This is a genomic window from Lysinibacillus sp. GbtcB16, assembly GCF_019091145.1.
Taxonomy (GTDB): Bacteria; Bacillota; Bacilli; order Bacillales_A; family Planococcaceae; genus Lysinibacillus; species Lysinibacillus fusiformis.
This window is the reverse complement of sequence record NZ_JAGXJV010000002.1, coordinates 461,372-519,042: the sequence shown is the minus strand read 5'-3', so window position 1 is coordinate 519,042 and position 57,671 is coordinate 461,372. Positions and strand designations below refer to the sequence as shown.

Annotated in this window: 58 protein-coding genes (2 of these 58 running past the window's edge); 12 read left to right on the top strand and 46 right to left on the bottom strand. The window is 38.0% G+C overall.

Annotation, left to right across the window (positions count from 1 at the left end; all coding sequences use genetic code 11):
- Nucleotides 1-497, bottom strand: partial view of a potassium-transporting ATPase subunit KdpA gene (gene kdpA / locus KVT27_RS14435; protein ID WP_217581498.1) — the 5' portion only. It extends 1,198 nt beyond the left edge of the window; the window shows 497 of its 1,695 coding nt (coding positions 1-497); the start codon lies at nucleotides 495-497; its stop codon lies beyond the left edge, outside the window.
- Nucleotides 498-865: 368 nt separating this feature from the next.
- On the opposite strand from kdpA, the gene KVT27_RS14430 reads away from it, so the two are divergent.
- The 4 genes from KVT27_RS14430 (at nucleotide 866) to KVT27_RS14415 (ending at nucleotide 5,966) form a co-directional block, all read left to right on the top strand.
- The gene (locus KVT27_RS14430) at nucleotides 866-3,553 is read left to right on the top strand and encodes a sensor histidine kinase (RefSeq protein WP_217581497.1); all 2,688 of its coding nucleotides are present in this window, start codon (nucleotides 866-868) and stop codon (nucleotides 3,551-3,553) included.
- 8 nt (nucleotides 3,554-3,561) lie between these two features.
- Nucleotides 3,562-4,266, top strand: a complete 705-nt coding sequence (locus KVT27_RS14425; RefSeq protein WP_008178419.1) for a response regulator — start codon at nucleotides 3,562-3,564, stop codon at nucleotides 4,264-4,266.
- A gap of 153 nt (nucleotides 4,267-4,419) precedes the next feature.
- Entirely contained in the window at nucleotides 4,420-4,923 is a 504-nt protein-coding gene (gene vrrA / locus KVT27_RS14420; RefSeq protein WP_036127150.1) for a VrrA/YqfQ family protein, read from the top strand.
- Nucleotides 4,924-4,997: 74 nt separating this feature from the next.
- Nucleotides 4,998-5,966 carry a 4-hydroxy-3-methylbut-2-enyl diphosphate reductase gene (locus KVT27_RS14415; RefSeq protein WP_036127152.1) on the top strand — a complete coding sequence of 323 codons (969 nt, stop codon included), beginning with the start codon at nucleotides 4,998-5,000 and terminating at the stop codon, nucleotides 5,964-5,966.
- Nucleotides 5,967-6,013: 47 nt separating this feature from the next.
- Here the strand turns inward: KVT27_RS14415 and KVT27_RS14410 are convergent, their stop codons facing one another.
- Nucleotides 6,014-6,709: a response regulator gene (locus tag KVT27_RS14410; protein WP_036127154.1), complete on the bottom strand. Its 696-nt coding sequence runs from the start codon at nucleotides 6,707-6,709 to the stop codon at nucleotides 6,014-6,016.
- A 28-nt stretch (nucleotides 6,710-6,737) separates the two neighbouring features.
- Nucleotides 6,738-8,318: an ATP-binding protein gene (locus KVT27_RS14405; protein WP_427426941.1), complete on the bottom strand. Its 1,581-nt coding sequence runs from the start codon at nucleotides 8,316-8,318 to the stop codon at nucleotides 6,738-6,740.
- Nucleotides 8,319-8,430: 112 nt separating this feature from the next.
- Between KVT27_RS14405 and KVT27_RS14400 the strand changes: the two genes are divergently transcribed.
- The gene (locus tag KVT27_RS14400; RefSeq protein WP_217581496.1) at nucleotides 8,431-9,480 is read left to right on the top strand and encodes a TRAP transporter substrate-binding protein; all 1,050 of its coding nucleotides are present in this window, start codon (nucleotides 8,431-8,433) and stop codon (nucleotides 9,478-9,480) included.
- A gap of 264 nt (nucleotides 9,481-9,744) precedes the next feature.
- Entirely contained in the window at nucleotides 9,745-11,004 is a 1,260-nt protein-coding gene (locus KVT27_RS14395; protein ID WP_217581495.1) for a dicarboxylate/amino acid:cation symporter, read from the top strand.
- A gap of 41 nt (nucleotides 11,005-11,045) precedes the next feature.
- Here the strand turns inward: KVT27_RS14395 and KVT27_RS14390 are convergent, their stop codons facing one another.
- Nucleotides 11,046-11,513, bottom strand: a complete 468-nt coding sequence (locus tag KVT27_RS14390; RefSeq protein ID WP_036149111.1) for a GNAT family N-acetyltransferase — start codon at nucleotides 11,511-11,513, stop codon at nucleotides 11,046-11,048.
- A 74-nt stretch (nucleotides 11,514-11,587) separates the two neighbouring features.
- Between KVT27_RS14390 and KVT27_RS14385 the strand changes: the two genes are divergently transcribed.
- Entirely contained in the window at nucleotides 11,588-12,124 is a 537-nt protein-coding gene (locus tag KVT27_RS14385) for a tubby C-terminal domain-like protein (RefSeq protein ID WP_036127160.1), read from the top strand.
- An 80-nt stretch (nucleotides 12,125-12,204) separates the two neighbouring features.
- Here KVT27_RS14385 and KVT27_RS14380 read toward each other — a convergent pair whose 3' ends face one another.
- Nucleotides 12,205-12,828: a hypothetical protein gene (locus KVT27_RS14380; RefSeq protein WP_225316131.1), complete on the bottom strand. Its 624-nt coding sequence runs from the start codon at nucleotides 12,826-12,828 to the stop codon at nucleotides 12,205-12,207.
- Between the two features lie 230 nt (nucleotides 12,829-13,058).
- Between KVT27_RS14380 and KVT27_RS14375 the strand changes: the two genes are divergently transcribed.
- Nucleotides 13,059-13,238, top strand: coding sequence for a hypothetical protein (locus KVT27_RS14375; protein ID WP_008178439.1), 180 nt, complete (start codon nucleotides 13,059-13,061; stop codon nucleotides 13,236-13,238).
- Nucleotides 13,239-13,357: 119 nt separating this feature from the next.
- Here KVT27_RS14375 and KVT27_RS14370 read toward each other — a convergent pair whose 3' ends face one another.
- From KVT27_RS14370 to KVT27_RS14315, 12 genes are all read right to left on the bottom strand, one after another.
- On the bottom strand, nucleotides 13,358-13,897 hold the full coding sequence (locus KVT27_RS14370) for an NADPH-dependent FMN reductase (protein WP_085961723.1): 540 nt from the start codon (nucleotides 13,895-13,897) through the stop codon (nucleotides 13,358-13,360).
- A gap of 223 nt (nucleotides 13,898-14,120) precedes the next feature.
- Nucleotides 14,121-14,369: a DUF2164 domain-containing protein gene (locus KVT27_RS14365; protein WP_036127163.1), complete on the bottom strand. Its 249-nt coding sequence runs from the start codon at nucleotides 14,367-14,369 to the stop codon at nucleotides 14,121-14,123.
- Between the two features lie 109 nt (nucleotides 14,370-14,478).
- The gene (locus KVT27_RS14360) at nucleotides 14,479-14,703 is read right to left on the bottom strand and encodes a hypothetical protein (RefSeq protein ID WP_036127164.1); all 225 of its coding nucleotides are present in this window, start codon (nucleotides 14,701-14,703) and stop codon (nucleotides 14,479-14,481) included.
- Between the two features lie 15 nt (nucleotides 14,704-14,718).
- Complete coding sequence (locus KVT27_RS14355; RefSeq protein ID WP_036127167.1) at nucleotides 14,719-15,840, bottom strand: Nif3-like dinuclear metal center hexameric protein; 1,122 nt, start codon at nucleotides 15,838-15,840, stop codon at nucleotides 14,719-14,721.
- A gap of 1 nt (nucleotide 15,841) precedes the next feature.
- Nucleotides 15,842-16,534 carry a tRNA (adenine(22)-N(1))-methyltransferase gene (locus KVT27_RS14350; RefSeq protein WP_036127168.1) on the bottom strand — a complete coding sequence of 231 codons (693 nt, stop codon included), beginning with the start codon at nucleotides 16,532-16,534 and terminating at the stop codon, nucleotides 15,842-15,844.
- A gap of 164 nt (nucleotides 16,535-16,698) precedes the next feature.
- Entirely contained in the window at nucleotides 16,699-17,058 is a 360-nt protein-coding gene (gene cccA, locus KVT27_RS14345) for a cytochrome c550 (protein WP_008178451.1), read from the bottom strand.
- Between the two features lie 302 nt (nucleotides 17,059-17,360).
- Entirely contained in the window at nucleotides 17,361-17,927 is a 567-nt protein-coding gene (locus KVT27_RS14340) for a hypothetical protein (RefSeq protein ID WP_036127169.1), read from the bottom strand.
- Nucleotides 17,928-18,159: 232 nt separating this feature from the next.
- Entirely contained in the window at nucleotides 18,160-19,287 is a 1,128-nt protein-coding gene (gene rpoD / locus KVT27_RS14335; protein WP_004227165.1) for an RNA polymerase sigma factor RpoD, read from the bottom strand.
- 32 nt (nucleotides 19,288-19,319) lie between these two features.
- Nucleotides 19,320-21,146, bottom strand: a complete 1,827-nt coding sequence (gene dnaG, locus KVT27_RS14330; protein WP_233301486.1) for a DNA primase — start codon at nucleotides 21,144-21,146, stop codon at nucleotides 19,320-19,322.
- A 215-nt stretch (nucleotides 21,147-21,361) separates the two neighbouring features.
- On the bottom strand, nucleotides 21,362-22,174 hold the full coding sequence (locus tag KVT27_RS14325) for a pyruvate, water dikinase regulatory protein (RefSeq protein ID WP_008178459.1): 813 nt from the start codon (nucleotides 22,172-22,174) through the stop codon (nucleotides 21,362-21,364).
- Nucleotides 22,175-22,191: 17 nt separating this feature from the next.
- Complete coding sequence (gene ccpN / locus KVT27_RS14320) at nucleotides 22,192-22,824, bottom strand: transcriptional regulator CcpN (RefSeq protein WP_008178461.1); 633 nt, start codon at nucleotides 22,822-22,824, stop codon at nucleotides 22,192-22,194.
- A 337-nt stretch (nucleotides 22,825-23,161) separates the two neighbouring features.
- Complete coding sequence (locus KVT27_RS14315) at nucleotides 23,162-23,320, bottom strand: hypothetical protein (protein WP_158499484.1); 159 nt, start codon at nucleotides 23,318-23,320, stop codon at nucleotides 23,162-23,164.
- Between the two features lie 313 nt (nucleotides 23,321-23,633).
- Here KVT27_RS14315 and KVT27_RS14310 point away from each other — a divergent pair, with 313 nt between their 5' ends.
- The gene (locus KVT27_RS14310) at nucleotides 23,634-25,685 is read left to right on the top strand and encodes a serine hydrolase domain-containing protein (RefSeq protein WP_254636147.1); all 2,052 of its coding nucleotides are present in this window, start codon (nucleotides 23,634-23,636) and stop codon (nucleotides 25,683-25,685) included.
- 554 nt (nucleotides 25,686-26,239) lie between these two features.
- Nucleotides 26,240-27,625: a glycine--tRNA ligase gene (locus KVT27_RS14305; protein ID WP_036127174.1), complete on the top strand. Its 1,386-nt coding sequence runs from the start codon at nucleotides 26,240-26,242 to the stop codon at nucleotides 27,623-27,625.
- A gap of 49 nt (nucleotides 27,626-27,674) precedes the next feature.
- On the opposite strand, the gene KVT27_RS14300 is transcribed toward KVT27_RS14305, so the two are convergent.
- A complete protein-coding gene (locus KVT27_RS14300; RefSeq protein WP_235213920.1) occupies nucleotides 27,675-29,405 on the bottom strand; it encodes an HD-GYP domain-containing protein in 1,731 nt (576 codons plus the stop codon).
- Between the two features lie 643 nt (nucleotides 29,406-30,048).
- Here KVT27_RS14300 and KVT27_RS14295 point away from each other — a divergent pair.
- A complete protein-coding gene (locus KVT27_RS14295) occupies nucleotides 30,049-30,195 on the top strand; it encodes a hypothetical protein (protein ID WP_217581493.1) in 147 nt (48 codons plus the stop codon).
- Between the two features lie 73 nt (nucleotides 30,196-30,268).
- On the opposite strand, the gene recO is transcribed toward KVT27_RS14295, so the two are convergent.
- The 17 genes from recO to deoC form a co-directional block, all read right to left on the bottom strand.
- A complete protein-coding gene (gene recO / locus KVT27_RS14290; RefSeq protein WP_036149119.1) occupies nucleotides 30,269-31,057 on the bottom strand; it encodes a DNA repair protein RecO in 789 nt (262 codons plus the stop codon).
- 155 nt (nucleotides 31,058-31,212) lie between these two features.
- On the bottom strand, nucleotides 31,213-32,130 hold the full coding sequence (gene era / locus KVT27_RS14285) for a GTPase Era (RefSeq protein WP_025114286.1): 918 nt from the start codon (nucleotides 32,128-32,130) through the stop codon (nucleotides 31,213-31,215).
- Nucleotides 32,117-32,530, bottom strand: a complete 414-nt coding sequence (locus tag KVT27_RS14280; protein ID WP_008179431.1) for a cytidine deaminase — start codon at nucleotides 32,528-32,530, stop codon at nucleotides 32,117-32,119. The genes era and KVT27_RS14280 overlap by 14 nt, the downstream gene beginning before the upstream one ends.
- Before the next feature lie 65 nt (nucleotides 32,531-32,595).
- A complete protein-coding gene (locus KVT27_RS14275; protein ID WP_036127179.1) occupies nucleotides 32,596-32,946 on the bottom strand; it encodes a diacylglycerol kinase family protein in 351 nt (116 codons plus the stop codon).
- Entirely contained in the window at nucleotides 32,947-33,420 is a 474-nt protein-coding gene (ybeY, locus tag KVT27_RS14270) for an rRNA maturation RNase YbeY (RefSeq protein WP_036127181.1), read from the bottom strand. It abuts the gene before it with no gap.
- An 8-nt stretch (nucleotides 33,421-33,428) separates the two neighbouring features.
- Nucleotides 33,429-35,549, bottom strand: a complete 2,121-nt coding sequence (locus tag KVT27_RS14265) for an HD family phosphohydrolase (protein WP_036149121.1) — start codon at nucleotides 35,547-35,549, stop codon at nucleotides 33,429-33,431.
- 257 nt (nucleotides 35,550-35,806) lie between these two features.
- Nucleotides 35,807-36,763, bottom strand: a complete 957-nt coding sequence (locus tag KVT27_RS14260; RefSeq protein ID WP_008179439.1) for a PhoH family protein — start codon at nucleotides 36,761-36,763, stop codon at nucleotides 35,807-35,809.
- A gap of 2 nt (nucleotides 36,764-36,765) precedes the next feature.
- Complete coding sequence (locus KVT27_RS14255; RefSeq protein ID WP_036127184.1) at nucleotides 36,766-37,878, bottom strand: sporulation protein YqfD; 1,113 nt, start codon at nucleotides 37,876-37,878, stop codon at nucleotides 36,766-36,768.
- Nucleotide 37,879: 1 nt separating this feature from the next.
- On the bottom strand, nucleotides 37,880-38,128 hold the full coding sequence (locus tag KVT27_RS14250; protein WP_012295256.1) for a hypothetical protein: 249 nt from the start codon (nucleotides 38,126-38,128) through the stop codon (nucleotides 37,880-37,882).
- 56 nt (nucleotides 38,129-38,184) lie between these two features.
- Nucleotides 38,185-38,664, bottom strand: a complete 480-nt coding sequence (locus KVT27_RS14245) for a hypothetical protein (protein ID WP_036149126.1) — start codon at nucleotides 38,662-38,664, stop codon at nucleotides 38,185-38,187.
- A 25-nt stretch (nucleotides 38,665-38,689) separates the two neighbouring features.
- Nucleotides 38,690-39,694: a flotillin-like protein FloA gene (floA, locus tag KVT27_RS14240; protein WP_008179446.1), complete on the bottom strand. Its 1,005-nt coding sequence runs from the start codon at nucleotides 39,692-39,694 to the stop codon at nucleotides 38,690-38,692.
- Between the two features lie 3 nt (nucleotides 39,695-39,697).
- Nucleotides 39,698-41,026: an NfeD family protein gene (locus KVT27_RS14235; protein ID WP_036127190.1), complete on the bottom strand. Its 1,329-nt coding sequence runs from the start codon at nucleotides 41,024-41,026 to the stop codon at nucleotides 39,698-39,700.
- Between the two features lie 303 nt (nucleotides 41,027-41,329).
- Complete coding sequence (rpsU, locus tag KVT27_RS14230) at nucleotides 41,330-41,503, bottom strand: 30S ribosomal protein S21 (RefSeq protein ID WP_004227078.1); 174 nt, start codon at nucleotides 41,501-41,503, stop codon at nucleotides 41,330-41,332.
- 387 nt (nucleotides 41,504-41,890) lie between these two features.
- Nucleotides 41,891-42,460, bottom strand: coding sequence for a manganese catalase family protein (locus tag KVT27_RS14225; protein ID WP_031417041.1), 570 nt, complete (start codon nucleotides 42,458-42,460; stop codon nucleotides 41,891-41,893).
- Between the two features lie 24 nt (nucleotides 42,461-42,484).
- A complete protein-coding gene (locus tag KVT27_RS14220; protein WP_008179462.1) occupies nucleotides 42,485-42,748 on the bottom strand; it encodes a spore coat protein CotJB in 264 nt (87 codons plus the stop codon).
- Nucleotides 42,745-42,969, bottom strand: a complete 225-nt coding sequence (locus KVT27_RS14215) for a spore coat associated protein CotJA (protein WP_008179464.1) — start codon at nucleotides 42,967-42,969, stop codon at nucleotides 42,745-42,747. Before KVT27_RS14215 ends, KVT27_RS14220 begins: the two co-directional genes overlap by 4 nt.
- 127 nt (nucleotides 42,970-43,096) lie before the next feature.
- Nucleotides 43,097-43,768, bottom strand: coding sequence for a deoxyribose-phosphate aldolase (gene deoC, locus KVT27_RS14210; protein ID WP_217581492.1), 672 nt, complete (start codon nucleotides 43,766-43,768; stop codon nucleotides 43,097-43,099).
- Nucleotides 43,769-44,142: 374 nt separating this feature from the next.
- On the opposite strand from deoC, the gene mtaB reads away from it, so the two are divergent.
- A complete protein-coding gene (gene mtaB, locus KVT27_RS14205) occupies nucleotides 44,143-45,492 on the top strand; it encodes a tRNA (N(6)-L-threonylcarbamoyladenosine(37)-C(2))-methylthiotransferase MtaB (protein WP_036127196.1) in 1,350 nt (449 codons plus the stop codon).
- Between the two features lie 80 nt (nucleotides 45,493-45,572).
- Here mtaB and KVT27_RS14200 read toward each other — a convergent pair whose 3' ends face one another.
- The 11 genes from KVT27_RS14200 to chrA all read right to left on the bottom strand — a co-directional run.
- Nucleotides 45,573-46,340 (bottom strand): CsxC family protein, encoded by a 768-nt coding sequence (locus tag KVT27_RS14200; RefSeq protein ID WP_036127197.1) that lies wholly within the window; start codon nucleotides 46,338-46,340, stop codon nucleotides 45,573-45,575.
- A 126-nt stretch (nucleotides 46,341-46,466) separates the two neighbouring features.
- Nucleotides 46,467-47,864, bottom strand: a complete 1,398-nt coding sequence (locus KVT27_RS14195) for a BC_2427 family protein (RefSeq protein ID WP_254636146.1) — start codon at nucleotides 47,862-47,864, stop codon at nucleotides 46,467-46,469.
- Between the two features lie 261 nt (nucleotides 47,865-48,125).
- A complete protein-coding gene (locus KVT27_RS14190) occupies nucleotides 48,126-48,935 on the bottom strand; it encodes a CsxC family protein (protein WP_217581491.1) in 810 nt (269 codons plus the stop codon).
- A gap of 223 nt (nucleotides 48,936-49,158) precedes the next feature.
- Nucleotides 49,159-49,896: a 16S rRNA (uracil(1498)-N(3))-methyltransferase gene (locus KVT27_RS14185; protein ID WP_217581527.1), complete on the bottom strand. Its 738-nt coding sequence runs from the start codon at nucleotides 49,894-49,896 to the stop codon at nucleotides 49,159-49,161.
- A gap of 83 nt (nucleotides 49,897-49,979) precedes the next feature.
- On the bottom strand, nucleotides 49,980-50,921 hold the full coding sequence (prmA, locus tag KVT27_RS14180; protein WP_008179480.1) for a 50S ribosomal protein L11 methyltransferase: 942 nt from the start codon (nucleotides 50,919-50,921) through the stop codon (nucleotides 49,980-49,982).
- Between the two features lie 21 nt (nucleotides 50,922-50,942).
- A complete protein-coding gene (dnaJ, locus tag KVT27_RS14175) occupies nucleotides 50,943-52,061 on the bottom strand; it encodes a molecular chaperone DnaJ (RefSeq protein WP_008179481.1) in 1,119 nt (372 codons plus the stop codon).
- A gap of 232 nt (nucleotides 52,062-52,293) precedes the next feature.
- The gene (dnaK, locus tag KVT27_RS14170) at nucleotides 52,294-54,129 is read right to left on the bottom strand and encodes a molecular chaperone DnaK (protein WP_036149132.1); all 1,836 of its coding nucleotides are present in this window, start codon (nucleotides 54,127-54,129) and stop codon (nucleotides 52,294-52,296) included.
- Between the two features lie 75 nt (nucleotides 54,130-54,204).
- On the bottom strand, nucleotides 54,205-54,777 hold the full coding sequence (gene grpE, locus KVT27_RS14165; protein ID WP_036127202.1) for a nucleotide exchange factor GrpE: 573 nt from the start codon (nucleotides 54,775-54,777) through the stop codon (nucleotides 54,205-54,207).
- A 17-nt stretch (nucleotides 54,778-54,794) separates the two neighbouring features.
- On the bottom strand, nucleotides 54,795-55,823 hold the full coding sequence (gene hrcA / locus KVT27_RS14160) for a heat-inducible transcriptional repressor HrcA (RefSeq protein ID WP_036127203.1): 1,029 nt from the start codon (nucleotides 55,821-55,823) through the stop codon (nucleotides 54,795-54,797).
- Between the two features lie 89 nt (nucleotides 55,824-55,912).
- A complete protein-coding gene (gene hemW / locus KVT27_RS14155; protein WP_036127204.1) occupies nucleotides 55,913-57,058 on the bottom strand; it encodes a radical SAM family heme chaperone HemW in 1,146 nt (381 codons plus the stop codon).
- A 169-nt stretch (nucleotides 57,059-57,227) separates the two neighbouring features.
- Nucleotides 57,228-57,671: the final stretch of a chromate efflux transporter gene (gene chrA, locus KVT27_RS14150; protein ID WP_233301358.1), read on the bottom strand. Its footprint extends 753 nt past the window's final position; 444 of the gene's 1,197 nt are visible here — the last part of the coding sequence; the start codon falls outside the window, past its right edge; the stop codon is at nucleotides 57,228-57,230.

The window sequence follows — 57,671 nt, the reverse complement described above, 5'->3', positions numbered from 1 at the left end:
TCGACAAAAAAATTCCCTATTGTATCTGTTTTAGCCACTAATCTACGACAGAAAGCCATACAAGCTGCATAGCCAGTAGCTGCTGATGTAAACATCATAAAAGTAATGACTAGCATCTGTGATAAATAGCTGAGTCCAGATTCACCACTATAATGCTGAAGATTTGTATTCGTTATAAATGAAATAATCGTGTTAAACGAAAGGGTAGCTTCCATATTGTTGATATTATTTGGATTTAAAAATAGTAATGCTTGAATGCGTAGTATGATATATCCTACAAACACCATCATGGCATTTGAAACAATTAATGAAAGTACATATTCTTTGCCCGTCATATCAGCTCGTTTAATGCCGCAAACTTTATAAATGGCTGCGTCGACTTTATCTAATAGAGGATCAAGCCATGTTTTTTGTTGTAATGTAACCCGATATAAATAATGTCCCGTTAAGATAACGAGCGGTAAATAAATCATCAATACGATGGCTATTTGCCACATAGTGTGTCCCCCCTGCCTTTAATAATTTTCTGGGTAAAGTAATGCATGCCCTAAATAACCAAAAAGAAATACTAGTACTACTCCCATAAAAATCCACAAATTAACTTCCTCCTCGTTACTTTTCTACTAGCTTGTAGCACCATACTGTTAACGCCAACACACATGCAAAGCTTATGATCAGTAAGCCCATCATAAAAAAATCCATCAATCGTAACACCCCTTCTCCTTAAGGATGCTCTCATCATACTGACTTTGAAATTAATGTAGTGTTAGGAAATCCTTTTTTCTATTAAGAAAGGATAAAGAAGCAAAATCTTTATACTTTCTTAATGGAAGTTAACGCTATAATACAAATGAGGTGAAAGAGGATGGAAAATATACGTCCCACTCCAGAAATGTTTCTTGCGAGGCTTCAACAGGAGGAACAATCTATAGGGAAATTAAAAATCTTTCTCGGCTATGCTGCAGGGGTAGGTAAAACTTATGCCATGTTAGATGCGGCACATCAGGCACAAAAACTCGGTAAAGATGTAGTGGTTGGCTATGTGGAACCGCATCCTCGTCCAGAAACGTTAGCATTACTTGAAGGACTTGAGCAAATTCCTACAAAGAAAATAACCTATAACGGAAAAATATTTCAGGAATTAGATATAGATGCAGTGTTGCAGCGACAACCAGAAATTGTTGTGATCGATGAATTGGCCCATTCTAATGTGCCAACCATGCGGCATAAGAAACGTTTTGGAGATGTTGAAGAACTACTTGCTAAAGGTATTCATGTTTTTACAACTGTAAATATTCAACATATTGAAAGTCTTCATGATTTAGTGGAAGAAATCACTGAGATTAAAGTACGGGAGCGTATTCCTGATTATTTAATCGATCAAGCCGCGCAAATAAAGGTTGTCGACATTGAACCAGACGAATTAATTCAACGTCTGCAAAATGGGAAGGTATATGGAAAACAACAGGCAGAGAAAGCTTTGCATTCATTTTTCCGTAAGCAAAATTTAGTATCGCTACGTGAAATTGCATTACGGCGAACAGCCGATACCATCAATTATCAACAATTAAACAGTAATGAATCTGTCAGAAACTATGTACAAATCGAAGAACACTTACTTGTAGGTATCAGTAGTTCTCCTACAAATGCAAAGGTAATTCGGACTACTGCAAGACTTGCCCAAGCATTGCATGGCAAATTTACCGCTCTTTATGTTCAAAACATGCAGGCGCATGAAAGAAATCATGCTGATTCTGAACGCCTACAACAACATATCAAACTAGTAGAACAGCTTGGCGGCCATGTTGTCATTGTTCAAGAAGATGACGTAGCTGCAGCCCTTGCCAACTATGCTCAAATTAGTGGTGTTACTAAACTTGTCATCGGTCGATCAAGTATGAGAAAAAAATGGTGGCAGCCAAACACGAAAATTAGTGATCGCCTGAACGAATATGTGCCGAATTTATCTATACACATAGTGCCCGATCAAGAAAATGAACAATTCTACTTTCCTAATATTAAAAATAAACTAGCATTTGAATGGCTGGATCTATTTAAAATGTTTATCGTATTTAGCGTAATATCCATAGTCGGCCTATATTTGTATTCCATTGATATTAGCGAGCCTAATATCATAACCATTTATATTCTAGGTGTTCTCATTCTTGCTATTTGGTCATCAGGATGGATAATGAGCATTATTAGTTCCATCGTTGCTGTTTTACTTTTTAATTATTTTTTTACAGAGCCACGGTTTTCATTTGATGCGTATCATCGTGACTATCCTATGACTTTTTTTATCATGTTTCTCTCTGGAGTAATTACCAGTAGCTTAACGAAAAAAATCAAGGCGCAAACGATTATAGCTATACGAAAATCTTATCGAATGGAAGTGCTACTTGAAACAAATCGTAGACTGCAACATGCAAAGTCTATTGAGGAAATTATTACGGAAGGCATGACTCAAATTGTCAAATTAGTAGAAAAACCTGTGCAATTTTTTGAAATAGACAATCAGGCAATTGGGAAATCTACTTTTTTTCGTACGGAGAAAATATCTACAATTGAAAATCAAAAAATAGCTACGCTTTTTAATAACCCAAACGAGCATGGCGTTGTGAGCTGGGTGACGAATAATAAACATGTCGCTGGTGTATCCACAGATATATTTCCTGAGGTGAATGCTTACTATATACCCGTTATTTCTAATGGAAATGTGAAAGGGGTTATAGGTATTGCACTGTCTAAACTATCGCCACTTCCTGCATTTGAACGCAATATTTTGAATGCCATCATTAATGATTTTTCATTCGCAATGGATAAATGGTATTTACAGAAGCTCCACGAAGAAGTAGCGCGAGAAGCTGAAATGGAACAGATGCGGGCTAACCTTTTACGGGCAGTGTCTCATGACCTTCGAACACCGCTCACTGCTATTTCTGGTAATGCGGATATCTTACTAAACAACGCACCATTAATACCCGATAGTGAAAAAAATAAATTGTATGAGGATATTTTTAATAATTCGAAATGGCTTGTACAAATGGTTGAAAACCTACTAGCGGTTTCTAAGCTAGAGGATGGACAATTTGCTTTAGAAATGCAATTAGAATTAGTAGAAGATATTATTCAAGAGGCTCTTTCCCATGTTGTTCACCAAAATAGCTCGCATACAATATCCTATCAAATAGAACCAGAATTTTTATTAAGCCTAATGGATGCGAGATTGATCATACAGGTTTTTATCAATATCATCGATAATGCATTGACCTACACACCCCCAGGTAGTGACATTGCTATTTTGGTGAAGGAATGTGATGGTTTAGTAAACTTCAGTATTTCAGATAATGGACCAGGAATTGATGATTCCTTAAAGAGTAATTTGTTTGAGCCGTTTACGACTGGCAAGGTACAACGCAGTGATAGTAGACGTGGGCTCGGTTTAGGCTTAGCCCTGTGTCAAACAATTTTAAAATTACATGGTAGTCACATCACTGTTGCAGATAATAAACCTCAAGGAACAATTTTTAACTTTTCACTGAAAAAGGAGTAAAAAATTTGATAAATAAACGAATTCTAGTAGTAGAAGATGATGTGGCCATTGCCAATTTAATAAAAATGACATTAGCTACCCAGCAGTATGAATTCGACATTGCCCAAGATGGGAATCGTGCACTTCAAAAGGCTATTACCATGAAACCAGATGTTTATATTTTGGATTTAGGACTACCAGACATAGATGGTGTAGAGCTTATTACAAAAATTAGAAGCTGGACTCAAACACCCATTATTGTCGTCAGTGCCCGCGGGGAAGAATATGATAAGATTAACGCCCTGGATGCAGGTGCAGATGATTATGTCACGAAGCCATTCAGTGTGGAAGAATTATTAGCAAGAATTCGTGTTGCTTTAAGGAGAGCAGCCTATGAACATCCACCAGAACAGGAAAATTCAACTTTTACCAATGGTTATCTTCAAATTAATTATGTAGATCAAACCGTATTAGTAAATGGCAAAGAAATACATGTCACGCCTATTGAATATAAACTTTTAGTTGTTTTATCCAAGCATGTCGGGAAAGTTCTAACACATAATTTTATTTTAAAGGAAATCTGGCACAATGCTCTACAATCAGATATTCCAAGTTTACGGGTGTTTATGGCGACACTTCGAAAAAAAATAGAAGCTGATCCAGCACAGCCTAAACTGATACAGACACATGTGCGGGTCGGTTATCGAATGCTTCGCTATCATGAAGATGAATAAGATAAAAGGATCGTAGCAGAAGGCTTAGTTGCACTTCTGCTCTTTCTTTGATGAATTCGCCTTATAAATTATCGCACCCTCCCATTAGCCTCTGCATATCATAGCTATAATCAGGTATGTCATCAATGAAAAACAAGTAGAAAGGAGATCATTATGGTATTTCGACCACCTTATCCATACCCTATGTATCCCGGTGGCATGAGAATGCCCATGCCAACACCACCACAGATGTCACCGCAGTCCTTTTTCCCGCCTGGAGGCTTCCCTGCTCAACCACGAATTCCAGGCGGCTTTCCAATGGCAAATGGAATAGGTTCCTTTGGAGGACAAATGCCGATGCCACCTGTGCAAGAACCTTCTAAAATCGGTTCATTCTTACAACAAGCAAACAGTTTATTTAATTCCGCTAAAACTTATACCCCTTATATTCAACAAGCGATGCCAATGGTTAAAAATATACCGTCCTTATTAAAGTTATATAAAGGATTCCAAGGACTACCTTCGACGGGAGGCGGAGCGGCTGGCGCTGATCGTGCAGGCAGTGATAGCAAGGCTGCTACAGGAACTAAGCGATCGGCAAGACAAAGTACATCAGCATCATTTTCGCCTCCTGAACCAATTCCATCTAAACCACGTATTTTCCAGCCACCAATGTAAATGAACGTTTCTTTGTATTCGCCGCCCCTGTCCGTTATAATGTAGATAGGTAAAGCTTGAAAGGAGTCACAACCATGCAAGTATTAAAAATTAATCCACGTGGCTATTGCTACGGTGTTGTTGATGCGATGGTCATCGCACGAAACGCCGCACTTGATAAAACATTACCAAGACCTATCTACATTCTAGGAATGATTGTCCATAATAAACATGTCACAGACGCGTTCGAAGAAGATGGTATCATCACTTTAGACGGCGATAATCGCTTAGAAATTATCGAACAAGTTGAATCTGGTACTGTGATTTTCACAGCACATGGTGTCTCACCTGAAATTCGTGAAATTGCGAAGCGTAAAGGCCTAGTGTCCATTGATGCTACATGTCCTGATGTAACTGTTACTCACGATTTAATTCGTGAAAAATCTGCAGAAGGCTATGATATTATTTATATTGGGAAAAAAGGACACCCGGAACCTGAGGGTGCCATTGGCGTTGCACCTGATCATGTCCATTTAGTTCAATCTTCCAATGATATTGATGCGTTAAACTTAACGAATGATAAATTGCTTGTCACAAATCAAACGACAATGAGCCAATGGGATGTCGCCCATTTAATGGATAGTTTAAAAGAAAAATTCCCTCATATTGAGGTACACAAAGAGATTTGTTTAGCTACTCAAGTCCGTCAAGAAGCTGTCGCTAAGCAGGCAGGAGAAGCGGAACTATTGATTGTTGTAGGTGACCCTAAATCGAATAACTCCAATCGTTTAACGCAAGTTTCTGTTGAAATCGCTGGGACACCTTCCTATCGTATCGCGGACGTTTCAGAGCTTAAAATAGATTGGTTAAAAGGCATTAATAAAGTTGCTGTGACAGCAGGTGCTTCAACACCAACACCTATTGTCAAAGAGGTCATTGCCTTCTTGGATCAATTTGATGAAAATGATCCATCCACACACGTTATCAAACGTACAGTGACATTAGATAAAATTCTACCGAAGATTAAAACACCTACACCAGTTGAGAAAATTATGCCCCATTGATTACTAAAAAAATCCTGCTTGTCATGATGACAAACAGGATTTTTTCTTTATTTACTAAAATAATAGTTTATCGGACGACCAATTCCACCATAATGGACATCCATCGTAATTTTCTCTTGTTTCTCTAAATAATCTAAATATCTTCTAGCTGTTACACGAGCAATCCCAACGCCACTTGCAACTTCTTCTGCCGATGCACCATCTACCGATTGCAAAAAGTGCACCACTTTTTCCAGCGTTGTACGGTTAAAGCCTTTCGGCAGGTTTTTTTCTGTTTGTAATAAGGTAGACTGTTCCAAAGTGCCATCACGATAATGGAATAGCTGATCCAATTCACCTTGTGTCAGCTCGCGTTCCGTTTGCGTTTGCTTTTTAAAGCGTAAATAATTTTCAAGTGTCCCTTTGACACGTTCAAACGAAAAGGGCTTCATAATATAATCAAAAACACCTAGATGCAATACTTGTTTCACCGTGTCCATATCATTCGCAGCCGTGACAGTGATAACATCTACTGGTAAGTCCAGCTCGCGAATTTTATGTAAACTAGTGATGCCATCTTGCTCCGGCATAAAAATATCCATAAATACTAAGTCAGGCTGATGTTGACGAATTTGCGTCACGCCATCTAAACCATTGGATGCTTGTCCAATCACCTGAAAGTGATCTACCTTTTCAATAAATTGACGATTCACCTCACGGACCATTGGATCATCCTCAATTAATAATACTTTGATTTGTACCATTATCAGCCCTCCATTCCAAAATTAATGCTTATGCATAGTAAAATGTTAGTAAAAAACTAGTCCCTTTATTTGGTTCGCTGATGACTTCAATATCACCTTGTCCTTTTTCAACAATCTCTTTTATTAAAAATAGCCCTATTCCTCTGTAATTTTTCTCTTTTGTAGAATAACCATTGTCAAAAATATGGCTCTTGATCTCATCTGTCATGCCAACACCGTTATCCGTGACCAGAATCGCTAAGACATCCTCGTCTTCATCGACAGAAACATGGATAACCTTTTCCTCCACCTGTGTATCCCTTAATGCATCAAAGGCATTTTCTATTAAATTCCCGAATAGAATGACAAAATCATGATGATCTAAATTAGGTGGAAAGGATGTTAAACGACTTTCACGGTCAATTTCCAGTCGGATTCCTTGTTCTTTAGCATAGGAAATTTTACTAAGTAATAGCCCTGAAATATTTTCATTCTTAATACGTTCATTTAAAAAGTTAGTAATTTCATCGTGTTCTTCCTTTACCTGCGTCAAGTAGGATAAAGCCTGCTCATGATGTCCAAGTTGTAAAAGTCCAGCTATCGTATGCAGTTTATTTTTATGCTCATGTGTTTGAACACGAAGCGCTTGAACAAATGCTCGTACTCCTGTCAGCTCTTCAGCAAGCTTCTTCACTTCTGTCCGATCTTTAAACATGGCCACTGCTCCAACAGTTTCTCCACTAACCTGTATGGGGATACGATTACTCATAATACTATGATCATTTATATATAACTCTCGGTTAAATAGTGGCTGATCAAGCTCCAAAATTTCAGGTAGCCTTGTATCCGGTAAGACGTGAAAAATTTTCTGACCAATCAAATTAGATGGTTCTTCGTCAACTCCAAGTATTTCGCAGGCCTTCTCATTAAAAATGGTAATGGTCAAATCATTATCGATCGCAATAATGCCCTCATGCATCGCATTAAAGGTTTCCGTTCGTTCTACATACATTTTGGCAATTTCATGAGGCTCTAATCCAAACATTTGCTTTTTCATATGAAGCCCTAATGTTCGCGCACCCCATACGCTAAAGATTAAAGATAATAGTAAAGTAATGATCAGCTCCGTTTGCATCGATTGCAGTAATTCCGCCACCGTCAAAACACTATATCCAACGACCGTAACACCTATTTGTTGTCCTTGATTGTTCATAATTGGTACAAACGCGCGAACCATGTTGCCATGCTCCCCATGTGCGATTGACGTATAGTAATGTTCGGAAAAAGCAGCGTTTAAATCGGCAGATTGCGAAATGCTACCCAGTTCCGCTTTACTGGGGTGAGAATACTTCTGTCTTTTCATATCCAAAACGACTATATATTGAGCCCCATTTATATCTCGGATTTCTTCCACTACAGGGTTAATATGTTGTATGGCCATTTCAATGTTTTCGTGGGCAATATAGGTTTTAATTTCAGGAAGCTGCGCCACTGTTTTGGCTACTAGTAATGCTTGGTCACTAAGCTTGCTCTTTTGTTCATTCATCACATACCCCAACAAAAAAGTACCACCAATACTAAAGGAAAGCATGAGTATAAAAAAAGTCAGCGACATAATTTTTCTTTGCATCGATAACTTCTGAAATTTCAAGATAATCGCCTCCCCTCTACTATATTTTAGCTTACTCCATATGTTAGAATAACAAAAACAATAGAAAATACGAATAAATTGGGTGTATTCAATGAAAAAATTTATTATTGGAACGATTGTAACCGTCTTATTTTTAGTGATCACCATTAGTGTTCAACAAGGTTTGCTTTTCGCAAAGCCGCTTCCATACGATGATGAGCAAAAGGGGTTAGACACGCAAATTACCATCCATCTAAGTCATGTAGTAGCTGAAAATACACCAAAAGGACAGGCTGCCAATAAATTTGCTGAATTAGTAGAAGAAAAGACGAAGGGCAAAGTCAAAGTGCATGTATACTCCAATTCCTCTTTATTTAATGATGAAAATGAGTTTCAGGCTTTGCAAAAGGGTGAAGTCGAAATGATTATCCCGACCTTTTCTAAGATGACAACGTATGTACCGAATTGGCAAGTTCTTGATTTACCCTTCCTGTTTAATACAAATGATGAGGTACAAGAAGTACTGACAGGAACAATCGGTGATCAATTATTAAACGAGCTAGAACCAATTCATATAAAAGGGCTCGGCTTTTGGTACAACGGCTTTAAGCATCTAACCTCTGTGGATCACCCCATTCACACATTTGAAGATTTACAGGGTTTACGTGTTCGCACAATGCCTAGTAAAACATTGGAGAAACAATTTGAAGTTTTGAAAGCAACGCCTATTCCGATTTCATTTAGTGAGGTTTATACAGATTTAGAGAAACACGCCATCGATGCACAGGAAAATACAGCCTCTAATATTTACTCAAAAGGTTTCTACAAAGTTCAAAAACATATGACCATCACACAGCATGGTATTTTAGGCTATGCGGTATTAATGAATGAAAGCTTTTGGGATTCCTTACCAGCGAAAATTCAACATCAATTGGTGGAGGCTATGAAGGAAACAACAGATTGGCAGTTTGAACAGGCTGCCCGTATGAATGAACAGGATATGTTAGAGCTTAAACAGCAAGATGATTTTGATGTTTCTACAATGAGTCTTAAGGAAAGACAGCGCTTTAAGGAGCAGCTCTCCCCTGTCTATGATTTTTATAAAACCCAAACACAAAATGATGAGATTCTAACTGAGATTAAAAAAATTGTTGCACCATAATACTTTTGGTCATTAATGATAGATCCTTACATATCGTAAGGATCTTTTCTTTTGTATTATAATAGATTACTAAAATTTAAAACTACTATAAAACAGCCTGAAATCATTGCTATTACTGCATTTACCAACCCTCTCATTGAAAAATGAACTAAATGAACAATAGAAACATTACGGTCATAAAAACTATTGTCGGAAAATTTCAGCTATGATAACGACATGAAAGCGTTCACACAATCTTCATAGATGTTGTAGGGGGAGAACTATATGCGTATAAATTTCAAAAACTTAACAGTCCAAGTATTGATTGCTATTGTACTAGGGATTATCGTAGGTGCAGCGTTCCCAGAGTTCGGAGCAAAGCTAAAAATATTGGCGGATATATTTATTAAACTAATTAAAATGTTAATAGCACCCATTATCTTCTTAACGGTTGTAATTGGTATTGGTAGTATGGGTGATGTCAAAAAGGTTGGGAAAATCGGGGGAAAAGCTTTAATCTATTTTGAAATTGTTTCGACATTTGCCTTGGCGATTGGTCTTATCGTTGTCAATATTGTACAACCAGGTAAAGGCTTTAATACAGAAGCCGCCAACGGAGCAGATGTCTCTCAATATACAAATGCAGCGGCGGCAGAACACGGTTTGGGTGCATTTATCATGCAAATCATCCCTGATAATGTTGTGGGTGCACTCGCAAATGGTGAATTACTACCTGTCTTATTTTCAGCTGTATTATTTGGATTAGCAGCGGCGGCGATTGGTGAACCAGCTAAGCCAGTTATTAAATTTTTTGAACAAGTTGCGGATATCTTCTTTAAAATCGTTAATATGGTAATGAAAATTTCTCCTATTGGCGCATTTGGTGCCATGAGTTATACAATCGGCAACTTTGGACTTAAATCTCTAGGCAACTTAGGATTTTTAATGCTCTCCGTCTATATTACAATGTTTATTTTTATCGTTGTCATCATCGGATTTATTACACATTACTTCGGTTTTAGTATTTTTAAATTTATTAAATACATTAAAGATGAAATTTTCATCGTTATTGGTACATCTTCATCTGAATCAGCATTGCCTTCCATGATGCGTAAATTAGAAAACTACGGCTGTTCTAAGCAAGTTGTGGGGCTAGTTATACCAACAGGTTATTCCTTTAACTTAGATGGAACATCCATATACTTATCGATGGCAGCTATATTTATTGCCCAAGCTTACGGTGTTGATTTAGATATTTGGCATCAAATCACATTACTAGCCATTCTAATGCTTACATCTAAGGGGGCTGCGGGTGTAACAGGCTCTGGGTTTATTACACTTGCTGCCACATTAGCAGCATTCCCGATGATTCCCGTAGAAGGAATTGCATTACTAATCGGGGTTGACCGCTTTATGTCCGAAGCTCGAGCTGTTACAAATCTTATTGGTAATGGTGCGGCGACAGTAGTTGTTTCAAAAATGGAGAAGGAATTTGATACAGAGCAGGAAAAACGTGCTCTCTCAGGTGAAATCGCACAACCTTAAATAGTTAAAAAGGCTACTGAAAGCGAGATACTTGTCTCTCCTTAGTAGCCTTTTATATAGTCCATTTTTAGAAATTCATAGACACCACCATTTGTTGCTTGCATATAAGTATGAGCGTCTTGAAATCCTACCTTGCGATATAGCTTGATTGCTCGTAGATTAAATGTGGCGACCGATAAGGTAATCATTTCGCATGGATAGTTTGCCAAGACAAAATCAATAGCATTTTTAAAAAAATTATAGCCTAGGCCTTTTCCTGTAAGACTAGGTTTCATGCCTAAGCCAATCTCCATCGTTTGGTCAGCAACCGTCATAATGCTAAAATAAGCAACTAGTTCTTGTTTTTTTAAGACCGCAAAAACATTTCCTCTTGTATACGGGTTGAGAAATGCTTGTAAATCCTCCTGGTCAGCCTCCATATCATAGAAAGAATAGTCACCCTCATAATGCCAATTATAAGCGATATCTTCTGCTTGTTCTTGTGAAATTGGTAGAAAACAATAGCTCAAAACTTTATCCTCCTGTAATTTTGTGAAACCTCTGGAATGACATACTCGTATACATAATGAATGGAGGTTTCTTTATGGCAACATTTACACTTCACTATCCTAAGGCCTTTAAAAGCTTTTCTAATATTCCTATTATCAATGAAAACAACGAAACAGTGTGTGTGCTTCAGAAAGTAGAGCGTTCTTCTACTGGTAAAGTTTTAAATGCCGTATTATTAGTTGCGGCACAGCAAACTTTACCCTATCGTTATGAAACACGAACAACTTTAGGTGCCCCCCTTTTTCAAGTACAATCTACTCTGTTAACAAAAGGGGTCAGTCATCAGCTCGTTATGCCTGATGGTAGCACCATACCGATTGTCCGAAAAACAGTTCAATTATTAGAATCCTCGTACACCTTTACTATGGACAATTTGGCATTTCGTTTTGAAAGGGATTTTACTGCTACAGCCTATTTATATTGTAATGATGAGAAAATTGCCAGTGCAAGCCCAATAGAGACTGAGCTCATACGGACGGGGCTAATGTTTAAACTTTTCCAAGCTGATGATATGCACTTTGTGGCACTCCTCGCAACACTCTATCAAGCTTTATTTGCCATGAGTAAGTAAATGAGTCATGAATTTAGTTTCACATTAAGAGCTTACATAGCAAAAAAGAAGGCATCCAGATTTAAAATCTCGATGCCTTTTCAATTTATTTTTTCTCGCTCCCCATTTAATATATGAATGACATAGGAATCGCTTTGACTCACATTCGTTTGGACAATTTTTTTTACTGCACCTTCCATCTTAGTCGCTAGTTGAAGTGCCTCCGCATTGTCACCTTTTATAGTTGTTTGAATCGTAATGGTTGTTCGATTCTCTAGTATTAAGTATTCGTATACATCAAAAGATTGTAGCCCTTTTATTAAATCTTCGATTAATAGATTAATATCATTGCCCATCGCTTTATTACCATCCAGCAATGATGTAAATTCCCATCTTTCAAAGACAATCGGGTAATCCTTTAAGGCAGAAGTTTTTATAACGCTTTTTGCAATAGCTTCCATGTCTGTTTTAACCGACTGAACATACTCTTCTCCCCCTACAATTTGGATGACCAATTCCTTTTCCGCAGTTGTTTTAACATCTATACCGACGTATTTTTCAAGCAGCTTATCTTTTAATAGTGATAAACTCAACTCTTCTTTCGTAATTATTGGTCCTTTCTCGAAATTGGCTTCTAAAGGCTTACCATCTTCATATTTATTAAACAGGATGATGATCGCGATAATGACCAGCATTAATCCTGTAACGACTCCTATCCGTTTCACAATGAAATCCCCCCTGTTAGGAAGGTATGAGCTCTGCAAATACAATATTCACCGTTTTCTATCACTGTTTTATCGTTACTATGAAATAAACCATTTCTGACACTGCTTAATTTCCCTCACATATTCCGGAACACGAAATAAATTAGCTATGTTTTGTCCTTTTTGTGTCATGATTTTTAAAAAGGAGTACACTTAAGGGGTAGTAATTCTATATTTTTGGAGGGTTTTAAATGGATGCAAAAGCAGCGGAAATTAAAAATATTATGACCTTGAATCTACTCGTACAAATTCTAAAAGAGCGTGGCATTTTGACAGATAAGGAATTAAAGGAACGACTCTCAAATACGGTCAAACTATCCTCTATGGATGCAGATTTGAAAGAGAAGGTTATTGAAGAAATCGAACATTAATAGGAATAATTCCAACAAAAACAACCGCTTCCATGCTACTAATTTAGCTGAAAGCGGCTGTCTATATATTTGCTTTTAAGAAAGACAATAAGTACTTTAATGTGCCTAGTGTCACAACATTATGATCGAATTGTTTTTAAAGCTGTTGACCAAGGAATAAGCTGATCTAACATTTGATGAACTGAATCCGCCTGCACCTCTTTTGGCTTAAAGACTGAGCCGTTTTCAAAATCGGTAAATAATGATAAAGCTGGATGAACTCGAACATCAGCAACTAGTAATTCTCCAAGAATCCCTCTTAAATGCTCCGCAGCACGTGCTCCTCCAACTGAACCATAGGAAACGATACCCGCAGCTTTATTGTTCCATTCTACTCGTAAAAAGTCTAATGCATTTTTTAGTGCACCTGTGATGGAATGGTTATACTCTGCTACAATAAAGACAAAGCCGTCACATGCAGCTACTTTCTCTGACCATGTCGCTACTCCAGAAGTATCTCCCCCTGGCTCTCCAAGAAACGGTAATTTAAAATCAGCGATATCAATTATTTCATATTCCGCATCACGGCGTTTTTCTGCGACTTCCTTTACCCACGCTCCAACTTGTGGGCTAACACGACCTTCTCGCGTACTTCCTAAAATAATACCGATTTTTAACATATGACCCTCCTCGTTTTCCCATTCAGTTTGTGAAATCATCGTCATTCCATGTACGTGAACAACACTCGTAACCATTTTGGCCAGATACATACAGCTTTATTCATGGACTCTATGTAGTCGCTATGAATACTTCGAATTAAATAGTCTTTAATTCAAGATTAAATTACCATATATTTTTATTTTCTGTCAATTATTTAAATGCGAAACTTTTTGAACTCCCTCATTACTTTAATTTAATGGGCTGTTCCAACGCCTCCAGTTCTTCCTCCATGGAGCTAAACTGTCTTTCCACTACATATTTTGCGTCTGATACTGCTGCATTATAAATATATGGAGCGATATTTTCCTTGATAAAATCTAACACACGCTCTGCTTCAAATTCACTAATGTCTTCATCTCGATGAGTGTAGAAAAATCGCTGAATATCAGCCACTATCATTTCTTGCTGATCTTTAGTTAAACGAATAAACAAGATATATCTCTCCATTTCTGCTAATTGATGTCATCTTCATTTTATCATTATCCTTCTATTCTTTGCATACAAAAAGGATGAACACTACCTAGTAATGTTCATCCTTTTATTATTGTTTACATTCAAATGAATAACTCGTGGAAAGGAAGTTTTTTTCCTTTGATATAATGGCTTGACCGCCATTGTCTTCACATTGTACGGTCATGGCATCCATTTTCTTTTCATTCATCATATTCGTCATAACCGTCATCCCTATACCAAAAACAGCGATGAATAAACCGATTATAATCCACAGTTTACCAGCCTTATTGCCAGCAGGTCTTTCATTAGCCACATCTATTCCCCTCGCTTAAACAAATAAAAATGGTTCTGTATGAATGGTTGATTGTACAAATTCAACCACATATTTTTTATCCGCACATAGCTTCGTCATTTTCGCCGCTACTCCTGCAATCATCACTTTTTCTACATGGTGACCAGGATCTACAATTTGCAGATTCATCGCTTGAGCATCCTGTGCTGTATGGAAGTACATATCACCCGTTAAAAAAACATCTGCTCCTGCACGTTTCGCTGCATAAATATACTTATTACCATCTCCACCAACAAGCGCAACTTTCTTAATCTTCGACTGTAAATCACCTACGACACGAACCGCTGGAACTTGTAATTGCTGCTTCACGAACTCTGCGAATTGTTGTAAGGTCATTTCTTTAGCTAAGTGACCTACACGCCCTAATCCCATTCTATTCGTTTGCTGTTCAAGTCGAATGACATCATAGGCTGGCTCTTCATAGGGATGACTAGTAAGCATTGCCTTTAAAACACGGTTTTTCATCGATTCAGGAAATACGACTTCTACCTTTACTTCCTCTTCAACATGTAATTCACCAACTGACCCAACGAATGGATTGGCGCCTGCTAACGCACGGAAGCGTCCTTCTCCAGCAGTTGTATAACTACATGCTTCATATTCTCCAATGCGCCCTGCTCCAGCCTTTGCTAGCGTCTCGCGTAAATCCTCAGCATTTGCAGACGGGATAAAAACAGCAAGCTTTAAAAGATGTTCTGAGTACGTTTCTTCTAGTATTGTACGGTCCTGTAGTTGAAGCGCATCTGCTAATAAATCATTAACTCCACCTTCAGCTACATCTAAATTTGTATGCGCCGCATAAACAGCGATATCATGTTTAATGAGCTTTTCATATAAGCGCCCTGCTGGATCGTCTGTACGAATATTCGCTAGACGTCTAAAAATTGGAGGATGATGTGCAATGATCAGCTCACATCCTTTTTCAATGGCCTCATTCGCAACAGCTTCATTGACATCTAAAGTGACTAATACTTTGCTAACAGGTTTATTGAGTGTACCAATCGCTAAACCGATTGGATCATTCTCCATGCAAGCCAGTTTTTTAGGCGACCATGATTCGAATACTTGAATAATTTCTTGACCATTTACCGACTTCATTTTACAAAACTCCTTCTACTAATTGAATAAGAGCCAATAACTCTGCACGTTTTTCTTCAATTTCAGGTGTTTGTTCTGCATCTTTTATGGATTGTAACACACGTTGCCAATTTTCTTTTTCACGCGTCCATTTTTTTATAAATGCTGGTGCTTTACGGGTACTTAATTTAGGACCAAATAAAATCTCTGCTGGCGAAAGCTCCATTTGTGCTCTTTGCAACACAAGAATTTCATAGATTTTATCATCTTCCTCTAAAATTTCTTCATCGAGAATAGCCCAATTATGTGCTAAAGCCCACTCACGGATCACCTTTGCATGAATATTCGGTTGTAAAATGAGACGTGTGACACCTTGCAGCTTTTCAGGATGCTTCTCTAAAATAGAGACAATTAAGGGACCACCCATTCCAGCAATCGTTACTGTATCGACATGGTCAGTCAATTCTATTGCTGCTAATCCATCTGCTAGACGTACCGTAATTTCTTTGTTTAATCCTTCTTTTTGTACTTGTCCCACTGCTGATTCATAGGGGCCTGCTACTACTTCCCCTGCTATTGCTGAAGAAGCTATTCCTTGATGAATTAAATAGCATGGCAGATAGGCATGGTCACTACCTATATCCGCTACTACCGCTCCTGTGGGAACAAATTTTGCTACCATTTCTAATCGCTTCGAAAGTTTTTGTGCGTTCATTTTTTACCGCCTACCTTAAATAGAGTCCATTACTAGTATGGATGATGTCGTGAAAAAAAACAAATGGAGTCGTCTCACAGTATTCATGTGGACAACCCCATTTCATGATTCTTTACATTTAAAAAGTAGCTGTACTATTTCAGTACAGCTACTTGTCAGTCATACTATTCTAAAGTAGAAATGTATTCAGCAATAGCTTTTGCTTCTGCTTCAGTTTTCATGTTTGGTTGCATTGGAGTACCTTCGATACCCTTTGTTAAAACTTCAACGATATGGGCTTCATCTAAGCCATGTAGGTTTGGACCCATACTACCAGTTAAATCACCACCGTGACAACCGATACAAGATTGTACTAGAGCAGCACCATCATCATTTGCGTCTGTAGTTTCAGTAGTTTCGCCACCGCCCTCATGTTCAGCAGCAATTTCTTTCTTGTTATCTGCACCTTGTAAAGACATGAAGAAAATAAGACCAATACCAAATGCCAGAATTAAGATGTAAGGAACGACTGGATTGTTTTTCATAAGTTTCCCCTCCTCATTTTAAGTCTACTTCTATTATAATATAGAATCAGTCAACATCTAATATTGTACTTCATTAACAAAGAAACGAAAAGCCCTATTCGCTAAGTTGTCCTTTGTTTGTAACAAATTCGACATTTCTGTATCTATTGGATAAAATATGTCTTGCCAAACCAAATTTTGGTCAATTTCACAACTTTTTTTCATACTGTTATCATACCCTTTGCATACATTCATATACCAAAAAAATAAAAAAATCCTCACACCTGATATAAAGTGTGCAGATCATTTATAGGGGCAAAAAATTACAATAAGTTTATGATATAATAGCCAATCAGTGCTAGTAATCCTAAAACACCGGAGACTGTGAAATAGAGTAGCTTCATTTTAATACCTGACCAAAGCCAAATAAGACAATTGGCGGCAATCAAGCAAAATAAAACAATATTATCTCCACTAAAATATGTAGTGCACACACGGATAGATATACTAAATAATAGGATGGCGGCAAGTAAATGAAATATAGGAGCTAATAGATGTTTTTTTTTCGCCATTTGGAACGCAGCGATAAATAATATGCATGCACCTATACCTACGACAACGGTTAAAATCAGTGTTAATGACTTTATTGTAAAATAGATAGCCAAAACAGCTATTATAGCGATACATAGACTTGCTACCAAAAGAAACATCTTTCTTTTTTCAGATGGCAAGATTGCTTGTTTAGGATCTTGAACCGGTTCTAACTCCTCTATATCAGCCCCCTCTGTATAAAGAGCTGCTAAAAAGTCACAATAGTGCTCTGGTAATAGCTTATTTTGCTTCCAAAACAAAATTTCATTTAGAATAATTTTTTTCCGGGGATTCGTCATAATGTTAACTCCAAACATTGCTTAATAATGGTTGCATTACAATTTTATCTCACAGCCTTCGGAAATACATCTGTATAAAGTCGCAAATCTCTCATTCCCTTCATTCTAATTATCTATTATTAGCGGAAACAAGATTGGGGAATAACAGGGCTATTTACCTTTTCAATGGTATAAAAAAGGAGCGATCCAACTAGGTATTTTCACACTAGTAGGATCGCTCCATCTATATAAATTATTCTAAGAAGTCTTTTAGACGTTTACTACGAGAAGGGTGGCGTAATTTTCTTAGAGCCTTCGCTTCAATTTGACGAATACGTTCACGTGTTACGCCAAAAACCTTACCTACCTCTTCTAAAGTTCTTGTACGACCATCATCTAAACCAAAACGTAAACGAAGTACGTTTTCTTCACGGTCTGTTAATGTATCAAGGACATCTTCTAGCTGTTCTTTTAACAATTCATAAGCTGCATGGTCAGATGGAGATTGTGCTTCAGAATCCTCGATAAAGTCTCCTAAATGGGAATCATCTTCTTCTCCTATCGGTGTTTCAAGAGATACTGGTTCTTGTGCAATTTTTAAAATTTCGCGTACTTTTTCTGGTGTTAAATCCATTTCTTCGCCAATTTCTTCTGGAGAAGGTTCACGGCCAAGATCTTGTAAAAGTTGACGTTGTACACGTATTAATTTATTAATGGTTTCGACCATATGAACCGGAATACGAATTGTACGTGCTTGGTCTGCAATGGCACGCGTAATAGCCTGACGAATCCACCATGTAGCGTACGTAGAGAATTTAAACCCTTTACGGTAATCAAATTTCTCAACGGCCTTAATAAGACCCATATTCCCCTCTTGAATTAAATCAAGGAATAGCATTCCACGACCTACATAACGTTTAGCGATAGATACTACCAGACGTAAGTTTGCTTCTGCAAGACGTTTACGTGCTTCTTCATCACCTTGCTCAATACGTTCAGCAAGTGCGATTTCTTGCTCTGCAGATAGTAAATCAACTCGACCGATTTCCTTTAAATACATACGTACAGGGTCATTGATTTTAACACCTGGTGGTACACTCAAATCATTTAAGTCGAAAGTCTCTTCGTTCGCTTCTTCTTTCATTAGACTTTCTTCTTCAAATTCTTCTTTTCCAATGATTTGAATGTCTTTATGCTTTTCAAGATCCTCAGCAAAATGGAAAATTTCTTCATTTTCCAATTCATAAGGTGTTAGTTTCTCTGAAATTTCTTTCATAGAAATTTCACCCTCTGTTTTTGCTTTTTCTTGTAGGAATTTTTTTGCATCATCTAATGTAATTTCTACTTCTATCTCTTTTGAACGTTCTGACTTGTCCGCCATAAACCTTCCTCCTTCTAAACAACCGAATCGGGTTAAATCGCCGATAACGATTTTCTTAAATGAATAATCTGTTGGGCGATTTCAAGTGCACGTGCATACTCATGCATCTTCTCCGCTTCCTTTGACTCATGCATCTTTTGATAAATTTCTTGCTCAATTCTATATTTTTGAAGCTGACGGATTGAGTCCACAACCTCTGCCTCTGCTTGATCAGGATCTCGCTCGACTAAAGCCGCTTCCATAACAATTTTCCGTAATTCAGCGTCATCCAAAATCTCCATAAAGCGTTGATAATCAGGATGACCATATTCCTCATAAAATCCTACTAAGCGAACAAAAACAGCCATATAAGCATCTCGTACAAATGGCTCTTTTTGCTCACTCCGTAATACCCTGTCCACTACATCTATATTATGAAGCATATGAGCCAGTAATAAACGTTCGGCACGTTCAGCTGCATCCATAGGCTTTTGTTGTTGCGTGACTGGCATTGAAGGCGTTTGTGTCGGCATTTCTGGTTTTGCAGAACGTACCTGATTCGCCTCCAGCTTTCGGAATTGGGCATAAATGGCTTCTTCCGAGATATTTGTTTCATTTGATAGCTGTCGTATATACAAATCCCGTTCAACTGGCGACGATCTACCTATGAGCTGTTCAAGGACTTCTTGTATATATTGAAGCGTATCATTTTCAAATTGAAAGTTCTTATTTCGTCTAGCATGCATCATCATAAAAGCAATATACGCATGAGGGTTTTCCAAAATTTGTTCCTTAAATGCTTGTCCGCCTAACGTGCGAATATATTCATCAGGGTCCAATTTTTCTGGTAACACAGCAATATCAACTTTCATGCGCTCCGTATGCAAAAGCTGCGCCGCTCTTTTCGCTGCATCAAATCCAGCATTATCACCATCATAGCAAATCGTAATTTGCTCAACTAAGCGCTTAAGCTTTGTGATATGCTGATTTGTTAGCGAGGTACCCATTGTTGCTACGGCATTCATAACACCTACAGAGTTAGCTGCTAACACATCCATAAAACCTTCCATCAATACTACTTGACGATTTTTTCTGATAGAAGTTCGTGCTTTATCTAGGTTATAGAGCACTTCACTTTTCTGAAATATTGGTGATTCTGGACTATTTAAATATTTCGCTTCCTCACCTGTTGATGAAAGTATTCGTCCTGAGAAGGCAATAATTTTACCATTCTCATCTCGAATCGGGAACATGATCCTTCCTCTAAAACGATCAAAATAACGTTCTTCTCCCTCTCGCTTAATAATTAACCCACTTTCCGCCATTTCTTGTAAGTTATAACCTTTTCTTTCAAGCAATATTGTTAGGGCGTCAAAGCTTGGGAGAGACCAACCGATGTTATTAGATTCTATAAGCTCCCTTGTAAATCCTCTTTCTAGCAAATAATTTAAAGGTTCTTCGCCATCCTCTGTATTTAACAGTAGATGGTGGAAAAAATCTGCTGTAAAAGCGTGTGCTTCTTTCATCCTTTCTTCCGCTTTAGAAATCTTTTTTGTTCCCCCAGGAAAACTTGGCTCAACATCTAAATGTATGCCAGCTCGTTCTCCAAGTTTCACAACAGCATCAGGAAAAGATATGCCTTCAATGTCCATTACAAAAGTAATGGCATTTCCCCCTGCACCACATCCAAAGCAATGGAATATTTGCTTGTCCGTTGAAACAGAGAAAGACGGTGTTTGTTCTCCATGGAATGGACAGAGGCCAAACCAATTTCGCCCACGCTTGGTCAGCTGCATGTATTCACTAATAACATCAACGATATCCGATTGTGTACGAATCTGTTCAATTACTTCCTCTGGAATCTTCCCTGCCAAATCCATCATCACCATCTTTAATAATTACGTTCTAGAAACACAATTCGCTATTCGTTTTAAAATTCCTTTATTTCTCGACAAAAAATTAGGATTTTTCTCTTATAAATATTTTTACCACAATTTTATTATTATAAAACAAAAATTAGTTTTTATCTATACTAATTTCAAAATCCACTCAAAAAAACCGCCTCTATCACCGAGGTGGTTTATTTTCGTACAATTTATTTGCAAGTCAAAATATGTTCTATGATAGTATTTGCTGTCTCTTCCACTGCTTTATTAGTCACATCTATTACTCGACAGCCTATTTTGCCGACAATTTTTTCAAAATGTTGAATCTCTTCTAAAATACGATTATGTTGCGCATAAATGGCATCATCATTTAATCCGAGAGACATTAATCTTTCTTTCCTTATAGAATTTAACTTCTCAGGAGAGATGATTAAACCAAAACATTTTTTAGGGTCCAACTGTAATAGCTCTTCAGGTGGTTCTACTTCAGGAACTAAAGGAACATTCGCCACCTTATACTTTTTATGTGCTAAATATTGTGAAAGGGGCGTTTTTGATGTTCGAGATACGCCTACCAACACGATATCAGCTTGTAATAATCCACGGGGATCACGACCATCATCATATTTTACTGCAAATTCAATGGCTTCAATTTTTTTAAAATAATCATCATCAAGCATATGAACAATTCCAGGTGTCTCCAATGGATTTTCTTCCATAAAGGTTGCCATTGATTGTAATGCAGGACCTATTATATCGACTGCATGTATCTTTTCCTGTTCACATAAATCACGTAATAGCTTTCGCATTTCTTGACGAACAAGTGTGTAAACAATAAATGCTTGTTGTTGTGCTGCAAGGAAAACAATCTTACGAATAAGCTCCTCTGATTGAATATGTGGAAATCGTCGGATAACAGTATTCTCTAGACCGGGTCGAAACTGGCTAATTACTGCTTTTGCAACTTGGTCGCCAGTTTCACCCACAGAGTCAGATACAACAAATACGCGTAGTCTTTTCATGCAGCTCTCCTTCAGATTTAGTCATTTTGCGCAAGAGATAAGAAAGCTCGTGTAATCGTTGTTTTTGTAAGACGGCCTATAATCGTCAAACCACCCTCTTGTGGTTCGACTACTGGTAGCGAATCAACTTCTCGTTCAATGAGCTTGTTCGCGGCAACAACCAAAGAATCTGATCTTTCACAGTACGAAATATTAGGCATACGTGTCATAATTATATGTACAGGAATTTTATTTAAATCCTGCGTGCCAATACTTGTACGCAGTAAATCTTTGCGAGATAGTACGCCTGTCAAAAACTCATTCTTATCTACGACAAAGAGTGTACCAACATCTTCTGAAAACATAAAGCAAATTGCATCATAAACCGTCATTGTTTCTGGGACAACTACAGGGCCTGAATGAAAATCCTTTACTTTTAAATTGTGAATACTATCCATCAATGTAACGGATGCCTTTTTCCCTGAATAGAAATAACCAACTCGTGGTCTTGCATCTAAAAATCCCGCCATCGTAAGGATCGCTAAATCTGGTCTTAAAGTCGCTCTAGTCAGATTGAGACGTTCTGCAATATGTTCCCCAGTGATAGGGCCGTTTTCTTTCACAATTTGTAAAATGTTTTCCTGACGTTTATTGAGTTCGATTGGACTCACCGCCTCAAATCTAATAGTGTTATACTTATGCTCAATTATTATATACTATAGAATGATAGGTATGCAAAGTATTACACTAATTCTATACAAAAGGTGTTATAATAATGCTTTGCATAATTAAAGCAGTATTTCAATTATACAACATACTGCATAAAATAGCAGTAATCTGTGTTAAGTTATGGCGGATAAGTGTAGAGGATTTTAGTTTAAGGGTAATTTCTTTAATTTGTATTTTTGTCATGAAGGCTACACAGCTTGATGAATTGCTTATAAACGAGCATCATTAATCATGCTATTACAACTATTCGTATTCCCCTCGAAGTTCCAAAATCATTTATCAAAAGGCTTTACGGCCAGTAATTGGTTGTTGAACACTTTTAGCCAATATTCTTATACTACGGCTCTCATGCAAGGATTCTTGCTGAGGAGAAGTAGTATTTTTTTGTTCTCCATAATAGTTCATATGATTGTCATTGCCACTTTGGTAAGAGTTCATTCGAGCTCATCATAAAAAATTTAAGGTCATCTTTTAAACGAATAAATTAAACGTATTGAAAAAACTCCTCCACTTTGAAACTAGAGATGATATAAAAGCACCTCTTCCGAAATTCACCTTGTCGACTGTAACATTTTTTCACTTGTTCATACTCTGTTCATACTATCGTCACTGGCAGTACATCTCCGTTGTATAAGCTTTCCTTAGGACTCGTTAAGAGGTCCCATTAACAGCTAATGAAAGGAGAATTCAAATGATAATGAGGATAAGCACTAGAACAGGAAGAAAAAGAACATCACTCCTTGTAATCCTTATGCTAACAATACTAGCCCCCATATCTGCAATGGGCACAACTGCCGTCAATAACAGCGGCAGTCTTACATTTGAGGCGACCAAAGAAATAGGCATAGAAAAAGCTAAGCTGCTCACTGAAACGTACGGCGCTACAAGTTTGCAATACGCACTCATCGATGATGGAGAAATTGTCATTTCAGGGCATGCTGGCAAAAACGATTTAAATGGCAATAGACCGCTTACTGCTAATACAATGTACGGTATAGGTTCTACGAGCAAAATGATGCTCACAGCGGCTGTTATGAAGCTTGTCGACGAAGGTAAGGTAGATTTGGATTTGCCCGTGGTGAACTATATATCTGATTTTACGATGAAAGACGACCGTTACAAACAAATTACACCTCGTATGCTCCTGAATCATTCCTCTGGCCTGCTAGGAACTTCGTCGCTAAATACATTTTTATATGACGATAACGATACGTATGCACACGATTCTTTGCTAGAGCATTTAGCCACTCAAAACTTAAAGGCTGATCCGGGAGCTTTTTCGGTTTATTGTAACGATGGTTTTACGTTAGCTGAGATTTTGATAGAGCGAGTGAGTGGCATGAGCTTCACCGCATTTATCAGCAAGTATTTGACAGAGCCTCTAGAAATGAGCCATACGAAAACGCCGCAGGATCTTGTAGATTCTTCGAAACTAGCGGGAATCTACTCCCCTGCCTATAACGGACAACTACCAGCAGAAAATACTAATATTATTGCTACTGGTGGCATTTATTCCACAGCTGAAGATCTCGTTAAATTCTCACAAATCTTCACAGGACAAGTTGATGATATTCTATCTCGTGAATCAGTAGTAGCCATGACACAAGATGAGTACAAAAGAGGCATGTGGCCTGTGGAAGCTGATCCATCTTTCGTCGCTTACGGGCTTGGCTGGGACAGTGTACGCTTGTTCCCATTCAGTGAATATGGCATCAAGGCACTTACGAAAGGTGGAGATACATTATCTTATCATTCTTCAATAGTTGTACTCCCGGAATACAACATGGCTGCGGCTGTTGTCTCTTCAGGAGGTCAAAGCTTATTAGATCAACTGTTAGCTAATGAAATTCTGCTTAGTGCACTTCAGGAAAAAGGGATTATTCATGAACAGAAGCCGAAAAAGTCCCATGGCGTGCCTATAAAGGCTGAAATGCCCCAGGAGTTATCGCAGCATGCAGGTATGTATGGTGGTATTTCAGGTGCGTTAATGAAGATAGAAATTAATTCTCTTGGTGAATTGTCTGTATCTATGCTTACGGCCCCTGATAACCCTATCCAAACGTATTCATATACAGCAGATGGTTCATTTGTAAACAAGGAAGGGACAGAAAAGATAAAGTTCATAGAGGAGAAAAATGGACACACCTATTTATGGTCCAGCTTGTATTTTAATGTACCGGGTCTTCCCCAAACAGCTGTCTCCGAGTATAAAGCTGAAAAGCTAGAAGCCAATATCTTAACGAAAGATATAGCTTCCATATGGGAGAAACGTGAAGGGGAAAAATATTATTTAATGAATGAAAAATATTCATCGATGCTCTACACTAATTCTGCACCAACTTTAACAATTGATACGATTAAAGATGTTCCAGGCTATTTGTTAACTAATAAAATTATTGGAGCAAACCAAGCAGTTAACCAACTACAAATCCCTGGCATGGCTGGTCGAGATACTATGGAAATTGAATTTTTCAAGAAAAATGGAGTAGAATATTTTACAGTAGCAGGAGGTTTATACGGTCATGAGGAGCTTGTAAAACCGCTCTACCCCGGCAAACAATCTGTCACAACGATCCAAGCAGACGGCCATGCTAAATGGTTTTCAGTACCAACAAATGCAAAAGAAAAAATCATGACAGTTAAAATGCCGTCCAAGGGCTCCTTTGCTGTATATGACCAAACAGGTAATTGCGTGAACTATACTGTGGTTAGTGGTATAAACGAAGTCTTATTACCAGAAAACGGTAGAGTTGTATTTGTAGGAGAAGTAGACGCCAAATTTGAGATTTCATTAAAAAAATAAATGTCCGCTTATCTAAAAAGCTGTCCTTCGGTCATGATTGACCGTATGGGACAGCTTTTTGGGAGGACTAAAAAAGGCCCAAACAATATTTAGCCAAAATTAACAGTCCCCTCGTGTGACGAGGCTGTCGACCGTCAAAACTGGTTTATGGCCTTCAGAACAACATATGCTCTCTATACAGTTTAATAATGATTGCGAATCAATGAACTACGTGCTACAATGTTGACACATACGCTAGCTCTATTTATATGTTCGAGCAAATTGCGTTATACAGGCGATGATGGGAAAAAAGTATCTGTTCCATTCAAGAGCGAGTAGAAGATGGTGAAAGTCTACATAGTAACAGAGAAAAGGCACTCCTTGAGCTAACTTTTTGAAAAGAGGTTTTAAACGTTTTGTTTAAAACAATCAGGGTGGAACCGCGGGTATTAGCACTCGTCCCTGGGCATACATTGTGCCCGGAGACGGGTGCTATTTTCATTTAGTCAACACTGAATGAAAAGCTTTAGCGTTTTACCGCTAAAAAGGTGAAAAATTTTGAAGGAGGCTATTTTATGGCTAACAAATCAATGGAAACAATTGTATCATTAGCAAAACACCGAGGCTTTGTCTTCCCAGGCTCAGAAATCTACGGTGGTCTAGCAAACACTTGGGATTACGGTCCACTTGGTGTTGAATTAAAAAACAATATTAAAAAAGCTTGGTGGCAAAAATTCGTTCAGGAATCAGAGCACAATGTCGGTATCGATGCTGCCATCTTAATGAACCCAAAAGCTTGGGTGGCTTCTGGTCACGTTGGGAACTTTAATGATCCAATGATCGACTGTAAATCATGTAAGGCTCGCCATCGCGCTGATAAAATCATTGAAGACGCAGCGTTAGCAAAAGGTGATGAAATCATTGTTGATGGTATGACATTCGATCAAATGAAAGAAACAATGATTAAATACGATGTAGTGTGCCCTGATTGTGGAAAAGCTGATTTCACAGATATTCGCCAATTTAACCTAATGTTTAAAACATTCCAAGGTGTAACAGAGTCTTCTACAAATGAGATTTTCTTACGTCCAGAAACAGCACAAGGTATTTTCGTAAACTTTAAAAATGTTCAACGCTCTATGCGTAAACGTACTCCATTTGGCATTGCACAAGTTGGTAAATCTTTCCGAAATGAAATTACACCAGGAAACTTTACTTTCCGTACACGTGAATTCGAACAAATGGAACTTGAATTCTTCTGTAAGCCAGGAGAGGATCTTGAATGGCACTCTTATTGGAAAGAATTCTGTAAAAATTGGTTATTAAACCTAGGCATGAAAGAAGATTCTATGCGTCTTCGTGATCACGAGGATGATGAGCTGTCTCACTACTCTAACGCGACAACGGATATCGAATTTAAATTCCCATTTGGCTGGGGAGAGCTTTGGGGTATCGCTGACCGTACAGATTATGATTTGAAACAACATATGGAGCATTCAGGTGAAGATTTCACTTATATTGATCCTGTTTCAAATGAACGTTATATTCCTTATTGTATTGAACCATCTTTAGGGGCTGACCGTGTGACATTAGCATTCCTATGCGATGCATATGATGAAGAGGAGTTGGAAGGTGACGATAAACGTACTGTTTTACGTTTCCACCCAGCAATTGCACCATTTAAAGCCGCTGTTCTACCTCTTTCTAAAAAATTATCTGATGAAGCTACAGACGTTTGGGCTGAACTTCGCAAAGCGTTCCCTGTTGATTTTGATGAATCACAATCAATCGGTAAACGTTACCGTCGCCAAGATGAAATCGGTACACCATTCTGTATCACATACGATTTTGACTCAAAAGAAGATGGCCAAGTGACAGTACGTCACCGCGATTCTATGACACAAGTTCGTATGCCAATTTCAGAAGTTAAAGCCTATATTGAAAAACATCTTCAATTTTAATAGTTACAATAATAAAGAGGGGGTTGCCATTACTGGCAACTCCCTCTTCTTATGCTTTGTAAGTTGAAAATAAACGCTCTTGCATTTTTTCCTCAAATGAAAACTTTTTCACACTCATACCGATTAAGCTAACAAGTAATTCCTCTATATCGGCTAATGAATAATAGAGAAAGGCTCCTTCCCGCATTGGACGAACTCGCTTTTCGACGGTTTGTTCATCTTCAATAAAATAAGCGACATTGACATCACAATGCCCCATTAGCTGTGTAATACGTTGATCATCACCTGGATTTATGAAGAAAGGCACAATTTTATCAATATACAGAATACTTTGCACAAGCTTAATGAAGAAGTTTTCACGAAGGGTTGTTTCTACTACTAGAATGGTCGTTTTTTCATGCTGATAATCCATATACAAAACGTTTAATTGTTCTTCTAATAATTTCTTTAAAATAGTAATTGAATTTCTATATTTCGTCATATCCGTTTGTATTTCTCTCGTTAACAGACGTAATATGCGAAAAGCTGGTAAAAATATTTTTAGGACAATTTCTTTTGGGTGTAAATGATCAATTAACTTACTAAAATGCATTCTTAGATTATTTTCGTCACATCTGATTAATTGCTCCACGAATAGGTTAAAAATCTCTTCAAAGCTATTGGCACGATAATCAATCATTTTGGCTATTTTAACACTATAGTTCAAGGGTAGGTTCATTGATGTTTGCTCATCCAGTAATTTCACCTTGGGCAAAGTAGGAAATAAATCGTAAACAAGCTCGACTTGTGCACTACGATTATCGGAGAGCATCACAACAGAGTTAACGGGATAGATGCCTAAACATTCTACAAATTTATTCATAAATTTTTCGTTATATAAATGCCGATCCTTGTATAAAACAGCTAAAGCATCCGTTGCTCCATAACCATCGTGATAAACTCGCTTAGACGTCATCGCGGAATACACATCAATAATTTGTAGCAACTGTACTCCTTCACTCATATCATCCGCACAAAGCTGATTAGGATAACCTTTCCCAGCAAAGCGCTCATGATGATCTCGCGCTAAATAGGCGATATCCTCCTCTTCATTTTCGATAAGAAGCTCATAGCCCTTTGTTGTGTGTGTTTTAACAATTTCAAACTCATCTTCCGAGAGCTTACGCTTTAAATTTAAAATTTCTTGGGGGATAAAGACCTTCCCAATATCATGGAACAAATAACCTCTTGCTAATGTTTCGATATCTGTTAACCCCAAATATCGAGCAAAAATGGTTCCTAATACAAATACATCAAATGAATGGACAAAAGAATACTCATCCCAGTCCTTTAAACGCATAAGTAACTCATAGCGATGTTTTTCTTCTAAAATTTTTTCGAAAACACCGCGAACATAAGCCGTATCTTGTATGCTTTTTAAAATTTGACCATAACGTAATTCATGGACAACATTCTCTAGAGTTGTCATAAAAAGTTGATGGACGGTTTCTTTATAGTCATCGATTGGATCTTTCTCCTCCATTAGTGGTGAAAATAAATCCTCGTATTCTCTCGTTCGCTGAGCACTTAAATCATGGACAATTCGAACCGAATCCGATGGTAGATAGACAGATAATTCATCTACTTTTCGAAGTTTAAGTAAAGCAATAATTCGCTCCGTTAAAACTAAATCCTTCTTAGCTAATAAACGATAATCTGAAAAGATATCTTCCGCTAAAATATCATCCGCTTCAACTTCACGAATACTTAAGGTTACTTTTCGTAGCATATTTTCTGCCACATACGCAATGTACCAAGCACTATGTGACTCCCTCCTTCTTCCATAGGACTGCGTTATTCTGATAAACGTATAAAAATACGCTTTGCTGATAGAGGCTTGTTTTCTATTTCATAGGCATGTCAGATCTATATTAAGTACATTTATTTCGACAGGGGATTAAACGACTAAGTTATATTAAAAAAATATAAATAAGAATATCTATATCACTTACAATATCATAGGTTAAAATACCTTTTCAACTAGTATATGGGACTCGAGTGATTAGTTTCTACTATTTATATATTGAAAACTACATAAAAATACAAGACTATTCTCACAATAAATCATTATTAGATAAATAATAAAACGAAAAATCAAGTTATATAGACTCATGAATAAAATCTACAATTTTAATATTTAATATAAAAAACTAAATTTATGTAAAAATTTTATTTTGTAAAAATTGAAATTTTATTCATTTACAACACAATTTAATAGGAACACCACGTTCAAGACTTCGACGTCACATTACCAATTACATCATACAAAGGTCTCTATTATCATTTAAAAAATTTCGATATAAGTTAGGTGTTAAAATTAGCATTAGCTATTACAGAAAGAATCATTAATTAGTCAATTTAGCAGGATTATCTGATGGCCATTTATGGTAATACTGCATCTGCTCAAATGGGATGAAAAGGAGGATATGTCAGAGGCTATCACCCTTCATCCCCTGGCTGAAGGGGCAGGTAAATTAGTGATAACTGGATTTTCGGATGATTCAGAGGACTTTTTAAAAATCTTTTTTTAAATGAAAATTTATAGATTATAAAAAAACCCCCTTAAAAGTTAGACCGATGTCTAACTTTTACGGGGCAGTTCAGTTAAGGTTCTTCTGGCTTTCCTTCGTTCACAGTGCGTATTTGTAATTCAGGGGTTCTCTCTAGCTGCTCGATAAACTTTCTCGTCTTAAAACGAATTCCAGTTTGTTCTTCATAGATTGTTGTTATAATTTTTTTTATAAAATATTTCGTTTCCTTTTTTAATTCAATTTTCCCAATTTGATCAATGGGAACTGTATAGAACATACGAATAAGCTTAAGTTGTGTCGGCGTTAAGCGAATAATATAGGGATCATGCTGATAACAGCGATGGCATAAAAACCCACCTTGTGCAAAGGAGAAAGCAAATTCCCCATCTACAGCTCCGCATGCGGCACAGGCGTGTAATATAGGCTGGACTCCTGTATAGGGTAGCATCTTCCATTCAGCAAAGAGTGTGATGGATTCAGGATCATAGCCATCCTCTATCGCTTGGAGTGCTTGCAGCAGGACATCAAAGGCGAAAGGCTCTGGTTTTCCCTCTTCTACGACCCGCTCCACAAGTTCCATAATATAGCTAGCATAGGCAGTGGCCATGATATCCTCACGAATATGGCGCATTGAATTCAAATGCTCCCCTTGTTGCAATGTCCCCATACCAGTATGGTGTTGCACCATAAACATGCCATATGTAAAAGGCTGTGTGACCGACGCTAATCTACTAGAAGGCTTTTTCGCACCTCTTGCCATGGTTGCTACCTTCCCTGCCTCTCGTGTAAGCAGTGTAACAATTTTATTGGATTCACCATAAGCCCGTACTTTTAAAACAATTCCTTCCCATTTATGAAGCATAGTCCCCCTCCTTTCCTATAAACTGTCCATGAAAATAGAGCTCTCCAAAATATTTTGGACAGCTCAAAGTAAAAGCTATATGACCGAGGGCATTCACACCGCCAATACTGTACACCTTAGTTTTTTGACGGTGTTACCCAAGTCAGCAAAGCTTATTAATATTCATCGTCTCGGAAGCCGAAATCACGTAAATGTGTTGATTTATTACGCCAATCTTTTTGGACTTTTACCCATAGTTCTAAATAGACTTTAGAACCTAATAGCATTTCGATATCCTTTCGTGCACGTGTCCCTACTTCTTTTAATAGGGCACCACGTTTACCAATGACAATACCTTTTTGTGAATCACGTTCAACCATTATAGTGGCTGAGACATGAATTTTATCATTGTTTTCCTCATCTCGACGGATTTTATCAATCACAACCGCAATAGAATGAGGAATTTCTTCGCGCGTTAAATGTAACACTTTTTCACGAATAAGCTCAGAAATGATGAAGCGCTCTGGATGATCCGTTACTTGGTCAGCTGGGTAATATTGTGGCCCCTCTGGTAAATACTTCGACAACGTGTCCAATAAGCTTTCTACATTATTGCCTTGTAACGCTGAGATAGGAATAATTTCAGCAAATTCATAACGTTCCTTATAGCTTTCGATAATTCCAAGTAATTCATCTGGATGAATCTGATCGATTTTATTAATAACAAGGAATACTGGCGTCGAATTTCCCGCCAACATTTCTAGAATAAATTCATCGCCTTTGCCAAGCTTCTGCTCAGCATTCACCATGAACAAAATCACGTCCACTTCGCGCAATGTATTTTTGGCAACCTTTAACATAAAATCACCAAGTTTATGTTTGGGCTTATGGATACCTGGTGTATCAATAAAAATCATTTGGCTATCTGTTGATGTCAGTACACCTTGTACTTTATTTCGTGTTGTTTGTGGTTTATCACTCATGATCGCAATTTTCTGGCCAATGACACGATTCAAAAATGTCGATTTACCAACATTGGGACGACCAATAATAGAGATAAAGCCTGACTTATAGCCACTTCTAGTTTCCAGCATTCTCTAAATCCTCCGTTGTAAATGCAAACGGTAATAATTCGCCCACTGACGTTACCGTAACATCACCTTTTAAATTCGTTAAATAAACAGGCATCGTCGGTGCGCAAAATTCCATCATCACCTGACGACATGCTCCACATGGTGCGCATGGGCCTTCTGTATCTGCAACAATAGCAATAGCCTCGAATTCATAAGTACCTTCTGACACAGCCTTAAAAAATGCTGTACGCTCAGCACAATTCGTCATACTATAGCCTGCATTTTCAATATTACAACCGTGAATAACTTCTCCGGCCTTCGTTAAAAGAGCTGCGCCTACTTTAAATTTTGAGTATGGAACATATGCTTTTTCACGCGCTTTTTTAGATTCCTCTAGTAATGCATGCATATCAATTGTCATCTATCATATTTCTCCCTCACGTTAATATAATACAGTTAATTTCTCATATCAGATGCTCACTTCGATTACAACCATTTTGGTAGGAAGATAAGTAATCCGATTATAGCACTGAATAGCGCAAATACAAGCACAGCACCTGCTGCGATATCTTTTGCCTGCTTGGCGAGTGGGTGGAGGTTCGGCGAAGCCAAATCCACTACTCTCTCAATAGCTGTATTGATCATTTCCAATGCAAACATAAGTGCTATTAATAGTAGCACAATATACCATTCCGTTCGAGACAAACCTGTAAAATAACCAGCCAGTATGACAATGACTGCACTCACAATATGTGATTTTAAATTTTGTTCTTTACTTGCAGTTATAATGCCTTCAAACGCATAGCCAAATGATCGCAAGTATTTACGCAAATCCATTTAATCTCGTCCTAAACCAAAAGTTTGTAGTATTTCATCTTGTTTTGTAAACATCACTTTTTCCTCTTCAGGCTCCATATGGTCATAACCGAGTAAATGTAAAAAGCCATGGACAGCTAAAAAACCTAATTCTCTTTCAAAGGAGTGATTGTATTCCTCAGCCTGCTCTTTTGCACGATCTGTTGAAATAATAATATCGCCTAGTATACGGGGCATTCCTTCGAAAGTTACAGCCATTTCACCTTCACCTAGCTCCTCCAATGCAAAGGAAATAACATCGGTTGGTTGATCTTTCCCACGATACTCGCGGTTTATATCTTGAATCGTGCCATTTGTGACAAACGTGACAGAAACCTCTGTTTCTGGCTCGATATTTTCTACACTCGCTGCATGCTGCAAAAGCTTTTCTACAAGCTCTGTATGCTGTGCTGCAACTTCATTTGTTTCATCAGTAAAATCAATTGTTAAAATCATAGATCCTCCTACTTATCTGCCTTAGGATACTCAATACGTGAATGGAAAATTCCGTTCAATGTTTCGCAAAGTACTCTCTCTATACATTTTAACTCTTTTATTGAAATATCGCATTCATCAAACTGGTTATCTTGTACTCGATCGTCAATGATAGCTCTTACTAGCTTATGAATTTTCTCAGAATTCGGCTCTTTCATTGACCGTACTGCTGCCTCTACACTATCTGCCACACTTATCACCGCTGCTTCCTTCGTTTGCGGTTTTGGGCCAGGATATCTAAACGTAGCCTCATCAAAGGATTTCCCTTGCTCTTTCGCTTTAAACAAGAAAAATTTTAACAAACTTGTCCCATGATGCTGCAACGCAATATCAATAATTTCCTGAGGCATTTTATAGCGTCTTAACATGTCTGCTCCATCAGTTGTATGAGCAATGATAATTTCTGCACTTGTTTCAGGAGGCAATGAATCGTGCGGATTAATGCCTGACATCTGATTTTCAATGAAGAAAGCTGGTCTCTTTGTTTTTCCGATATCATGATAGTAGCACCCTACACGCGCTAGTAACCCATCTGCTCCTATTTCTTCGCAGGCAGCTTCAGCTAAGTTTGCGACCATCACACTATGATGATATGTTCCTGGTGCTTCCATTAGTAATTTTTTTAATAATGGATGATTTGGATTGGATAGCTCAATTAATCGCAAGGATGATAATAAACTAAATGCCGACTCAAAGAATGGTAAAAGACCCATTGTCAACGCTCCAGAAAGCAATGCAGATAACATAGCCGCAACAAAGTAAAACACTAGTTCTGGTAAACCATAGGATGATTGTGTCATTAATAAATAGAAGGCGATAAAAGCCATATTTACAAGAGAGATAACCGCAACTGCCTGTAAAATATGGGACCGCTTCTCAACACTACGTAAAAAGAATAAACTTGCAAACCCTCCGAAAATGATATAAAGCGTAATTTCCATTTGCATAACGGATGAATAGCCTTCTTGAAAAATAACGCCAGCTGAAGCAGCAGTCATAACTGTAACAAGCACTGCTGCTTTATCATCTGCCAATAGACGGACAAGCATCGTAGCCAATGCTGTTGGGAAAAGGAAGGCAATGGTCACATCAAATCCGCCAGAAACTAAGCTAATAAATTTCATTAGCAAGATGGACAAACTATAAACAATCACTGTTACCAATAATGCATTTCGTTTTTTTCGTTCGTTAGCCTCCCAACGCTCGAATAAAATATACATAAACACCATTTGGAGCAGTGTTAAAATTATGAGTCCTGCAATTGGTTTTAAGGAAGCTTGATTACTGATCATCCCTAAAAGCTCTAATTGTCGAAATGCCTCTTTATCAATAATCTGGCCTTCCTGCACAATAATTTGACCTTGTAAAATTCTTGTAGGCTCTACACTTTCCTTCGCTTGTTCTTTTCTTATTTTCGTTTGTTCTTCGTTAACGGTTTCATTTTCAATGATGCTTGTACGGCCAATTAAAACAACCGTATTGAATATTTTATCTGGATACCCTCTTTGTCCTCGAATTTTCGTCTCAAAGTCATTTTGAGCAACAAAGACATTTTCAGGTCGAATGGATTTTTGTAAGTATTCCTCTACCGTTTTGGATAATTGGATACTTGTTCTATTTAAATCCTCATCGCTCTGCACTAAAAGTCCTTCTAGCTGTGAATCCGTAAAGATGAGTGGCATTTGATCTTCATCGAGCGATTCAAATTTTTTGCGCAGCTGCCCTACTTGATCGGCAATTGCAATTGGTTCCTTACTATTTGCCACATCCTTTTTTACCTCAAGTACATAATCAAATAACGATGTGACAATCGCTGCTCTTTGCTTGGCGACATCCTCCGAAAATTGATAGACCGGGCCTACTGCAGTTGCGGCTTTTTCCCGCTCTTGCTGTGTCTTGTAGGTATCTTCTATTGTTTTAGTAGATCGTACGGTTTCAGGGGCTAACTGTAAAGGTTTGAAATCATATGTAACTCCTTTAACATTGCCATACATCAATCCAAATTGTAGGCATCCTGTTAAAATGAGAATGATGATAATAAAATAGCGAAAACCGATAAGCTCTGTAAATTTTCGAAGTTGTTTCTCCATCTGGCACCTCCTCTATCTACCTTCTATCATACCAATTCAACATACATTTTTCTCGAAAAATGTATAAGAAAGCAAAAAACAGCTATACAAATTCGTATAGCTGTCACATTTTTTTCCATATTTTAATCATTCACATTTACAGGGCAGAATTTTTTAACCCTGTTGCCCCTGTCACTTCGCTTTCGGGGCAGATTTTTTTAAACACGTTGCCCCTGTCGCTTCGCTTTCGGGGCACACTTTAGAATGGCTTTGCCATTCTAAAGTTGCTGTTCTTCGTAGGCTTGGATGATTTTAGCTACTATTGGGTGACGGACAACATCCCCCTGTTCTAGCACTTGGAAATGGATTGATTTCACATATTTTAATGTACGTTCTGCTACGATTAAGCCAGACTCCGTATTTTTAGGCAAATCGATTTGTGTTTTATCACCTGTAATTACCATTTTCGAACCAAAGCCTAATCGTGTTAAAAACATTTTCATTTGTTGATGAGTAGTATTTTGTGCTTCATCTAAAATTACGAAAGCATCATCTAATGTACGGCCACGCATATAAGCCAATGGTGCAATTTCAATCGTTCCTCGTTCAATTAATCGTTGGGTCTGTTCAGACCCGTAGATGTCGTTTAAGGCGTCATAGAGAGGTCTTAAATAAGGATCTACCTTTTCCTTTAAATCACCAGGAAGGAAGCCTAGAGACTCTCCTGCTTCAACAGCGGGACGAGTTAAAATAATGCGCTTGACATGCCCATTTTTAAGTGCCTGCGTTGCCATGACTACCGCTAAATACGTTTTCCCAGTACCGGCTGGACCAATACCAAAAACAACGTCTTTATGACGGATTGCTTGTATGTATTCTCGTTGACCAATTGTTTTTGCACGAATTGGTTTACCTTTTGTCGTGCGTGCTATTTCTTCATCATAAAGTTCTGCGAAATATTCAATGGTACCTTTTTGAGTCATTTCAATAGCTGTAGATACATCACGTTGATCAATATTAATACCTTTGCGAATGACCTTCAATAATGCATGCAGCAGATATGTTGCCTGTTCCTTAGCACTTTCTTCACCCGCAAGTTGAATTTGTTCACCACGGGTAATGATATGAACATTAAGTGCTTCCTCAACCAGCTTCATATTTGCATCGGAAATTCCGAGTAGCATAACCGCTTCGTTTGGATTATCCACTTGTAATACAGTTAACTGTTCTGACATAATCATTCTCCTTGTAGGCCATGTATTGGACTTGCAATGTTTTCATTGACTAAAAATAGAACTTTCCCTTCAACTGTACCATTACCCCACTTTGCCTGTAAAAGGTTTTCTTTTTTGATGATGGATTTAGCAGGTAACGAACGTATTACTTTTTCATGCAGGAGTGGGATGAGTAAAGACTCAATTTTCGATTCATCAAGCTCCACCTGCATCGTTTTCGTTTGCTGCTCCTCCACAATTGACACATAAGGGTCTAGCCAATTCGGTAAATCCTTTTTTTGCACATAATCAACTTTTTCTTGATGAATACCTTTCACCAATACTCGCCATTGCTTTTGTTGCAAGGTTTCCATTGTAATTTTTGTAGGAATTTTAAAAGTACATTCTAGCCAATAGTCTGCATAAACCTCGCCCTTTGCGCCAACAAAGACATGATTTGTTCCACTTTCAATCACACCACTAACAAGAACATCCCCCTCATAGGCTGTATCATTTACTGAAATTTTCCGCTCCCCATTTTGGATATCAAAGTGAGTAATAATACCGCTTTTCGTTGCTACTAATTGCGATGCCAATTTTTCATTTGTCTGCTTCGTTTGTTTAGGTGATTCCTGTGGTCTTAGTACCACGCGTCCACCATTTTTTTCAATATGCACCCAAGAGAGCTCTCGATGCTGTTCTAGTAGCTTTTGGCGTATAACAGTATTAGAAGGTAAATTTTTTTTAGAAAGTGGTGTTTCTATTTGAAATGTATCATGAAAGGTTTTACCTAAGCGCTGCTCCAATTCAGGTGTCGCTGCTTCAATGTCTACTTTCCAAATCACTTGCGCACCAATTATTGGGATGGCAATCATCAAAGCCAAACCAAGCAAAGTCCAAACCTGAGCTCGGAAAACTTGCAGCTCATCCGCATAAAAAACAGCCATTTTCAAACGAAAGCCTCTTCGTATACGGCGAATTTTTGGTAAATGATGCATCGTTGTTTCAAATGAAACCTCTTGTTCTCTAAAGACAACACGCTTTAACGGAATATGTTGTGCGTGCAATGCTTGAATAAAAGGATGAACATTTTCATGGCGCTTTATACGTATAATGATTGGCCGATTATTCCACATTTTAGCTCACACCCATATTCTTTGTCATTTTCATATGAATCTCTTGTAAATTTTCAACAGAAAGATGAAGCATTTCTTCTTTTAGTGCATGAATCTTCACCAGATCCGCAGTAACAGTAATATGATAATCTGCATAAGCAAACGAACATGTCGTTGCATCTGCATGAATAAAACGATAAGGTCCAATGATTTTTAATGATTCATATTCGGACAATTCAAGTAGTGGCGTTAATTGAAATAATTTTTTCATAAAAAAAATGCCTCCTTCTTCGGCAATATATGCATCGAAAAAGGAGGACATGCTAGTTATTTTCTTTTTGCTTTTGGAGGACCTAATATTTCAGCCATTACCACAGCCTGCATGAGAGCATTTTTTGATTGTGGAACTTGAAAAGGAGAATGTGTCCCAGTTGCTTTCACTTCTTCCTTCCCAGCTGCTAATCGTCCTTTTCGCTCTCGTGTAGACGAACGGTGTGGCACATCAGCTGGAGTGACAGGTGGCGCAACATAGCTTGGTACTTCTTTCTTCACTTGTTCCTCAACATATTTTTTAGTGTCTTGAACCTTTTCATTTTCTGGAATCCAATCCCCAATAAATTCTCGAGCAAAATCTTCAAAACTTTGTGGTTTTTGATGACGTTGCGGAGTTTCTTCCAAAACAGGTGACTCTACACGTGTATCCTTATTATTAAAAGGAGGCATCGGTTTTTGTGGTTTTTTATTTTTTGATTTTCCGAAAATAGAGCTGACTATGGCAATTATTGCAAAAATAATTAATTGTTCCATATGTTAGTTCCGCTCCTTTCCGTTATTAAACATTTGGTTCGTTTGTTTCTGGTTTATCGTTGCTTACTTTTGAAATGGAATCACGCATAGCCGTATCAGCTTGAATGTTACGATAGTTCATGTAATCCATAATACCAAGATTACCTGAGCGTAATGCTTCTGCCATTGCTTGAGGTACTTCTGCTTCAGCTTCTACCACTTTCGCTTTCATCTCTTGAACACGGGCAATCATTTCTTGCTCATTCGCTACAGCCATTGCACGACGCTCTTCGGCCTTCGCTTGGGCAATGTTTTTATCTGCTTGCGCTTGTTCAATTTGTAATTCTGCACCAATGTTTTTACCGATATCTACATCGGCAATATCTATGGATAAGATTTCAAAGGCTGTTCCTGAATCCAAACCTTTTGATAAAACTGTTTGTGAAATCATATCCGGATTTTCTAATACTTCCGTATGGCTAGTTGCTGAACCAATTGTAGAAACGATCCCTTCCCCTACACGGGCAATAACAGTTTCTTCACCAGCACCACCGACTAAACGCTCGATGTTGGCACGTACCGTAATACGGGCTTTAGCCTTTACCTCAATCCCGTTCATCGCTACACCTGAAATAAATGGTGTTTCAATAACTTTTGGGTTTACAGACATTTGAACTGCTTCTAATACATCTCGCCCAGCTAAATCAATCGCGGCACAGCGCTCAAAAGATAATTCAATATTCGCGCGGTGAGCAGCAATTAATGCATTGACAACTCGGTCTACATTACCACCAGCTAAATAGTGACTTTCAAGCTGGTTAATCGTAACAGGTAAACCTGCTTTATGTGCTTTAATCAACGGATTTACAATTCGAGACGGAATTACACGACGTAAACGCATCCCAATTAATGTGAAAATGCTAACACGGACGCCTGCAGCCAGTGCAGAAATCCATAGTGCTACTGGTACAAAGGTAAAGAATACCGCTAGTACAATGAATAAAATAACCAGTCCAGCGATAGGACCAATTAATGCTAAATCAAAACCCATTTTCTATTCCTCCATCTCTTTTTCTGTTTGTCTCACGACAATACGTGAGCCTTCAACTTTAATGATTTCTACATGTTTATTTGCATCGACATAGCCGCCCTCTGATACAACATCAACGCGTTCACTGCCAAGAACCATTGTACCCGATGGACGTAAAGGAGTAAGTGTAGTCCCTACTTTTCCTAACAATTCTGTGCGATTGACGTTGGATACATAGCCCTCTTCTGTCGTAGTTGCATCCATTAGCACCAGCCTGTTCAAAACATGCAGTTTTTTCCCGAAAAATTTCATCAGAATCACCATTCCTATAATCGCTATTACAAGCGCAATGAGAATTGCTATTATCATTTGCATAATATTTGCACCTGCCAGTAATAAACTTAGTATTATGAGCACACCACCTAAAATACCAACAATTCCACCAGGAACAAAAAACTCTGCAACAACAAGTGCTAAACCAATAATTAATAACAATAAGGATTCATAGCCAGCAAAGCCTGCAACCATATGTCCAAAGAAAAATAAACCGAGTGCTGATAATCCCATTATACCCGGAACTCCAAATCCTGGCGAATAGAGTTCCATTACAAGACCTAGACTTGCAATGGATAATAAAATTGGAACAATGATTGGATTTGTAATAAAACGAGCCAATTTCTCAGAGAATGTTGGTTCGATTGGAACGACATCACTGTCTTGTAAGTCTATTTTCTCTAAAAGTTCCTGAAAATTTTTCACGGTACCCTCTGAGTATTGGACCTTTAATGCCTCCGATGCTGAAAGCGTTAATAGATTTTTTCCTTCCGCACGGTACTCCGGCAATTCATAACTCGAATCAGCCATTGCTAAAGCATACTTAGGATCTCGACCTGATGTCTCCGCTGCTGCCGACATTTGAGCAAGCCATGCACTATTTGCTTTCAAATCAGCCGCATTACCTGCTGAGTCGATAACAGCTGCTGCACCGATTGTTCCATTGGGTACCATGTAGATTTCATCCGCATGTAAGGCTAAAAAAGCACCTGCTGAATGGGCATCCTTATTTATAAAAGCAATCGTCCGTATATCTGTTGCATCCATAAGCATGGCGATATCACTTGCTGCATTTACAAATCCGCCAGGCGTATGTATATCTAAGATAATCGCTTTCGCATTATTTTCTTTCGCCTCATTAAAAGCTCGTTCTAAAAATGCGTGAAGCCCTCGCTCCACTTCATTATGAATAGGAACGTGGTAGACCTTACTGCTTGCAAAAGCCGAAGTTAATGGAAACGCTAACAAAAAAGTCATCCAAATCACTAGTAAGTAACTAAGGATTCTCCGTTTTCGCACCTTTTTCCCTCCCTTCTAACATGCTTCTCCTCTGTATATACGGTCGAACATGTAAAAAGTTTCACAAATCTAAAAAATTATTTCGTCTATATGTACCTATTGCTTATATTACTTAGTATTACACAAAAAAGCCGAATGAATCTACATGATATCCATCCGGCTTTTTCATATGTACGTAAAACGAGCAATGTAAAATACCTGAAATTAATTACAGCTGTAATTAATTCCAGGTATATCTTTGTCTGCTCAGTGAATCATACGATTGCGTGTTATGAACGTAGGGATTTTTAATGGGAAATTAAATTACCACTTACGTTTACGTGCAGCTTCTGATTTCTTTTTACGTTTTACGCTAGGTTTTTCGTAGAACTCGCGCTTTCTAACTTCTTGAATTGTACCACTTTTTGATACAGTACGTTTGAAGCGGCGAAGAGCATCTTCAAGCGATTCGTTTTTGCGAACGACAGTTTTTGACATCTCTCTTTCCCTCCCTCCGAACACACGTCAATACACAATTAGGCAAATAACCTTCTGTTGTGTACTAAAAAATTATATCGTATTGTCTAATAATGGTCAATAGAAAGTGTGCGAAAATATCAAGTGAATTTTTGGTTTTATTTTTGTCTAAATTATACAAGAACAATGAGGTCATATTTGAATACATTGTATTTTCCAAACAATGAAGGATTTTCATAGTGAAAAGTTATAATATGATTTTATGTAAATGATCCTCCGACTGTTCACAATACAGTGAGGAACAGGATGAAACTTTCCAATATGCTTTTAATCCCTCAGAATTAGTTTACCCATTCTAATAGTAAAAAGGCTGTCTCAAGCCCCCTTGATACAGCCAACCACTTTTTCTTAGAAGATTTTCTGTTGATCTCTATCATCTTTTAAAATTTCTACCGCTTCTCTAAAACGTTGGGAATGGACAATTTCACGTTCACGTAAAAACTTCAAACTGTCATTTAAATCGGTATCATCAGATAAATCAATAATCCATTGATATGTGGCACGTGCCTTTTCCTCTGCGGCAATATCTTCATATAAATCTGCTATTGGGTCCCCTTTTGCCTGAATATAAGTTGCTGTAAATGGCACACCAGAGGCATTTTGATAGAATAAAGCTCTGTCATGATTTACATAATGATCTCCTAATCCTGCTTCTTTTAACATTTCTGGCGTAGCATCCTTTGTCAGCTTGTAAATCATCGTAGCAATCATTTCTAAATGTGAAAATTCCTCAGTCGCTATATCTGTTAATAAACCAACCACTTTATCAGGGATCGTATAGCGTTGATTCATATAACGAAGTGCTGCAGCTAATTCCCCATCAGCACCCCCATATTGCTCAATTAAAAATTTTGCAAGCATAGGGTTACAAGTACTAACCTTTACAGGGTATTGAAGTTTTTTTTCATAATACCACAAGAATAAATTCCTCCTAATAATATGTTATACTTGCCACGGCCATGGGGTATCAACCCAATTAAAAGGATAATCTGAATAACTTCTTCCAAAATTCATTAATGGCCCAAATTTTTGTTCAAAGTTGACTTTGAGCTTCATACTTTTTTCAGTGTTTTCATTAAATTGTTGAATGGCAGCATAATCATGTGGATGTGTGTCTAAATAGAGATTTAACTCAACGATGACGAAATCAATTGCCTGAATTTCTTCCAGTAGGGTATAAAATTCAGGCGGCATCTTTTTAGTCATGCTTCATCCCTCCTTTTAGTCGGAAATGGATAGGGACTAAATAATTGTGGCCATAGTGTTCCTGCCATAAGTGCCTCTCTTGGTGTTTGGAATTGGGGAAGTCCAGGTGGCTGAAAACCCATATATAATTGTGGTGGTGTAGCATAATACTTTACTTCGATAGGCTTGCAGGGATCAAAGGGACTAATATAAGGCTTCCAATACTTATATTGTGTAAACATGACATCCTCCTTTCTGTATTCGAAATCGTCAGTGGAGTATATGTGATGATAGAAGGTATTATTCTATATGAAAAAAAGCCACTAGCTTCTTACTGAGCTAGTGGCTTGTACACACTAAAAGAAATAATTAATAATTAGAATCTGCGATTAAACCATTCATGATGGCTACGCCAGAGCTTGCACCAATACGAGTTGCTCCTGCTTCCACCATGCTTTTCATGTCCTCTAAGCTACGAACACCACCTGAAGCTTTAACACCAAGATCAGGACCTACTGTTTTACGCATTAGGGCAATATCTGCTGCAGTTGCGCCACCAGTTGAAAAACCAGTAGATGTTTTCACATAATCAGCACCAGCTGCCACAGCAAGCTCACATGCTTTTACTTTTTCTTCATCTGTTAATAAACATGATTCAATGATGACTTTTACAAGTGCACTACCTTTAGCTGCTTCCACAACTGCAGCAATATCAGCTTGTACAAGATCATAATTTTTATCTTTTAATGCACCAATATTAATGACCATATCTACCTCATTTGCACCGTTCGCAATTGCATCTTTTACTTCAAATGCTTTCACTGCTGATGTATTGGCACCAAGAGGGAATCCAATAACCGTACAAACCAGCACGTCTGAACCTTGTAATAATTCGCTACTTTGTTTTACCCAAGTAGGATTTACACATACAGAGGCAAAATTAAATTGCTTCGCTTCCGCACATAGTTTTTCAATTTGTTCCTTTTTTGCCTCAGCCTTTAATAATGTATGATCGATCATACGCGCAAAATTTTGTTCCATTTTTTAACGCTCCTTCTTTAATCAAGATGTACGTACCTCTTCGAATCATACCATTTTTTCACGTTGCCGTCTAATTTCTTTCTATTTAAATGATTACTGGTGTTGTTCTTGTGAAATTAGCTTTTTTTAATAGATACATGTAGTTTCAAGTAATGGTATCCTTGAACTACTTTCATTTCCGTATAGTTTACCCACTAGGAAAACAATTAGTCCCCCAAAAAAGAGGACAAAAACATTCACAAAAAAATCTTTAAAGTATTGATTTTAAAAGGATTATGTTATCATAAATCACGTATCTAAAATATGTACACTACAAAATAATTTAAATGTGAAGAAACACAAGGTAATGTGAAGTTGAAAGGATGATATAAATTATGAGTAACGAGCGATCAAAAATCGTGAGTTTCCATACTCTAGGTTGTAAAGTAAACCACTACGAAACAGAAGCCATTTGGCAGCTATTTAAAGATGAAGGCTATGATCGCACTGAATTTGATCAACAAGCGGACGTTTATGTCATTAATACATGTACAGTTACTAATACTGGAGATAAAAAATCACGTCAGGTGATTCGTCGAGCAATTCGACAAAATCCAGATGCAGTGATATGTGTAACAGGTTGCTACGCACAAACTTCGCCAGCAGAAATTATGGCAATTCCTGGGGTCGATATTGTTGTTGGTACGCAGGACCGCACAAAATTACTTGGTTATATTGACCAATATCGTGCTGAGCGTCAGCCAATTAATGCCGTACGTAATATTATGAAAAATCGTGTGTATGAGGAATTAGATGTACCAGCATTTACAGACCGCACACGTGCTTCCTTAAAAATACAGGAAGGCTGTAATAACTTCTGTACGTTTTGTATAATCCCGTGGGCACGTGGCTTAATGCGTTCTCGTGATCCACAAGAAGTATTACATCAAGCACAGCAATTAGTAGATGCAGGCTATCTTGAAATAGTTTTGACAGGTATTCACACGGGTGGGTATGGTCAAGATCTAAAGGATTATAACCTTGCCCAATTATTACGTGATCTAGAAGCCAATGTAAAAGGATTAAAGCGTCTCCGTATTTCGTCCATTGAGGCTAGCCAATTGACGGATGAAGTGATTGACGTATTACGTGATTCTAAAATTGTCGTGAATCACTTACACATTCCCATTCAATCTGGATCTGATACGGTGTTAAAACGTATGCGTCGTAAATATACAATGGAATTTTTCGGCGAACGTTTAACGAAATTACATGAAGCCTTACCTGATTTAGCTGTTACATCTGATGTAATTGTCGGTTTCCCTGGTGAGACAGAAGAAGAATTTATGGACACATACAACTTTATTCGCGATCATAAATTCTCTGAACTACATGTTTTCCCGTTCTCTCCTCGTACAGGAACTCCTGCTGCACGTATGGAAGATCAAATTGATGAAGACATAAAAAATGAGCGTGTACACCGACTCATCTCCCTAAATGATCAACTTGCTAAAGAGTATGCTTCTCGTTTTGAAGATCAAGTGCTAGAAGTTATTCCTGAAGAATTTGTACATGATGGCAGTGAAGAGGAAGGCCTTTTAACGGGCTATACAGATAATTACTTAAAAGTAGTGTTTGAGGGTCCTGAAAGTCTTATCGGACAGCTTGTAAAGGTGAAAATTACACAAGCAGGCTACCCACATTCACAAGGACAATTTGTACGTGTTTTAGAGACAGTTAAATAATCAATAATAAATGGGTTGCCTAGTAATATAGGCAACCCATTTTATTGGTTGATTTGAATTTTTAAGGTAACTAGTAATTATTAAGGGCTAGTAGGAGGCGTGAGCCCGAAAAGAACTGGTGTTATGACACTACTTCCAACGCCTAATCTGATTTGTTGCACTTGCAATACTTTCACAGTTAATTCTAATACGATTTTTTCACGTAATGTACTGAACGTACCTTCTGGCGCTGCCATAATCGGTGAAAAATCAAGTTCAAAGAAGTTCGCTGCTACTAATTCACCAAATGGTTGTTCATTGTATTTCACAAGATTTTGGAAGAAAGCCTTATCAAGACGAGCATCCATTTGAGTCGCTTCATTAAGGAAGTTCGCTTCCGCAAACTCGGAAATTCCTAAGATAGGTGTTGAACCTCCAATTGTTTGTGGGAAAGTAAGATCTGTAAAGCCAGAAAATGGAACGTCAGCAATTCTATCACGAAGTGCCCCACTACATGCTGATGAAGCATATTCGATATTTTTGCGAATATGGCCTGCTACAAATAATTTAGCTCTAGTTACTCTAAAGAAGTCTGTACCATCAATTCGTGCAAAGCTAACTGGTACTAGTTTTACTTGATTTAGGAATACGTTTTTTTTCACTCTTTTGATTTCAGTTGCTGGCGGAGTAAGTGTAATATCTGACTCTACAACGATTTGCAATGTTGGTTCTGCCAGCACAACTGGAACTTTTATAGTTGGTGCCGTAACTGGTGTAGTAATTACTGGTGTAAATTCATTCGTTAATGGTATTTGCTCTGTTGATGCTACAGGACAAGGTAAATTTGGATTTTCAAATTGTTCACTCAAAAAAAATTCCTCTTTTCATTTTTAGTATTAGAGAGCTCTCCTATCGCTAGAATATGTAGCAATTAAAACTATATATGGACGTATATATTAGAAAAGAAACTTTTATGCTGAGTGAAAAAACTTCTATTATTGCCCAAGGCGTGGACTGTCATATAGAACTAGGATTTTTTGTACTTGTAACATATGGATAATTAATTCTAAAACTATATTCTGACTTAATCGATTGGCATGAGTTATTGACTCATTTTGTGAATCCAATGCTGTATATTCAATATTCTGCTGTATATAGCCTTCTATCAATAACTTTCCCTTTACTGCTGTACATGTTCCATTCTCTAATGATTGGGATAAACGAATAGGTATAAATCTACAGTTGGTAAGCACTACCTTATTCGAGATTTCTTTCACCCCTACAATCCCTTTTTCAAATGCCATAATCTCTTCAAGACATAGTTCAATTTTATATTCCCCAACTACAACAGGTACTCGAATATGTATTAAATCAGATGCGTAAGAGCTGGCTTCCCCTTTTTCAATTGATGGTGAGTTATGTACAGGAGTGACCACTGATTGAAAGGGACGATGCTGCATATTATTTTTATCATTCGTATCAGTTTTCATGATTGAAATCAATTGATTAATGTCTGACCGAACTAAACGACATTCAGGATGGTCAGGATAATCTGCTGTCGTATGGAAAAGCTTTGTTTCAAATTGTGGAGTTAGATGATCGTTTTTATCCAGAAATTCGAATGTAGTATTTTGAACATGTTCGCCATAAATAGGAGCATGGAGAAAACTATTAATCTCTACATACGTAGAAAACGGGCATTTTTTAGTAATGGAGTATATCTCTCCATACAACGATTTTGGAATGGGATTGTTTTTCTTCGTATCCACAGTGTCCTCAAAGTGCCTTTTATTTTCTACTGTAGATTCTGCATCTGAGTGAGTTGCTAAATCATGTTCTTCCACCCGGGACTCATCATAATCAGACGGGATTTCTTCAACATCCTCCCTATTCGTTTCTGTAGATACGAGTACATGTTTTGTTAAAATCGATTCCTCTATAGCACCAGTTTCAATATTTGGCGAAGGGGCGATTTCTCCCTCCATATTCGTCTCTGCTGAAATGGGTAGGTCTTCATTGGCATCTGATCGCTCTGTTAAAGCTATTTTCTCTTCAAGGTTCTGATCACTATGTAGGAAAAATTCGATTTCTCCTTCATCTAATACTAAGTCTTGATCAGATACTACATGGTCCTCCAAAGGATTCTCATCGTTACCTAGTGGAGGTTCATTGTCTTTCTCTTCGGTTGTTTCTGATGGTCTAGGTATGTCATGAGGGATAGCTATCGAATCCGTTGTAGGTGATTCATCTTCTATTTCACTAAGTCGAGAATTGCTTTCCTCTCCATCTCCTGAAGATTCGTTATCTTTTGTCTGATACGCCCAATCCGTATATTTATTTTGCTTAGAAGATACTTCTCTCATCTCTCTAAAGTTAATCCATGGAGTATTCATTCGTTCACTCCCAAACAATATTAGGTACATTTATATCCATTCATCTTTAATGGAAAGATTGCCATACTAATTACAATTTATAGTATGCTTGATTTCCCTATTTGTCACAGAAGTCTCAGTTTAATACGTTTTGTATGGTCCATTCGTTTTTGGATGTAAAAAGGCAGTTAATAGTCCGAATAAAATCCGAACTGTCAACTGCCAGCAAAAAATTATGAATTTTGATCAGTGCCTTGTTATGACTTTATTCAATAGTTGCGATTAACAAAATTCAGAAGGAGGAGTAGGATTAACTGGTGGTGAAACTGGTGGTGTAAGTCCTGGAAGAACAGGAGTTACTACGCTACTTCCAGCTCCCAAACGAATTTGTTGAACTTGCAATACTTTTACAGTTAATTCTAATACGATTTTTTCACGTAATGTGCTAAATGTACATTCTGGTGCTGCCATAATTGGTGAAAAATCAAGTTCAAAGAAGTTCGCTGCTACTAATTCACCAAATGGTTGTTCATTGTATTTCACAAGATTTTGGAAGAAAGCCTTATCAAGACGAGCATCCATTTGAGTCGCTTCATTTAGGAAGTTCGCTTCTGCAAACTCGGATATTCCTAAGATTGGTGTAGAGCTCCCAATTGTTTGTGGGAAAGTAAGATCTGTAAAACCAGAAAACGGAACGTCAGCAATTCTATCACGAAGTGCCCCACTACATGCGGATGAAGCATATTCGATATTCTTACGAATATGGCCTGCTACAAATAATTTAGCTCTTGTTACTCTGAAATAGTCAGTGCCAGCAATTCGTGCAAAGTTAACTGGTACCAGCTTCACTTGATTGAGAAAGACATGTTTTTTTACTCTTTTGATTTCAGTTGCTGCTGGAGTTAGGGTAATATCTGACTCTACAACGATTTGTAAAGTTGGCTCTGCCAATACTACTGGAATTTTAATAGTTGGCGCTGTTACTGGTGTAGCTATTAGTTGCGTAAAATCATTCGTTAATGGGATTTGTTCAGTTGATGTTACTGGACAAGGTTGAATCGGTTGAATCTGACTATCAAATTGTTCACTCAAAAAAATTACCTCTTTTCAATTTATAGTTTTAGTGAGCTCTCCTATCGCTAGAATATGTAGCAATAAAATCTATATATGGACATTGAACTTGTTCTCTTCCATATTTAATTTGGAATTTTTGAGCCTGAATACTAAATCTGCCTCCTGTTCAAAAAGGAACTCATAAAAAAACCACCTAAATAAAATTAGGTGGCTTCCCTATTACTCATCGTTAGCATAGCATTTATTCAAATTCATATGAGATGGCAGACAACGCATACAGTGGCGCTGTTTCTGCACGTAAAATTCTTGGTCCCAACGACATGGTTTGAGCACCAGCATGTAACAAGGCCTCTGACTCTTTACGAGAAATGCCACCCTCTGGACCAAAAATAATAAGCATTGATGTTAATTTTTGATCATGCACAAGTCTAAGCTTGTCCGCAAATCGTGTGCGTTTCTCAGCTTTTGCATCCTCTTCGTCTGCGATAAAAACGGCATCAAATTGGTCTATTTCTTGTAACAATTGTTTAAATGTAACAGGTTCATACACTGTTGGAATATGTGTACGATGGGCTTGTTCCGCCGCCTCTTTTGCAATTTTTTGCAATCTCTCTTGCTTTTTAGCCCCTTTTTTCTTGTCCCATTTCACAATCGAGCGTTCCGCTTCAAATGGCAGTAAGGCAAACATGCCAAGCTCTGTCGCTTTTTGTGTAATCAGCTCTAGCTTATCGCCCTTTGGTAAGCCACAAGCTACTGTTATTTGAATAGGTAGCTCCGATGAAGGGATAGTTTCGCCAGTAGCGTCAACCACTACCTCATCACCTTCAAATCCTGTAATCGTACAAATATGAGCAATATTTTGTGCAACAACAACAATCTGATCGCCTTGTTTCATGCGCATCACTCGCTCAATATGCCGTGCATCTTCTCCACTAATCCGTAAATTCTCTATGGCTGTTTCAATAAAATATCGTTGCATATGCTCCACAATCCTTTCTAGCAAGAAATGAAAGCGCCAAATCGCCAGCACATGGCTTACGATTTGGCGCTTCCTCCATCAAGTTATAGTGGTCGACGGGCAATGATCGCTACCCAATCTTCCATTAATAATACTTCTTCAATTATAAAGCCTGAAGCTTCCAGAGCTACTTTAACATCATCGCGTTTGGCACCGATAATGCCTGAAGTGACATATAATCCACCTGGTTTCACAATTGTAAATGCATCGTCAGTGAAGGACATAATGATTTCTGCCAAAATATTTGCGACAACCACATCTGCTGGTTCTTTAACCGTATCTAATAGGTTACCGTGGAAAACAGCTACTTTGTCCTCTACTTTATTTAAGGCAACATTTTCTTGTGCAGAGCGAACTGCAACCTCATCTAGATCGAGGGCATGCACATTTTTAGCCCCAAGTAGTGCCGCTCCGATAGACAATACGCCTGACCCTGTTCCAATATCAACAACCGTATCGCCTTCTTTGATGACCTTTTCAAGACCTTGTAGACACATCACTGTAGTTGGATGTGTTCCAGTACCAAATGCCATACCTGGATCTAATTCAATAATTAATTCATCTGTTGAGACAGGTGTATATTGCTCCCATGTTGGGACAATGGTAAAGCGTTCAGAAATTTTGACAGGATGGTAGTATTGCTTCCATGCAGTTGCCCAATCTTCCTCATTAACCTCAACAATGGATACTACATTTTCACCAATATCAATGTTAAAGTTCGTTAGATTTGTAATGGCTGCTTTAATTTCCTCGACCGTTTCATTTAAGAAACTAGACTCCGATAAATAAGCTTTTACAATGACGCCATCCTTCGGGAAATCCTCTTCATTTAGCGCATATATTTCACCAAATTGATCTTCACGTGGCTTCGCAAACTCTGCAGAATCTTCAATAACAACACCACTTGCTCCTGCTTCATGCAAAATATTCGAAATTGCTTCTACCGCTTCATTTTTTGTATGAATGGATAATTCTGACCACTTCACGTAGCTCTTCAGCTCCTCTAATTATTCACCTTGGAATTTTTTCTTAATTTTATCGAATAGTGAACTTCCTTGCTCTTCAGGGATATCGCCACTAATTTCTGCAAATTCTCGTAATAATTGCTTTTGTTTTTCCGTTAATTTCTCTGGCGTCATCACCTTCACGGTTACATACTGGTTCCCCGTACCATAGCCATGAACATTTTTTACACCTTTATCTTTTAAACGGAATTGAGCACCTGACTGTGTACCAGCTGGAATGCGTAGTTTTACTTTACCGTGAACAGTTGGTACTTCAATTTCATCTCCCAGTGCTGCCTGTGGGAATGTCAATTTCAACTCGAAATAAATATCATCTCCATCACGTTCGAAATCATTATGACCTTGAACACGGAACATAATATATAAATCCCCTGCTGGTCCTCCGTTTATACCTGGCTCACCTTGACCAGATACACGAATTTGTTGACCATCATCGACACCAGCTGGAATGGACACTTTAATTTTCTTGCGTTTTTGAACTTTTCCTTCTCCACGACAAGTTGAACATTTTTCTTTAATGATCTTCCCTGTCCCATGACAAGTTGTACAAGAACGACGGTTCATCATACGACCAAATGGTGTATCCACTGCTTGGTTGATTTGACCAGCACCATTACACGTCGAACATGTTTCAGGTTGTGTACCAGGCTTTGCTCCGGAGCCATGACAAGTTTCACACGTTTCATCTTTAGGGATTTCGATTTCTGTTTCTTTCCCAAAAATAGCTTCTTCAAATTTAATATTCATGCGATATTGCAGGTCGTCACCTTTGCGTGGCGCATTTGGGTCCTGACGACGTCCACCACCGCCAAAGAATGAACTGAAAATATCCTCGAAGCCGCCAAAGCCGCCGCCTCCAAAGCCACCACCAAATCCAGCATTTGGGTCCTCATGACCAAATTGGTCGTAGCGTGCTTTTTTCTGATCATCACTTAATACTTCATATGCTTCAGCGATTTCTTTGAATTTTTCATCTGCACCCGGCTCTTTATTAAGGTCAGGGTGATATTGCTTTGATAGTTTACGGTATGCTTTTTTGATTTCATCTTTTGTTGCCGATTTTGTTAGGCCAAGCACCTCGTAATAATCGCGTTTCTCCATGATTCACACTCCGCTCTGTTTGCATAAAATCTATTGTAACATGCAGTCGATAAAACTGCCTTATTTTTTGAGTATTCGTCTGTATAAATTTGAGGTTTTTACTTCCTAGCAGTGTTAACGTATGCAAGCATTTCTTAATTGGTACCTTTACTAGGAAGATAACCTTACATCATGACAAAAGCCAAAGCCGCAAGCGGTCTTTGGCTTTTTCACTTTACTGTACGTTTAATTCTTATTTATCATCTTTTACTTCTTCGAAATCAGCGTCTACAACACCATCATCTTTTTTACCAGCACCAGCGTCTGCTTCTCCGCCTTGTGCTGCTTGAGCAGCTGCTGCCGCTTGTTCATAAACTTTCATAACTAATGGCTGTAAAACACCTTCTAATTTTTCTTTAGCTGCTTTAATTCCTTCTAATTCGCCAGCTTCAAGTGCTTTTTTCAATTCATCACGAGCATCTTCTACAGATTTTTTCTCGTCTTCTGTAATTTGCTCACCTAGGTCAGTAATTGTTTTATCCACTTGGAATACTAATTGGTCAGCTTCATTGCGAAGATCTGCCTCTTCTTTACGTTTAGCATCTGCGTCAGCATTAGCCTCTGCGTCTTTTACCATGCGTTCAATTTCTGCCTCTGATAAACCTGAATCAGATTGGATTACAATTGTTTGCTCTTTATTTGTACCAAGGTCTTTCGCTTTTACAGATACAATACCATTTTTATCAATATCGAAAGTTACTTCGATTTGAGGTACACCACGTGGTGCTGGTGGAATATCTGCTAATTGGAAGCGACCTAATGTTTTGTTGTCTGCAGCCATTGAGCGTTCACCTTGTAGGACGTGAATATCTACTGCTGGTTGGTTGTCAGCTGCTGTAGAGAATACTTGTGATTTAGATGTTGGGATTGTAGTGTTACGGTCAATTAATTTCGTGAACACGCCACCCATTGTTTCAATACCAAGTGAAAGTGGTGTTACGTCAAGTAATACAACGTCTTTCACATCACCTGTTAAAACGCCACCTTGAACTGCAGCACCCATTGCTACAACTTCGTCTGGGTTTACACCACGGTGAGGTTCTTTGTTAGTTTCTTTACGTACTGCTTCCTGTACAGCAGGAATACGAGTAGAACCACCAACTAGAATAACTTGGTCAAGTTCAGAAGTTGAAAGACCTGCATCAGATAATGCTTGGCGTACTGGACCTACTGTACGATTTACTAATGGTAATGTAATTTCATCGAATTTCGCACGTGTTAAAGAAATCTCTAAGTGCAATGGACCTGCTTCACCAGCTGTAATGAATGGTAAAGAGATTTGTGTTGATGTTACACCAGATAAGTCTTTTTTCGCTTTTTCAGCAGCATCTTTTAAACGTTGCATGGCCATTTTATCTTTTGATAAATCAATGCCATTTTCTTTTTTGAATTCAGCCACTAAATATTCGATAATTGCGTCATCGAAGTCATCCCCACCTAGTTTGTTATCACCAGCAGTTGCTAATACTTCAAAAACACCATCACCTAACTCAAGGATCGATACGTCAAATGTACCACCACCAAGGTCAAATACTAATACTTTTTGATCTTGATCTTGTTTATCTAAACCATAAGCTAGTGCTGCAGCTGTTGGTTCATTGATGATACGCTCAACTTCAAGACCAGCGATTTTACCAGCATCTTTTGTTGCTTGGCGTTGTGCATCGTTAAAGTAAGCAGGAACTGTAATTACTGCTTTCGTAACTTTTTCACCTAAGTAATCTTCTGCATAACCTTTTAAGTATTGAAGAATCATAGCAGATACTTCTTGTGGAGTGTAGTTATTGTCTTCCACCGTTACTTTTTCAGCTGTACCCATTTTTGATTTAATAGAGATGATTGTGTTCGGGTTTGTTACTGATTGACGTTTTGCTACTTCACCAACTTGGCGTTCGCCATTTTTAAATGCAACAACAGATGGTGTTGTACGATTTCCTTCTGGATTTGGAATTACTTTTGGTTCGCCACCTTCAAGTACAGAAACGCAAGAGTTTGTTGTTCCTAAGTCAATACCAATAATTTTGCTCATTAAAATTTCCTCCTATTAATTCGACGCAAGGGATGCGTTTTTTCACTAATTTTAATTGACTAAATAGTGCTAAGACTATTCGTTCACAGATACCATAGTTGGGCGTAAAACACGATCTTTTAAGATATATCCTTTTTGTAGCTCGCGTAAGACGACACCCGTCTCTTTTTCACTATCCTGTTCCTGCATAACAGCTTGGTGGATATTTGGATCAAATTGCTCACCTTCTGCTTTAATCACTTGCAGACCTTCTTTTTCTGTTGCGTCTAGCAACGAGCGATACACCATTTCAATTCCTTTAATAATAGATGCAGTCTCTTCAGAAGTTGTCTCCACCTGTAATGCACGCTCAAAATTATCAAGGACTGGCAGTAAATCCGATAATAAGCTTTGCGCTCGGTACTTTTCAGCAGCCTCACGATCTAGTTGTTGTCGACGACGCATATTATCAAAATCTGCACGTAGACGTAGGTGTCGGTTTTCCTCGTCATCTAGCTTTGCTTGTAATTCAGCAAGTTTCGCCTCATATTGTTCTTCCACTGATAATTCAACTTCTTCTTGAACCTCTGTGCGCTCTACTTCCTCTGCTGTCGTTGCAGCTTGTACATCATCTTGTACTAAATCTTTGTTTTCAGTTGTTTCCGTCACTTGAATCCTCCTCATAATCACTCACTACGATTCTTCATAAATGCTTGTGTTAAGTCCAAGCGTATTACGTCTAATAATGCCACCACACGCTTATAATCCATGCGTGTTGGGCCAATAATAGCAATGGCTCCCTGTTGATCATCACCAATAGAATACGTAGTGGTAATGACACTGCAATTTTCCATTTCTAGCTGTTTATTTTCAGAGCCTATTCGAATATGAATGCCTGATTCATTTGGATGGAATAATGACTGCACTTGGCTGGTCGTTTCCATTAAGTCCAATATCATACGGACTTTATTTAAATCATGAAACTCAGGTTGATTAAACATATTCGTTTTACCACCATAGAAAATCTTACTTTCTGGATTTTGCATGGTCGCTGTTACAAGTGCATGAATAAAATCATCCGCTGATCGAACATGTTGCTGTAAGACTGCCAACACTTCAGCTTCTAGACTTTTATGGAGCTCATCTAATGACACACCTATTAGGCGATCATTCAAGATATTGACCATTTTTTCTAAATCCGAAGCGGTAAAATCAGGTGGTAAATTAAATAAGCGATTTTCAACATGTCCATTATTCGTCACGATAATCGCTACTGCTGTATCACTTGACAGTGGTACAATCGAAAATCTTTTGACACGATGTCTTTGAACATCAGGCCCTAATAGTATGGAAGTGTAAGATGTCAGCTCTGATAGAATATTGGCTGACTTTCGGATAATATGCTCTACTTCTACAAGTCGATCATTGAAAATCGATTGGATCTGTTGAATGTCTCTCGAGTTAATACCTTGAGGACTCAACAAATGATCTACATAAAATCTGTAACCCTTTTCCGAAGGCACTCGACCAGAGGAAGTATGCGTTTTTTCTAAATAGCCTAATTCCTCTAAATCCGCCATTTCATTTCGAATTGTGGCTGGACTAAATGTAATCCCTTGTTTTTTGGAGATTTGGCGAGAACCTACCGGCTGTGCAGATAAAATAAAGTCATCTATAATTACTTGCAAAATCTGTAACTGCCGATTTGTTAGCATGATTATCACCTCTGTTAGCACTCAACTAAGAGGAGTGCTAATACTATTATTAAATTATCAAATCCCACAATTTATGTCAACGATATCGCTCATTCTTCTAGCAAAAATTGTTGAAATACCTCATTACCCACAAAACGCCCTTTTCTTGTGAGGCGAACACCCACATCATCATGTTCTAAAAGTCCTTTTGATACTAGCTCTTTCAGGACAGAATCATAATGAGCTACGATCGGTACCTTCAACTTCTCTTCATATATTTTGTGCTTAACTCCCTCAGTTTTACGCAGTCCTAAAAACATTTGCTCTTCTCTTTTTTCAGCCTGTGATACTTCATGCTCATGGACAATTGGAAGTTCCCCTGCGAAGACAGTTTCCATATATTTTTTTAAAGGTCCGTGATTGGAATAGCGGACACCTGCTAGATATCCATGGGCACCAGCACCAAAGCCAGCATATTCATCGTTATCCCAGTAGATCTTATTATGCTCCGAGTGATAACCAGGCTTTGCAAAATTACTAATTTCGTATTGTTGAAGACCATGCAATTCCATTTGCTGCATTAAAACATCGTACATATCCGCTTCCAAATCCTCTGTTGGTAAAAGGAGCTTTCCTTTTGCATACTGATTATAAAAAATCGTTTTTGGCTCCACAATAAGGGAGTAAGCAGAGAAATGAGGTAAATCAAGGGCTAATGCTTTTTCTAATGAGTCTTTCCATTGGGCCATTGTTTGGCCTGGCAATCCATACATTAAATCAATACTAATATTTTGGAAGCCGATTTTTTTAGCCAAAGCAATTGTTTCATACACATGCTCGTTACTATGTGTCCGTCCTATTTTTTGTAACAGTCCCTGATCGAAGGATTGCACACCCATACTTAGTCGATTGACACCGCCCTCAAACAAAACTTGCAATTTCTCCGCAGACAATTCATCTGGATTCGCCTCTGATGTAAATTCTGTCACACTATTCATTGGAATATACGTACGAATTAATGTTAGAAGTTTGTCCAATTGCTGTGGCGATAATGCTGTTGGTGTACCTCCACCCAAGAAAATGGTTTCGATATGACGAAAGCTTTCTGGATTTTTTTGCGTTGCAAGCGCCATTTCCTTCCCAAGTGCTTCTATATATTCATCCACTGGTTGATTTTTAAAGTAAAATTTATTGAAATCACAATAATTACAGATTTGATGACAGAAAGGAATATGAATGTAAACACCTCGTGCCATAGCTTTCCCTTCTTTCTCGTTAAGTCTTTTCCATTTCTACATTATAACGAATCAATAGAAGGAACGCTATGAAACCATCTAGTGGGTTTACACATATTTTTCCCCATTATTTTTTCTACAAACTAAAAACTAGTATGCCAAAGAAATCCCTCTAGCCTACTAGTTCAATTCATGTATAACAAATAATACCGACTACTATACCTAAAAGCACCAATAAGTAAGGTGGCATCTTCCAGCGCATTAAACACCATAAGAATACAGCGACAAAGACAACATCTAATCCGTTTTGAATAGTTTGTGTCACAATCGGATGGATAAAGGCAGCGACCAAAATTCCGACGACTGCCGCATTGGCTCCTGACATGGCTCCCCTTAGTCGGATATTACGGCTTAAGCTGAACCAAAAAGGGAGGGCCCCTATTACTAACAAAAATGCTGGTAGGAAAATTGCCAAAGTGGCGATAATCGCTCCTGGCACACCAGCAATAGCCATGCCAATATAAGCTGCAAATGTAAATAATGGCCCTGGAACTGCCTGTGTCATACCATAGCCTGCTAAAAAGTCCGCAGTACTCATTTGTCCACTTTGAACAAACTGTGCCTCTAATAAAGG

Bases quoted from the DNA above. Each gene is read 5' to 3' on its own strand.
- KVT27_RS14430 (WP_217581497.1), top strand. From the start codon at position 866: ATGGAAAATATACGTCCCACTCCAGAAATGTTTCTTGCGAGGCTTCAA.
- vrrA (WP_036127150.1), top strand. From the start codon at position 4,420: ATGGTATTTCGACCACCTTATCCATACCCTATGTATCCCGGTGGCATG.
- KVT27_RS14415 (WP_036127152.1), top strand. From the start codon at position 4,998: ATGCAAGTATTAAAAATTAATCCACGTGGCTATTGCTACGGTGTTGTT.
- KVT27_RS14410 (WP_036127154.1), bottom strand. From the start codon at position 6,709: ATGGTACAAATCAAAGTATTATTAATTGAGGATGATCCAATGGTCCGT.
- KVT27_RS14405 (WP_427426941.1), bottom strand. From the start codon at position 8,318: ATGCAAAGAAAAATTATGTCGCTGACTTTTTTTATACTCATGCTTTCC.
- KVT27_RS14400 (WP_217581496.1), top strand. From the start codon at position 8,431: ATGAAAAAATTTATTATTGGAACGATTGTAACCGTCTTATTTTTAGTG.
- KVT27_RS14395 (WP_217581495.1), top strand. From the start codon at position 9,745: ATGCGTATAAATTTCAAAAACTTAACAGTCCAAGTATTGATTGCTATT.
- KVT27_RS14385 (WP_036127160.1), top strand. From the start codon at position 11,588: ATGGCAACATTTACACTTCACTATCCTAAGGCCTTTAAAAGCTTTTCT.
- KVT27_RS14375 (WP_008178439.1), top strand. From the start codon at position 13,059: ATGGATGCAAAAGCAGCGGAAATTAAAAATATTATGACCTTGAATCTA.
- KVT27_RS14370 (WP_085961723.1), bottom strand. From the start codon at position 13,897: ATGTTAAAAATCGGTATTATTTTAGGAAGTACGCGAGAAGGTCGTGTT.
- KVT27_RS14355 (WP_036127167.1), bottom strand. From the start codon at position 15,840: ATGAAGTCGGTAAATGGTCAAGAAATTATTCAAGTATTCGAATCATGG.
- KVT27_RS14350 (WP_036127168.1), bottom strand. From the start codon at position 16,534: ATGAACGCACAAAAACTTTCGAAGCGATTAGAAATGGTAGCAAAATTT.
- cccA (WP_008178451.1), bottom strand. From the start codon at position 17,058: ATGAAAAACAATCCAGTCGTTCCTTACATCTTAATTCTGGCATTTGGT.
- KVT27_RS14340 (WP_036127169.1), bottom strand. From the start codon at position 17,927: ATGACGAATCCCCGGAAAAAAATTATTCTAAATGAAATTTTGTTTTGG.
- rpoD (WP_004227165.1), bottom strand. From the start codon at position 19,287: ATGGCGGACAAGTCAGAACGTTCAAAAGAGATAGAAGTAGAAATTACA.
- dnaG (WP_233301486.1), bottom strand. From the start codon at position 21,146: ATGGATTTGGCAGGGAAGATTCCAGAGGAAGTAATTGAACAGATTCGT.
- KVT27_RS14325 (WP_008178459.1), bottom strand. From the start codon at position 22,174: ATGAAAAGACTACGCGTATTTGTTGTATCTGACTCTGTGGGTGAAACT.
- KVT27_RS14315 (WP_158499484.1), bottom strand. From the start codon at position 23,320: ATGAACTCTTACCAAAGTGGCAATGACAATCATATGAACTATTATGGA.
- KVT27_RS14310 (WP_254636147.1), top strand. From the start codon at position 23,634: ATGCTAACAATACTAGCCCCCATATCTGCAATGGGCACAACTGCCGTC.
- KVT27_RS14305 (WP_036127174.1), top strand. From the start codon at position 26,240: ATGGCTAACAAATCAATGGAAACAATTGTATCATTAGCAAAACACCGA.
- KVT27_RS14295 (WP_217581493.1), top strand. From the start codon at position 30,049: ATGGTAATACTGCATCTGCTCAAATGGGATGAAAAGGAGGATATGTCA.
- recO (WP_036149119.1), bottom strand. From the start codon at position 31,057: ATGCTTCATAAATGGGAAGGAATTGTTTTAAAAGTACGGGCTTATGGT.
- era (WP_025114286.1), bottom strand. From the start codon at position 32,130: ATGCTGGAAACTAGAAGTGGCTATAAGTCAGGCTTTATCTCTATTATT.
- KVT27_RS14280 (WP_008179431.1), bottom strand. From the start codon at position 32,530: ATGACAATTGATATGCATGCATTACTAGAGGAATCTAAAAAAGCGCGT.
- KVT27_RS14275 (WP_036127179.1), bottom strand. From the start codon at position 32,946: ATGGATTTGCGTAAATACTTGCGATCATTTGGCTATGCGTTTGAAGGC.
- ybeY (WP_036127181.1), bottom strand. From the start codon at position 33,420: ATGATTTTAACAATTGATTTTACTGATGAAACAAATGAAGTTGCAGCA.
- KVT27_RS14265 (WP_036149121.1), bottom strand. From the start codon at position 35,549: ATGGAGAAACAACTTCGAAAATTTACAGAGCTTATCGGTTTTCGCTAT.
- KVT27_RS14260 (WP_008179439.1), bottom strand. From the start codon at position 36,763: ATGTCAGAACAGTTAACTGTATTACAAGTGGATAATCCAAACGAAGCG.
- KVT27_RS14255 (WP_036127184.1), bottom strand. From the start codon at position 37,878: ATGTGGAATAATCGGCCAATCATTATACGTATAAAGCGCCATGAAAAT.
- KVT27_RS14250 (WP_012295256.1), bottom strand. From the start codon at position 38,128: ATGAAAAAATTATTTCAATTAACGCCACTACTTGAATTGTCCGAATAT.
- KVT27_RS14245 (WP_036149126.1), bottom strand. From the start codon at position 38,664: ATGGAACAATTAATTATTTTTGCAATAATTGCCATAGTCAGCTCTATT.
- floA (WP_008179446.1), bottom strand. From the start codon at position 39,694: ATGGGTTTTGATTTAGCATTAATTGGTCCTATCGCTGGACTGGTTATT.
- rpsU (WP_004227078.1), bottom strand. From the start codon at position 41,503: ATGTCAAAAACTGTCGTTCGCAAAAACGAATCGCTTGAAGATGCTCTT.
- KVT27_RS14220 (WP_008179462.1), bottom strand. From the start codon at position 42,748: ATGACTAAAAAGATGCCGCCTGAATTTTATACCCTACTGGAAGAAATT.
- KVT27_RS14215 (WP_008179464.1), bottom strand. From the start codon at position 42,969: ATGTTTACACAATATAAGTATTGGAAGCCTTATATTAGTCCCTTTGAT.
- deoC (WP_217581492.1), bottom strand. From the start codon at position 43,768: ATGGAACAAAATTTTGCGCGTATGATCGATCATACATTATTAAAGGCT.
- mtaB (WP_036127196.1), top strand. From the start codon at position 44,143: ATGAGTAACGAGCGATCAAAAATCGTGAGTTTCCATACTCTAGGTTGT.
- KVT27_RS14195 (WP_254636146.1), bottom strand. From the start codon at position 47,864: ATGAATACTCCATGGATTAACTTTAGAGAGATGAGAGAAGTATCTTCT.
- KVT27_RS14185 (WP_217581527.1), bottom strand. From the start codon at position 49,896: ATGCAACGATATTTTATTGAAACAGCCATAGAGAATTTACGGATTAGT.
- dnaJ (WP_008179481.1), bottom strand. From the start codon at position 52,061: ATGGAGAAACGCGATTATTACGAGGTGCTTGGCCTAACAAAATCGGCA.
- dnaK (WP_036149132.1), bottom strand. From the start codon at position 54,129: ATGAGCAAAATTATTGGTATTGACTTAGGAACAACAAACTCTTGCGTT.
- hrcA (WP_036127203.1), bottom strand. From the start codon at position 55,823: ATGCTAACAAATCGGCAGTTACAGATTTTGCAAGTAATTATAGATGAC.
- hemW (WP_036127204.1), bottom strand. From the start codon at position 57,058: ATGGCACGAGGTGTTTACATTCATATTCCTTTCTGTCATCAAATCTGT.